Source organism: Nostoc sp. UHCC 0251 (genome assembly GCF_034932245.1).
Lineage (GTDB): Bacteria > Cyanobacteriota > Cyanobacteriia > Cyanobacteriales > Nostocaceae > Nostoc.
In genome coordinates this window covers 1-57,671 of the sequence record NZ_JAYGHD010000002.1, presented here as the reverse complement: position 1 = coordinate 57,671, position 57,671 = coordinate 1, and the positions used below count along the sequence as shown (strand labels likewise).

At 41.2% G+C, this 57,671-nt stretch carries 43 protein-coding genes and 2 pseudogenes (1 of these 45 running past the window's edge); 20 read left to right on the top strand and 25 right to left on the bottom strand.

The genetic code is table 11. The features are described from left to right. On the bottom strand, nucleotides 1-536 hold the 5' portion of the coding sequence (locus VB740_RS00620; RefSeq protein WP_323198170.1) for a hypothetical protein. The gene continues 121 nt to the left of window position 1, outside the view; the window shows 536 of its 657 coding nt (coding positions 1-536); its start codon is at nucleotides 534-536; its stop codon lies off the left edge, out of view. Between the two features lie 238 nt (nucleotides 537-774). On the opposite strand from VB740_RS00620, the gene VB740_RS00615 reads away from it, so the two are divergent. The 3 genes from VB740_RS00615 to VB740_RS00605 are packed head-to-tail and all read left to right on the top strand — an operon-like array spanning nucleotide 775 to nucleotide 1,814. After that, on the top strand, nucleotides 775-1,101 hold the full coding sequence (locus VB740_RS00615; RefSeq protein ID WP_084177611.1) for a DUF5674 family protein: 327 nt from the start codon (nucleotides 775-777) through the stop codon (nucleotides 1,099-1,101). Next, complete coding sequence (locus tag VB740_RS00610; protein ID WP_323198169.1) at nucleotides 1,098-1,460, top strand: hypothetical protein; 363 nt, start codon at nucleotides 1,098-1,100, stop codon at nucleotides 1,458-1,460. Before VB740_RS00615 ends, VB740_RS00610 begins: the two co-directional genes overlap by 4 nt. Before the next feature lie 6 nt (nucleotides 1,461-1,466). Then, the gene (locus VB740_RS00605; RefSeq protein WP_323198168.1) at nucleotides 1,467-1,814 is read left to right on the top strand and encodes a hypothetical protein; all 348 of its coding nucleotides are present in this window, start codon (nucleotides 1,467-1,469) and stop codon (nucleotides 1,812-1,814) included. 62 nt (nucleotides 1,815-1,876) lie between these two features. Here the strand turns inward: VB740_RS00605 and VB740_RS00600 are convergent, their stop codons facing one another. After that, nucleotides 1,877-4,465, bottom strand: a complete 2,589-nt coding sequence (locus VB740_RS00600; RefSeq protein WP_323198167.1) for a DEAD/DEAH box helicase — start codon at nucleotides 4,463-4,465, stop codon at nucleotides 1,877-1,879. 264 nt (nucleotides 4,466-4,729) lie between these two features. On the opposite strand from VB740_RS00600, the gene VB740_RS00595 reads away from it, so the two are divergent. From VB740_RS00595 to VB740_RS00570, 6 genes are all read left to right on the top strand, one after another. Continuing rightward, the gene (locus VB740_RS00595; RefSeq protein WP_323198166.1) at nucleotides 4,730-5,035 is read left to right on the top strand and encodes a hypothetical protein; all 306 of its coding nucleotides are present in this window, start codon (nucleotides 4,730-4,732) and stop codon (nucleotides 5,033-5,035) included. After that, nucleotides 5,032-5,382 (top strand): helix-turn-helix domain-containing protein, encoded by a 351-nt coding sequence (locus VB740_RS00590; protein WP_069069437.1) that lies wholly within the window; start codon nucleotides 5,032-5,034, stop codon nucleotides 5,380-5,382. Before VB740_RS00595 ends, VB740_RS00590 begins: the two co-directional genes overlap by 4 nt. A gap of 44 nt (nucleotides 5,383-5,426) precedes the next feature. Continuing rightward, nucleotides 5,427-6,296, top strand: a complete 870-nt coding sequence (locus tag VB740_RS00585; RefSeq protein ID WP_323198165.1) for an ImmA/IrrE family metallo-endopeptidase — start codon at nucleotides 5,427-5,429, stop codon at nucleotides 6,294-6,296. Then, nucleotides 6,289-7,104, top strand: coding sequence for a hypothetical protein (locus tag VB740_RS00580; protein WP_323198164.1), 816 nt, complete (start codon nucleotides 6,289-6,291; stop codon nucleotides 7,102-7,104). Before VB740_RS00585 ends, VB740_RS00580 begins: the two co-directional genes overlap by 8 nt. A gap of 91 nt (nucleotides 7,105-7,195) precedes the next feature. Next, the gene (locus VB740_RS00575; protein WP_323198163.1) at nucleotides 7,196-8,314 is read left to right on the top strand and encodes a nucleotide kinase domain-containing protein; all 1,119 of its coding nucleotides are present in this window, start codon (nucleotides 7,196-7,198) and stop codon (nucleotides 8,312-8,314) included. Between the two features lie 205 nt (nucleotides 8,315-8,519). After that, a complete protein-coding gene (locus VB740_RS00570; RefSeq protein WP_069069434.1) occupies nucleotides 8,520-9,410 on the top strand; it encodes a nucleoside triphosphate pyrophosphohydrolase family protein in 891 nt (296 codons plus the stop codon). 245 nt (nucleotides 9,411-9,655) lie between these two features. Here the strand turns inward: VB740_RS00570 and holA are convergent, their stop codons facing one another. The 12 genes from holA to VB740_RS00510 all read right to left on the bottom strand — a co-directional run bounded on the left by holA (nucleotide 9,656) and on the right by VB740_RS00510 (nucleotide 21,845). Further along, nucleotides 9,656-10,609, bottom strand: coding sequence for a DNA polymerase III subunit delta (holA, locus tag VB740_RS00565; protein WP_323198162.1), 954 nt, complete (start codon nucleotides 10,607-10,609; stop codon nucleotides 9,656-9,658). Beyond that, nucleotides 10,606-12,108 (bottom strand): DNA polymerase III subunit gamma/tau, encoded by a 1,503-nt coding sequence (gene dnaX / locus VB740_RS00560; RefSeq protein ID WP_323198161.1) that lies wholly within the window; start codon nucleotides 12,106-12,108, stop codon nucleotides 10,606-10,608. Before dnaX ends, holA begins: the two co-directional genes overlap by 4 nt. A gap of 335 nt (nucleotides 12,109-12,443) precedes the next feature. Next, complete coding sequence (locus VB740_RS00555; RefSeq protein WP_323198160.1) at nucleotides 12,444-12,797, bottom strand: XisI protein; 354 nt, start codon at nucleotides 12,795-12,797, stop codon at nucleotides 12,444-12,446. Next, nucleotides 12,785-13,201 (bottom strand): XisH family protein, encoded by a 417-nt coding sequence (locus tag VB740_RS00550; protein ID WP_162398235.1) that lies wholly within the window; start codon nucleotides 13,199-13,201, stop codon nucleotides 12,785-12,787. Before VB740_RS00550 ends, VB740_RS00555 begins: the two co-directional genes overlap by 13 nt. A 320-nt stretch (nucleotides 13,202-13,521) precedes the next feature. Beyond that, nucleotides 13,522-14,973: a DNA polymerase III subunit beta gene (gene dnaN, locus VB740_RS00545; protein WP_323198159.1), complete on the bottom strand. Its 1,452-nt coding sequence runs from the start codon at nucleotides 14,971-14,973 to the stop codon at nucleotides 13,522-13,524. A gap of 283 nt (nucleotides 14,974-15,256) precedes the next feature. Continuing rightward, nucleotides 15,257-15,808 (bottom strand): WGR domain-containing protein, encoded by a 552-nt coding sequence (locus tag VB740_RS00540; RefSeq protein ID WP_323198190.1) that lies wholly within the window; start codon nucleotides 15,806-15,808, stop codon nucleotides 15,257-15,259. A 104-nt stretch (nucleotides 15,809-15,912) separates the two neighbouring features. Beyond that, a complete protein-coding gene (locus VB740_RS00535) occupies nucleotides 15,913-17,529 on the bottom strand; it encodes an AAA family ATPase (protein WP_323198158.1) in 1,617 nt (538 codons plus the stop codon). A gap of 5 nt (nucleotides 17,530-17,534) precedes the next feature. Continuing rightward, nucleotides 17,535-17,783, bottom strand: coding sequence for a hypothetical protein (locus VB740_RS00530; protein WP_323198157.1), 249 nt, complete (start codon nucleotides 17,781-17,783; stop codon nucleotides 17,535-17,537). A 134-nt stretch (nucleotides 17,784-17,917) separates the two neighbouring features. Further along, nucleotides 17,918-18,124 carry a DUF2997 domain-containing protein gene (locus tag VB740_RS00525; protein WP_323198156.1) on the bottom strand — a complete coding sequence of 69 codons (207 nt, stop codon included), beginning with the start codon at nucleotides 18,122-18,124 and terminating at the stop codon, nucleotides 17,918-17,920. Nucleotides 18,125-18,127: 3 nt separating this feature from the next. Next, nucleotides 18,128-18,574, bottom strand: coding sequence for a DUF1257 domain-containing protein (locus VB740_RS00520; RefSeq protein ID WP_323198155.1), 447 nt, complete (start codon nucleotides 18,572-18,574; stop codon nucleotides 18,128-18,130). Nucleotides 18,575-18,866: 292 nt separating this feature from the next. Further along, on the bottom strand, nucleotides 18,867-19,943 hold the full coding sequence (locus VB740_RS00515) for a hypothetical protein (protein ID WP_323198154.1): 1,077 nt from the start codon (nucleotides 19,941-19,943) through the stop codon (nucleotides 18,867-18,869). Nucleotides 19,944-20,435: 492 nt separating this feature from the next. Next, nucleotides 20,436-21,845: an ATP-dependent DNA helicase gene (locus VB740_RS00510; protein ID WP_323198153.1), complete on the bottom strand. Its 1,410-nt coding sequence runs from the start codon at nucleotides 21,843-21,845 to the stop codon at nucleotides 20,436-20,438. A 402-nt stretch (nucleotides 21,846-22,247) separates the two neighbouring features. Between VB740_RS00510 and VB740_RS00505 the strand changes: the two genes are divergently transcribed. The 6 genes and pseudogenes from VB740_RS00505 (at nucleotide 22,248) to VB740_RS00480 (ending at nucleotide 30,318) form a co-directional block, all read left to right on the top strand. Beyond that, on the top strand, nucleotides 22,248-24,944 hold the full coding sequence (locus VB740_RS00505) for an ATP-binding protein (RefSeq protein WP_323198152.1): 2,697 nt from the start codon (nucleotides 22,248-22,250) through the stop codon (nucleotides 24,942-24,944). 11 nt (nucleotides 24,945-24,955) lie between these two features. Continuing rightward, nucleotides 24,956-25,047 (top strand): annotated as a pseudogene (locus VB740_RS00500) (30S ribosomal protein S21); the annotation flags it as partial. A 389-nt stretch (nucleotides 25,048-25,436) separates the two neighbouring features. After that, the gene (locus VB740_RS00495; RefSeq protein WP_323198151.1) at nucleotides 25,437-26,633 is read left to right on the top strand and encodes a DUF4331 domain-containing protein; all 1,197 of its coding nucleotides are present in this window, start codon (nucleotides 25,437-25,439) and stop codon (nucleotides 26,631-26,633) included. 5 nt (nucleotides 26,634-26,638) lie between these two features. After that, on the top strand, nucleotides 26,639-28,051 hold the full coding sequence (locus tag VB740_RS00490) for a tetratricopeptide repeat protein (RefSeq protein WP_323198150.1): 1,413 nt from the start codon (nucleotides 26,639-26,641) through the stop codon (nucleotides 28,049-28,051). After that, nucleotides 28,048-29,526, top strand: coding sequence for a nickel/cobalt transporter (locus VB740_RS00485; protein ID WP_323198149.1), 1,479 nt, complete (start codon nucleotides 28,048-28,050; stop codon nucleotides 29,524-29,526). The genes VB740_RS00490 and VB740_RS00485 overlap by 4 nt, the downstream gene beginning before the upstream one ends. A 57-nt stretch (nucleotides 29,527-29,583) precedes the next feature. Then, nucleotides 29,584-30,318: a hypothetical protein gene (locus VB740_RS00480; RefSeq protein WP_323198148.1), complete on the top strand. Its 735-nt coding sequence runs from the start codon at nucleotides 29,584-29,586 to the stop codon at nucleotides 30,316-30,318. Nucleotides 30,319-30,754: 436 nt separating this feature from the next. On the opposite strand, the gene VB740_RS00475 is transcribed toward VB740_RS00480, so the two are convergent. From VB740_RS00475 to VB740_RS00435, 9 genes are all read right to left on the bottom strand, one after another. Further along, nucleotides 30,755-32,956: an ATP-binding protein gene (locus tag VB740_RS00475; protein WP_323198147.1), complete on the bottom strand. Its 2,202-nt coding sequence runs from the start codon at nucleotides 32,954-32,956 to the stop codon at nucleotides 30,755-30,757. A gap of 703 nt (nucleotides 32,957-33,659) precedes the next feature. After that, nucleotides 33,660-34,535, bottom strand: coding sequence for a hypothetical protein (locus VB740_RS00470; RefSeq protein WP_323198146.1), 876 nt, complete (start codon nucleotides 34,533-34,535; stop codon nucleotides 33,660-33,662). A 173-nt stretch (nucleotides 34,536-34,708) separates the two neighbouring features. Further along, nucleotides 34,709-36,343, bottom strand: a complete 1,635-nt coding sequence (locus tag VB740_RS00465) for a TrbI/VirB10 family protein (protein WP_323198145.1) — start codon at nucleotides 36,341-36,343, stop codon at nucleotides 34,709-34,711. Nucleotides 36,344-36,360: 17 nt separating this feature from the next. Continuing rightward, nucleotides 36,361-37,092: a hypothetical protein gene (locus VB740_RS00460; RefSeq protein WP_323198144.1), complete on the bottom strand. Its 732-nt coding sequence runs from the start codon at nucleotides 37,090-37,092 to the stop codon at nucleotides 36,361-36,363. Between the two features lie 450 nt (nucleotides 37,093-37,542). After that, nucleotides 37,543-38,676, bottom strand: coding sequence for a hypothetical protein (locus VB740_RS00455; RefSeq protein WP_228043038.1), 1,134 nt, complete (start codon nucleotides 38,674-38,676; stop codon nucleotides 37,543-37,545). A 2-nt stretch (nucleotides 38,677-38,678) separates the two neighbouring features. After that, nucleotides 38,679-39,497 (bottom strand): hypothetical protein, encoded by an 819-nt coding sequence (locus VB740_RS00450; protein WP_323198143.1) that lies wholly within the window; start codon nucleotides 39,495-39,497, stop codon nucleotides 38,679-38,681. Between the two features lie 33 nt (nucleotides 39,498-39,530). Then, a complete protein-coding gene (locus VB740_RS00445; protein WP_323198142.1) occupies nucleotides 39,531-42,878 on the bottom strand; it encodes a hypothetical protein in 3,348 nt (1,115 codons plus the stop codon). 62 nt (nucleotides 42,879-42,940) lie between these two features. Beyond that, entirely contained in the window at nucleotides 42,941-43,576 is a 636-nt protein-coding gene (locus VB740_RS00440; RefSeq protein WP_323198141.1) for a hypothetical protein, read from the bottom strand. A 22-nt stretch (nucleotides 43,577-43,598) separates the two neighbouring features. Then, nucleotides 43,599-45,617, bottom strand: a complete 2,019-nt coding sequence (locus tag VB740_RS00435) for a hypothetical protein (protein WP_323198140.1) — start codon at nucleotides 45,615-45,617, stop codon at nucleotides 43,599-43,601. Nucleotides 45,618-45,888: 271 nt separating this feature from the next. Between VB740_RS00435 and VB740_RS00430 the strand changes: the two genes are divergently transcribed. Further along, nucleotides 45,889-50,118 carry a Hachiman antiphage defense system protein HamA gene (locus tag VB740_RS00430; protein ID WP_323198139.1) on the top strand — a complete coding sequence of 1,410 codons (4,230 nt, stop codon included), beginning with the start codon at nucleotides 45,889-45,891 and terminating at the stop codon, nucleotides 50,116-50,118. Nucleotides 50,119-50,450: 332 nt separating this feature from the next. Here VB740_RS00430 and VB740_RS00425 read toward each other — a convergent pair whose 3' ends face one another. Beyond that, complete coding sequence (locus VB740_RS00425) at nucleotides 50,451-53,822, bottom strand: hypothetical protein (protein WP_323198138.1); 3,372 nt, start codon at nucleotides 53,820-53,822, stop codon at nucleotides 50,451-50,453. A 252-nt stretch (nucleotides 53,823-54,074) separates the two neighbouring features. On the opposite strand from VB740_RS00425, the gene VB740_RS00420 reads away from it, so the two are divergent. Further along, nucleotides 54,075-54,401 carry a hypothetical protein gene (locus VB740_RS00420; RefSeq protein ID WP_193920945.1) on the top strand — a complete coding sequence of 109 codons (327 nt, stop codon included), beginning with the start codon at nucleotides 54,075-54,077 and terminating at the stop codon, nucleotides 54,399-54,401. Nucleotides 54,402-54,530: 129 nt separating this feature from the next. Here VB740_RS00420 and VB740_RS00415 read toward each other — a convergent pair whose 3' ends face one another. Further along, entirely contained in the window at nucleotides 54,531-55,673 is a 1,143-nt protein-coding gene (locus VB740_RS00415) for a hybrid sensor histidine kinase/response regulator (RefSeq protein WP_323198137.1), read from the bottom strand. 751 nt (nucleotides 55,674-56,424) lie between these two features. On the opposite strand from VB740_RS00415, the gene VB740_RS00410 reads away from it, so the two are divergent. From VB740_RS00410 to VB740_RS00400, 3 genes and pseudogenes are all read left to right on the top strand, one after another. Then, nucleotides 56,425-57,144: a response regulator transcription factor gene (locus VB740_RS00410; RefSeq protein WP_323198136.1), complete on the top strand. Its 720-nt coding sequence runs from the start codon at nucleotides 56,425-56,427 to the stop codon at nucleotides 57,142-57,144. 137 nt (nucleotides 57,145-57,281) lie between these two features. Beyond that, complete coding sequence (locus VB740_RS00405; protein WP_323198135.1) at nucleotides 57,282-57,476, top strand: transposase DNA-binding-containing protein; 195 nt, start codon at nucleotides 57,282-57,284, stop codon at nucleotides 57,474-57,476. Beyond that, nucleotides 57,458-57,671: pseudogene (locus VB740_RS00400) on the top strand (IS4 family transposase); the annotation flags it as partial. The gene VB740_RS00405 and the pseudogene VB740_RS00400, both read left to right, overlap by 19 nt.

Genomic DNA, 57,671 nt, shown 5'->3' with positions numbered 1-57,671 from the left:
GTCTGCATCTGATCCTTTTTATTCCAGCGTACATTTAATCTTTGGGCTGGTTTCACAGGATGTAATGCTAAAATTACGAGTTGTATTTGGCTAGGATTAACTGAGTATTGTCTAGCCGTAGTCCACAGCTTCACCCGATCTTGCCAGCTTAAATGTGGATGGCGTATAGCCCATTCATAAAGCCTGGGAATACCTTGTTTAAATGCTATATTTGTTAATACTTGAATAAAGTGCTTGTCGTCATTAATTGCAAGAGGTGCAATAACTGGATTATCGACTAATAACTTTTTCCGAGATTGAAAAATTTCCGGTGCAAGTTCCTGTATTTGATCAACCCACTGAGCAATTTGAGGATAGGCATTTAATAAAGGTTCTACAGTCAGTCCTAAAAATAGTTGTTTCATCACCAAAGAGAAGTTATCTGCAACTATAGGGTCAAAGGCAGAGCGATTTGGATGATATTTTTGACTGGGTAATAGGAGTTGTTGCTGTGTTTTAGTAATTTGTTGAATATCGGCAAGATTAATTACTGGCATGGTGGAGAGAATATAACATCTCTCCCATGCAGCGGTAAGCTGCAAATTAATTACTTCGATTAATTATGCTTCAATACAGATATACAGCGTATTGCCGGTTGCAGGAAGTCCAGTTGCAGGAAGTAGAAAATTTAGTTACAAAGCTACGCACCAATTGGGTTTTAATGTTGATAGTTGAAGGCTGATGTAATTAGGCAAGATAGCCAGGGCAAGCGTATGTTTAATAGGAGTAAGTTTTTTGATTGAGATTATTAGAGTTCGTGCTACACCGGGGCAAATTGAGCAGATGCTACAAGAGTTAAAGTTTTATATTAAGGTAGCGGTAGATATTGAGCATCGGATTCTGGCTGGGGGAGGTGAAATGCACTTTTACTGTGAACAGGCGTTGCTAGAAGATGGCAGTAAGCAGAGCGATATTTGGGCTGCTAGTTTCAGACCTGATACACAACAGATAATCTATGAGTCTATGGTTAATCTCCGTCCCCGACAGAATCGTTCAATGGAAATTATGGACGTTAAAATTAGAGAACAGGTTGCCGCAATTATTATGGAGTTTCTGGGATGAATAGTGGCTTAACTTATGAGCAAGAAACCTTTGTGCAAGATAGTATCCCTGTTAGATTGGAAAAATTGGCAACTAATTTAGCACGGATAAGTCAACTTTTCAGTGACTCTACGCATGAGGATGTGGTCAAAAGCCTGATTAGAGAGACGATGTATTTTCTTGAGTGGATAGCCCCAGATATAGATATTGACAATGCTTTTGAGTTAGCAAACTTAGGAAGGTTTCTCACACGCTGGCTGTTTAACTGGGAACAAGCCTGGAATAACACAGAAGCTAAAAACCAGATTATTCAAGAACTTGGCATTTGGTCAGACAGTGTTTTGCAAATGTCAAAATTACCTGCTGTACAACAATCCTAATTGATAATGACTCAATCCCAACCTCCATTACCAGAACCTAAACTAGAATCTGCTGGTATTACCTCTGACCAGTATTTTGAATTTACTCCAGAAAAACTAGAACTGAGCAACGGATATTTGGGTTATGGTGGACAAGACCAACTTGGGTTTCATTTGTCTGTTCTCACCAACATGGGATTGTTGACAGCAGTTCGACATACAAATTTGTCGCTGTGGCTAGAAGCGCTCAAAGGTGTGGTAAGAGAAAAACTACCGACTGTCAACGCCCAACCAGAAGTAGCAGAAGCAATGCTCAATCGATTTAATCGAGCGATTGCAGACTTGGAGGCAGTGATTGAGTATCTGGGACAATAAAATCTGGAAGTTGAGCGATGTTTACGACGATGCTTGTGTCAAACATCAGGTGTAGCGATAGGCTACGTTTTGTCGGAGGCGATCGCATCTAACAACAGTAATCCCATTTGCTTCAATAAAGCAATGTTACCATCAGGGCAACCATGTTGAATTAGGCACTTGGCACAGCCAGTATCGCAATTACAATCTCGTGCGATCGCTCTAGCAGCACTAGCAAGTTTTGGCAGATGTTTAAACACAGCCTCAGCCGCACCATTACCACCATCACTGGTATCATAGAAATAACCTGTGTAATTATTATTTTCCCCTAACTCCTTCACTACTGTAAAATTCACCTGTTTTGGGTCAACTCTAGCCACCAGCTGTAACGCTCTCATAATTTGATGCCCAAAGCTGTGGATAGCAATCAAGGTACTGGAATATTCCCACAACTGTTGATAGCCCGGTGGAATCGGTTCTCCACTACGGGTTAAATTGGTTCTAGTTTCCAAGGCATTGTGCTGGAGGTATTCCCGCGCACTTGAGTTAATCGCTACTTTGACCATTGGTGCTGAAAATTGAGTACGGAAAGGCTGCTCAAACTTTTCTTCTGACAGGGTTTTCACAATTACAGCCTTACGTGTGAGTTTGCTACAAAGTGGACAACGACGTTCTTTAGGTAGCGGCTCTTTGTAGTTAAGACACCGCTTGTTCAAACAAGTCTGCTCGTAGATTTGGGTCATTAAACTGTAACCACTGGTAATGTGTTTAACCTCACCAAAACTAAGTTCCAGGGTTAAGTATTCCTGACAGTCATCAACTTCAATGACTTGAGAAAACAGCAATGGTAACTTCACCGGATCTGTCAGCACTGTTAGGCTGCTGGTTTCTGAGTCTGTAACTGCAACTGTAAACAGTGAGCTATCTGCTGTCTGTTTTAAAATTGCTTGCTTGCTGTTCAAGTCAAGGGAGATGCACTGATAAGTCAGCATTCGTCCATTGGCATCTTGTCGTTTGTAGATGGCTTGGGGATGGACTTCCCGGTGAGCAATATCTTCTGAGATTTCCTCCAGTTCTTCCCCAGATTCTGCATCTACTAGCTTGATGGTAGTTTGGGATAAGCCACCCCGAAAGTTAACATCTTTATGAGGATAACCCTTTGCCCACAGTCCATTACGACCTTTATTTAGATGCCCTTGGGCTAACAGAAGTTTTGCTACCTCGTAAGCGGCTGTGCCAAAGTAGTGCTTGATTTTATTAGTAGGAATACCAGTTTCTGCGGCTGCACACATCAAATGTTTAGCAGCAAAGATGGGATATTCGTCATTAAAGAATACTTCCTCAGCTTCTGGCGATACCAGCATTTCTGGATGTTCTGCTACATAGCAGTCTATGGGATTGAGAGCATTGGGAAGCAGCACTGTCAGTCCAGACTGAGAACGTCCGGCGCGGCCACTGCGTTGCTGGTATGCCATTTTAGAACCAGGCCAGCCACGCAAAATGCAACATTCTAATTCTGGTAGGTCAATTCCAGCTTCTAATGCTTCTGTGGCAATAATCCACTTGATCGTGCCAGACTGGAGTTGGTCAACTACTTCTGTCCGACGCTCAGAAGTTATGCCACTGTAGAATGCGGCTACTTGGTTTGATTTGAGTAATTCTGTTAGTTCCCGCACGCTGCGACGGGAGTTACAAAAGGCGATACCTGATTTACCTTGATTGAGCAAAAATTGAATTATTCGAGCGGTATCACCAGTTAGATTGTAACTGGGCTGAGTGATAATTATTTGTCTAGATGGTGAAGCGGCTCCACTTTTGCGAATCCAAATCAGGGGTTTGGGGTTGAGTTTAGTTGGTTTCAAACCGGAGATTTTCAGAGCCAGTTGTTTAGGATTACCACAAGTGGCACTCAGGAAGATAAATTGCAGTTTCTTGGAGTCGCCGCCGTAATGATCTACTGCTAGTTTAATGCGACGAATCAGCCAGGACATATTTGCGCCATAGCTGCCTGAGAGGGTGTGAGCTTCGTCAATTAATATGTAGCGCAATCGCTGATAAAAGTTTGCCCAATGCGCGGATTTCCAGGCTTGCTTGAGTTGAAAGTGGATTAATTCTGGTGTGACACCTAATATATGCGGTTCACTCTTGAGGATTTGTTCTCGTTTTTCTGGTTTGACATCTCCAACGATCATTGCCAGTATAGGTCTGGATTGTGTTGGTATGGTAGAGAGTAGTTCAGAGATTTTGTGGAACTGGTCTAGCGCCAATGCTCGTAGTCCATAAAATGCTAATGCTCGATGTTCTTGATTTATACAACCTTCCAGAATGGCGGGGTATGTGCTGAGGGTTTTGCCACTGGCTGTGGGAGAGGTGAGGATTAAACTTTTACCTTGTCTAATTGCTTGTAAGGCTTGAAGTTGGTGAGAGTAAAGTTGGGTGATTCCTAATGATTGAAGTGCTTTTATTAATTGCTTTGGTAGGTCATGAGGGATATTTTTAAGATTAGGTTCTTTGGCAGGGATAGTCTGTTGCCAAAGTAAATCTTCACCAATAAATTCAGTAATATCTGTTGGTTCATTAAGATGGTTATTTGAGTTGGAATTTTCTGTAATGGGTGTACTAGGTGGTGTCCAAAAGCTTTGTAGCAGGGCATTGTAGTTGGGCGTGGTCATAGTCGTAGTCTTCGCTCACTGCCCTAAAAAATCCCCCATTGGGGGAGTGATACTGAAAAAATATGTATTTATCATAACCTTTGCTACGTATTGCCTCACCCTGGGCATAAGAATATTCAGCACACAGTGCGCTACATATAACTTACCTCTGGTCGGTTTCAAGGACTTTGAGATGATTAACATCTAAATGCCTAAATATTACCCTGAACTCCGATTGACATTTTATCCTACGTTTGGTAAGATTTTCTTACAAACGGTAATATAGTGTGCTGCACTATGACCCCAGAAAATGTAAAGGTCAAGCTCATAGAAGTGTTTAAAGAAATCCAGAGCGATAGCGGATATGAAGGACAGCCAATCACAGAAACAACTTGTCCTATCAATGATTTAGCATGGCTTGACAGTTACCTCTGGCCTGTTGCCATCACTATGTTGGCTACGGAACTTAACGTGAACATCCCTAATGACAAAAACATTTTTTTGTCAGAGGATTGCACGCGGCGACTCACCATCAACGAATCAGCTGATGTAGTTTGTGAAATCGTCAGTAAAGAGGAGAAACGGAGATGACTGAAGCAAAAGACAAGAAAGCAATAATTGCTTCTCGCATTCGCGAAGCACGTAAGATGGCAGGTTTGTCTCAGGCTCAGGTAGCTCAAACTCTTGGTCTACATCGACCCTCTATTTCTGAAATAGAGGCAGGCAAGAGAAATGCTTCCGCCGAAGAAATTACAAAGCTTGCAGAAATTTTTGATGTCAGTGTGTCATGGCTACTTGGTGAAGGTGCGAATAAGGTCGATGTCCATGACAATAAACTTCAGCTTGCTGCTAGAGAACTCCAAAAGCTTAAGCCAGAAGATTTAGACCGACTGTTAACATTACTTGCTTCAATGCGAACGGGGAGAGACAACCTGTGATTAGTAATATTAGTTACCTTGATACCAAGTGTAGGAAAAAATCTGTGGCTAATCAGAGGCAAGAATTGGCTCAACAGGCCATGCTTAAATCAATCGATATTCGGAAACAAGCTGGTTTAGACCTTAAAAGCCCGGCTTGTGTCTATAACTTGTGCGACAAACTCAATGTCAAAGTTAAGTTTGTTGATATTAGTAGCATGGAAGGCATATATCTCAAAGGAGATGAACCACAAATATGGCTTTCTGCGCTGCGACCCCTTACTAGGCGTAACTTTACCTGCGCTCATGAACTCGGACACCACGTTTTTGGACATAGCTCAACGATTGATGAACTAACAGAGGATTCGGAGAAATCTAAGACTTTCCATCCTGACGAGTTTCTGGTTGACTCCTTTGCAGGTTTTTTACTTATGCCAACTTTGGGGGTGAGAAAAGCATTTGCTTCGCGTGGCTGGGATATTGCTTCAGTAACGCCACTTCAGATTTTCACGATTGCCTGTAGTTTTGGTGTTGGGTACGAGACTCTGATCAATCACATGACTTATACCCTAAAAATGATTAATCGCATCAAAGCTGCGTCACTTCAAAAATCTACACCCAAGTCTATCCGCCAAGATTTTCTTGGGTGTTCATCAGCAGAACCGTTGATAATTGCTGATGCACATTGGTCAATGCCTACACTTGATGCTGAAGTTGGAAGTCATCTTCTACTACCAAACACAGCAGAAGCAACGAATGACACTATCACTTTCCAAGAAAATCACTCACAGGGTCGTCTCTTCCGAGCTAATCGTCCTGGTATTGTGCGCGTTTACTGTCGTGACGCTGAGTGGGCAGCTTTTGTTCGGGTTTCGCGTTATCAGTTTGTAGGACTAAGCAAATATCGCCATCTTGAGGAGCCGGAAGATGAGTAATAGTGAGCCTCTCCCCATTAACGAAACAAACCTCTCTTGCGCTTGGAGTCGTATATTTCTACACATTATCGATAATCCTGGCAAAGAAATTTCGCCATTGGTGGTTAGTTTAACAGGTTTTAGCAGCGGTATTGTAAATGAAGACAAATCAGTTCGAGATGCTCTTGATAATTGCCTTGTAAAGAACAAAAAACAAAAAATTCACACAGTTGCAAATACGATTTTTCCTAGTTCTCTCTGGCGAATGGCTAAGTATGACCGAAAGAAATTCTTTGAGATTTATCTTAATGCTCTTCCCAGATACAAAGCTGCTGAACCGTCGAAAAACCGACGTGGCATTTACTTTGAAAGGCTGATTGGTTTTGGTTCTGGGCCCCACAATGGCAACCAACTCGAACACATCATTTTTGAGTATAATTCACACCCAACAATCAGAAGAAGTATGTTCCAAGCTTCTATCTTTGATCCAGGGCGAGACCATATTCCTAATTGTAGGCAACTAGGCTTTCCTTGTTTACAACATCTTAGCTTTGTACCAAATAATCAAGATAAAACCCTTGTTTTAAATGCTTTCTACGCAACCCAACAACTTTTTGATAAAGCATACGGCAACTACTTGGGACTATGCAGATTAGGCAATTTCATGGCTTACGAAATGGGACTGACATTTGACCGGATGAACTGCTTCGTAGGTGTAGCAAAATTAGAAAGAATTGGAACAAGATCGCCAACTTTAACTCCAGTTATAGAGGCGGCTCGGAATATTATGCAACAAACAACTTGCGAACATACAATAGATCAAACATAGCTTTTTTCCAGACAAGCTTAATAAAAGATATTTACGGGTGAGAGTACTTTACGGATTTAAGGAAACAGAAATGTTTCTTTAGAGAGACAAAATGGGAACAAAACGTCAGAAACAGTCTAGCGAAAACGCCAATCAAAACAAACAGTTAAGTCTTGGAATTGGCGATAGTGCAGAAAAACCTATCTCATCGCCAGTTATCATTTCACATATTCTACCCGCCAAGCCTACAGTTGTATTCAATACTTATTGGCAATTCGCTGCCGAACGACAAAAGATATTTTATAAGAAGCTAGAAAATGCACAAGTGCCTTGGACTGATGATCCAATTCTTTCCACATACAAATTTACCAATGCCTACCGCGCAAGCGACCGCACGAGCCAGTACTTGATACGAAATGTCATCTATCGGGACGATCTACCATCTTCAATCAATGAGGTATTCTTTAGAATTATCCTCTTCAAAATTTTCAACAAAATTGAAACTTGGCAACTTCTAGAAAAAAATATTGGACATATTACTTATGCTGACTATTGCTTTGAACGCTACGATAAAATCCTCACAGAAACCATGCAGTCCGGTCAGACTATCTATTCTGCGGCATATATCATGCCATCGGGTGGCAAAACATTTGGATATACTACAAAGCACCGCAATAATCTCAAGTTGATTGAAAAGATGATGACTGATGATCTGCCACAGAAGCTAGCAGATTCACGGAATATGCACCAGGGTTTCGATTTATTACATAATTATCCAACTATTGGCGATTTTTTGGCATACCAGTTTATAACTGATGTTAACTACAGCGAGATTACTAGCTATAGCGAGATGGAGTTTGTAATTCCTGGTCCTGGTGCGCTTGATGGTATCCGCAAATGTTTTCTTGATCTGGGTGGTTTAAACGAACCAGAAATTATTAAATTCATGGCAGATATCCAAGAATCTGAGTTTGAGCGATTAGGACTAAATTATCATTCCCTTTGGGGACGGAGACTGCAATTAATCGACTGCCAAAATCTATTTTGTGAGGTAGATAAGTATTCTCGGATGAAACACCCTGAAATATCGGGAATATCAGGAAGAACACGTATAAAGCAAAAGTACTCAGTTAACGTACAACCAATTAGTTATTGGTATCCACCAAAATGGAAAATTAACCAAGCTATTGAAGAGGATATAAAAATTCAAGCTGCTTCCAAATCTAAATAGAAGGTATTACTAAACGAGGGGTGCAAATTTAAAAAATGTAAAATTATTTGCCCTCCTTGCAAAAGTTTCTAATCAACTCCGATAACTCTACAGAAGGCTTTGCTTCAGCAACTTTAGCATGGCCAAGTGAGCCTGCTTTCAGACTCTATTTTTTCATGCCCATAATCAGCAACACCAAATATAATCTCAAGATAAGGAGTGGATAATGGATTTTCGTAAGTATCAACAACAAGCCCTGAAAACTGATCAAGTTCCTACTAAAAGTGGAGATGGAATAATCATACCTCTGCTGGGTTTGGTTGGTGAAGCAGGTTCACTCCTCGCTGAATATAAAAAGCATCTCCGGGATAAAGATGCACATAAACTTTTTAAAGATTGTGTTGCAGAAGAGTTAGGGGATTTACTTTGGTACGTTGCTAACGTAGCCAGTAAATTTGATCTAGATTTGGCAGAAATTGCACAAATTAATCTGAATAAGTGTCGTGACCGTTGGGGAAGAAGAGATTCAGTACAAATAGATAGTCAAACTACAGCCTACATATTTGATAGTAACTTTTCCGAACACGAAAGTTTACCGCGACAGTTTGAGCTATATCTTACTGAAGTGAGCGAAGATAACTCAGTGAAAGTGAGAGCATTTATTAATGGTCAACAGATTGGAAATTACCTTACCGATAACTCCTACTTTAGTGATGGCTATCGCTTTCATGATATTTTTCATTTGTCTTATGCTGCTGTTTTGGGATGGTCGCCAGTCATTCGCAGTAACCTTAAACGCAAGCGTAAAAGTAATCCTCGTATTGACGAGGTTGAAGATGGTGGTCGGGCAATAGCTATTGATGAAGGTATATCAGCACTTGTATTCAGCTATGCCAAGGATCATGGGTTTTTGGAAGGCGTTGTAACGATAGATGACCAACTATTGAAAACTATAAAAAATATGACCTTGCATTTAGAAGTTCGAGAGTGTTCGCTAGGTGATTGGGAGAAGGCAATTGTTGATGGGTATAAAGTTTGGCGACAAGTAGAAAAAAATGGGGGCGGTAAGGTTATTATTGACATTGATACAAGTTCGATAAGTTATCAAGCAAAATAAAGTGGTAAACAGATCGTTTAATACTTCCTCCATCTGGTGTAAGTAAAAGTGGTGGTTCACATCAAGCGTTCACAGAAACCTGGCTGACTATTATGGTACTTACCATATGCCTTATTTCCTTTGCCTCCTGCCTTTTACCAACGTGAAATATTGACTTTGACTTACTTAAATAACTGATTTTGGATTTTAGACCGGAATCAAATATACAATCCAAAATCCAAAACTCTCAGTCAACTTTATGTTGATTAAGTTAACTTAAATAACCTGCTAACACTAAGAATTATTAGCAGTAAATCCTTACTTTCAGTACCCTTCTTAATAGACATCTCCAAATCCAGCATCATAGTTACTGCCTTAGCTAAAGCATTGATGCTTGTATTTGCTACCTCCTGACGCAAATAGTAAATGCGATTAGGATTGCTGATACTGCACAGTTGAGCTAATTCACTATCTTTCTTAACCCCAGAAGCGATCGCAGATTTAACCCACAGCCAAGTTCTAAACTGTGTTAGGAGAGTAGCAACAATCACCATTAATGGTTCCGAGCGTGACAGTAAATCATCCAACAGGTGCAAAACTTGATTACTTTCTCCTTGGCGAATAGCAGATGCCAGTTGTAGGCTATTCTGAGTCTGACATGGCACTAACTCTTTTACTTCTGCAAGTTCAAGTTGTCTGCCATTACCATAAATATACAGTTTGCGTAACTCTGTGGCTGCACGGGTCATGTCGTTACCAATTGCTTCTGCTAGATATTCCACTGCATCCTTTGACAATACCAGCTTGATTTTTTTAGCCTGAGTACTGATCGCCTTCTCAATTAAATCAGCACGCCAAGGTGGTATCAATAGAAACTCAAACAACTTGGCATACTTGACAATATGTTTGTAAATCTTCAGCCGCTTATCTACAGTGGTGGCGACAAACACCAAAATTGTGAATTCAGGCACTTGAACAAGCTGCTGCAAAGTTTCTAACTCAGTATCACCCCACTGCTTGAGGTGGCAATTTTCGATAATTACCAGTTTTTTACTACCTGTCAGGGAACAAGTGCGAGCTACGCTAATAGCTCGGTCAAGGCGATCAGCTGGAAATCGGTGATAGCAAAGTGTGAGCCATTGGGAATCAATCTCTGCTTTGTATTGGTTTAGCTGTTCCTGAATAGCGTGTTGGTCGTCGCCTGTCAGCAAGACAATCATGCTTTTACCCTCCCATTACTGCTCTTGTTGGCAGTTTTAATTAACACAGTCATTGGTTGTTGACTTTGGGTAGCTCGTTGCAGCATTTTAGCGATCGCTTCTTTACTACTCTCAAACTTATTCAAGTAAGCTGGTGTAACCTCTAAAATTGCCTTGTCACCTTGCAATTTAACAAGATGAGCATGAGCCAACAGCTTTTGATTGCTGGGTTTAGCTATATCCATCACCTGCTGCCAAATTTGAGCCAGGTTAGTAGTCTGGGCTGCAACTGTTGGTAAGAATTTGTCATCATACCCTTTGTCATCTACAGGTTTAGCTGTCACCTTGTTTGTGGTGTATACTCCAACTGTCGGTAGCAACTTGCCGTCATGCACAGGTTTAGCAGTTAACGTCTTGGTTGCACAGACAGGCAATAAACTGGGTATCAGGTTCAGTAAGCAAACTTCTAGCCACACAGCAGCATTTACTGTGTACCGAAGATAGTTTTCTGCTTTTTGTAACTCTGCTAGAGACAAGTTAAGCGTCTCGAAATTCCAGTGATTTGCTAAAACCTTGAGTTGAGCATAGCTAACACAACCAGTCAGCAGGGATTGCTCTTTGGGTGCAGATTTGATAATCAGTAAATCTCGGTATGTTTGCAGTAAATTAGAGAGAATCAATTTGGGTGTTTTACCAGAATCTACTAGAAGTCTTGCTACTTGCAGCAAGTTAAAGGTGTTGTTCGTGGATATTGCCTGTAAAATTGAGATTAATTCTGTTTCTGTAACACCACCAGCAATTTCCATGACATGATTGGCAGTGATATCTTCATCTAAAAGACTCACCTGACCCAGTAATTGCAGTGCATCCCGCAATCCACCATCGCTGAGTCGGGCGATCGCTGTCAGTGCTTCCTCATCAATAGAGATAGATTCTGCATCTGCTACAATACCGAGGTGCTGCACAATTGCCTGAACAGACAAAGTGCGGAAATTAAACACCTGACAACGGCTGACAATGGTAGGTAACACCTTGTGCAGTTCTGTTGTGCAGAGAATGAAAACAACATGAGATGGCGGTTCTTCAATACACTTAAGTAAAGCATTGAAGGCGTTGCCAGTTAGACAATGACACTCATCGAGAATAAAAATTCGGTAACGTCCTGCAACAGGTGCTAAGGTACTGCGCTCAATTAAAGCACGGGCATCATCTACACCATTATTAGAAGCAGCATCAATTTCACTGACATCTAGGCTATTACTGGTTTCAATTGAACGGCAGGATTGACAAATACCACAAGGTTGGTCAGTTGGTTTTTTAGTGTTGAGGCAATTGAGGGATTTAGCAAATATCCGAGCAGTTGAAGTTTTACCTGTGCCTCTAGAACCTGTAAACAAATAAGCTGGTGCAATTTGCAGGTATTTGACAGCATTAGTCAGAGCAGTTTTGATGTAGGGCTGTCCAACTAATTCGGCTATTGTCTGGGGTCGATATTTTTGATGTAGGGCGATTGTAGACATAGGATTCATTAACCTTAAGTTTTCGCCCTTACCCCTGTTAAGGGGGTGTAATTTTGAAAAAGGGACTGGGGATTAGGGACTGGGAACTGGGAAAACTTGGAAGGGGATTCAGACCTAAACCTTGTTTTGTTCGCGTAGCGTCTCGTAGAGAAAAAAACTTTTCCTAGTCCCCAGTCCCCAGTAAGATTTACCGATACCAGAAGTTGAGTACACCTAATTATTTAAACGTTGAAACAGGTGGATAAGTTTATGGGATTTACAACCGATTTATAGCCATTTTAGAATTCATATCCTTGGCTCATAAAACGCTAAATTTATCTTTTTTCCTTGCCTCCTTAAGCAGTAGCAAATTCTGTTAAACCTCGTTTACTGGGATGATGGAAACCCAAAACAATATCGGCTTGGGGTATTCCGGCTGATAGCAAATCATCAACAACGCATAAATTAGTTGCATCTTCTTCCACCCAAACTTTGCCGTTTTTAATGCAGAGATAGATGATAATATACTGTATCTGCTTTTTGTCATCCCAGCCAAATCGAAACCAAAGATATTGATCCCTTGTTTCATCAAAAGCCAAGCGATCGCTTACTTCAACTCCCGCATCTTTTATAACTTGAGTATTAGTAGTTTCGTAATACTCACTCAATATTTTCTTGATAGCATTGCGGTATTGCTCTAGCTTATCCATTGCCGAATTTCCTCCTTCTCTGTATTTACAACTATTAACAGTAGGTGATTTTCATTGATGACTGCTTGTACAGATTTACGTTGAAAAAAGTTCTCATAGACAACATCATCAACAGCTAAATAAAGCTTATATTCTGGCTCTGTAAGTTGAATGAGTTTCCGATAGACTATGTATTGTCCCAGCGCATTATGAAAATCATACATCAGTGATTTGCCCACAAAGCTCTTGATTTCTACAACAATCTTCTGTCCCTGGCGTTCTGCGGCGATTGGTTTTTCTGCTGCTAGGTCGGCGTAGAGTTCAGCATCCTCATATTTGATAAAATAAGGATCATCTGTGATAGTCCAACCGTCTTTTATCAATGCGTTCTTGACTTCATTATGATATATGTCTTTTGCTGGCATGGTGGAACTATTGAGTAATACTCTGATTGTAAAGTGTTTACTATATTAGGTAACAATTAGATTCTAAAACATACTTTTCTATCTTTCCTTCTTGCACCCTGCTTTGCTTCCTTTTTTCTTGATAAAACTGGATAACTTTGGTATTTTGGCGGCAAATAGTCGGATATCTACCGCCAAAATGCACAGTTTCTATTTGTCAAAATCGAGGATTTTCGTTCATATTGTCAGTTTTGTCCAGAGTTCCTCAAATCCCCGTCTAAAATAAACACCACTCGTATCCAAAACACCCTACAAAACTTCAAGATTGCGATTAACATTTATTAAGCATTTAGAGTGTAAAGTGGCAGTAAGAATTGACGCATTTCCATTTGCAGTTCTGGATTTGGTCTATCTCCATAAGGAACCAACATGGCAGGATGATCTGATTGTTGCAAGTGCATTTTGATAGCGGAACTAGGAATTGCCTTGGCTGCTTCTACTAAATACTTGAGGTTAAACTGAATATTCAATGACATTTCTGATGGTAGATGAGCAGCAATAACCTGATCGCCTTTGCCAAACTCCCGTTCAATTGATAATCGTAACTGCTGCAAAGCTCCATCAAACTGTAAGTAAATACCTTTCTCTTTTTTATCTGTTAACACAGCTAACCGTTCCAGTGCTTTGACTAAGAATGCTTTTTCTAGGATTACTTCTCGGTCAAAGCTAAATCTTGCCAATAGCTGTTCGCAGTCAGGGTAAGTTCCTTCCAAACATTGACATCTGAGGATAATATCTTGCCAAGCAAAACCCAAGCGATTACTTTGGGCATCATACAACAGATTAATAAATTCGACAGAATCATCCAAGTTACGCGCTAGTTCCTTGAGGACTCGACCAGGAATAGTAAATTGTATCTCTTTAGATTCTACTTGTTTACGGGGTTTTCTACCAATTCCTTGAGTTGAAAGTTCAGTGGTTGCGACTCGATGCCCATCAGTACCAATAAACTTTAACTTCTCCTGTGTAAGTTGGATATGAACTCCGGTCAAGATATATTTATTTTCATCAGTGCTGACAGCATAAATTACACCTTTCAAACCATCTTTGAAAACTGTTGTTGGCAGAGGAATGGGAGTAGCATCAATTGTAGAACTAGGTGGAAATTCCTCAGCACTAATGCCTCTAACTTCATATTTTCCATCAGCATCAGATAAACCCAGAGAGCAGATTTTCGTTTGCTTCTCCTCATCATTAAGCTGTATAATCTGAGTCTGACTACTGAGGTTAATATTACCATTAGGGCAATGCTTAACTATCTCAAATAGCATTTCTACTGGCACAGTAATTTCACCCTTGAGCAAAACTTGAGCTTCAAAACTTGCCTGAATTGTTAATGCTAAATCAGTAACCGTTAAATGTATCTGTTGTGTTTCGATATCTGCAATGATTAGAGCATTAGCAAGAATAGGATGGGTAGGTTTAGCTGGGGTAGCACAACTAACTAAAGAGAGTGCATCGTGAAATTTAGTTTGTGAGCAGATTACCTCCATTCCTGATTCTATAAGTGGTTGAGAGTTTAACTCTGATTTGGCAGAACGTTTATTAGTACGCTTATTTGAGATAGGCTCAGTTGAAGTATCAGCATCAGGAGATGTAGATTTTTTCTTTTTACCTGTAGATATTTCTGGGATATTTGCTGATACTTCATTTTCGGCTTTAGGAGTAGCTACACTTGTTTGTTTTGTCTGATTGGCAGGCTTTACCCTTTGTTTCGATGCTGTTTGAGTCATGATAATTTATTTCTGGTTGCGTCATTGTTAGAAAGGTGACTGCGATAGCAGAAAATAAAGGATGTGAAGTTTTGAATCAGATGCTTTTACTCTATGAGACATACAGAGTTTTACTGATACAGCGGATTTCAAGGAAAGTGTTGTACACAAGCTAAGTCTCAAAGCCAGATATAAAGCCTGTTTTACTTCTGAATTTTGCTGTATATCCCATTTAACGGCTCTCAGGTAAGCCTTTATTCTGATCACAGCTTTCGGAGTATCTGGCTCCGCTCCTGAATTATTTCTACAAATGCCTCCAAAAGTTCTTTCCAATGCTTTTTAAACTGATAACTTTGCTGTTATTAGCAGATTCTTCTGTAGTGTTATCACCCAGCATAGAATCAGTTTCCAGCAAAGAGTTCAGTAGTGATAGTTGATGCTCAATATCTGCCACATCGCGGTATATTCGAGACGGGTCTATTTTCATTCCTAAAGGTGTAGGAACGATTTTCAAATATTTGTTTAATGTCTCTAGATAATTTCTATTGGCAAATTGTCTTTGTGCTACATAAGGGCGCAAAATCTCCAGTAATTGGATAGCTCTTTTGATTTCTAGAGAATCAGAAGTACTATCAATTTGAGGTTGGCTTTCTCGGTAGCCTTTCATTTTCTTCTCAGCCACGAGATTGTGGAATTTAGAAACTGCTTGTTGATAATTACCGAAAGAGTAAACTTTTTGCTGAGATTTGTAGCCGACCCTACCCCACTCAACAGTTAGATTACCTTGCTCAACTTTTGCACTCCAGAATTTGTTACTGTTCTGAGCCGCATTTACAAATATTAAGTAAACTTCCATATTTTTGACATAATTTAGAGTAAAGTATTGCCATGTCAAATGAACATCTGTTGTTGAGATATTCATTTGACAAAAGCTTCAAATCATTACTAATTTGGGAATACCTAATTAGTGCGGAACCTCGAAGTACGAAGACCTTTCTTAGACACCTGCACAGGACTGGAAGCTGGTCGCGCAATCTTTGACCAAGACTGCATCCGCTCAACAGCAGCAGCATCTTGAACAGCTAAAGGGGTGATGTTTTGCTGACAATTTTCTAAATCAGCCAGTGTGACCTGCTGAGGTCTTCCCTCATCGAAAGCCAGTAATGCTGCTTCTGATGCCAGGGTTTCCAACTCAGCACCACTAAACTTGTCGGTGCTAGCAGCGATCGCCTCTAAATATTCCTGTGGAACTTCTATACCAAAGCGTTCCAAATGAATCTTGAGAATCTGGCAGCGTTCCAACTCAGTAGGCAGGTCAACGAAGAAATTCTCGTCAAACCGCCCTTTTCTCTTGAACTCAATAGGCAGCGCTGTTGGGTCATTACAGGTTGCCACCACAAACACCCCCGCCGTACACTCAGACATGAAAGTGAGGATATTTCCCAGAATCCTTTGTGAGACTCCAGAGGTATCGCCATTAGCTGAAAGTGCTTTCTCGACCTCATCAATCCACAAGATACAGGGTGCGATCGCTTCAGCAGTCTTGAGTGCGCGGCGGACATTGCCCTCAGATTCTCCCACCAGGCTACCAAGCATCGAGGCAATGTCTAATTGCAGCAGTGGAAGGTTGAGTATGGTTGCAATGTTCTTTGCTACTATCGATTTACCCGTCCCTGGTGGCCCTGCTAGTAGCACCCCTTTAGGCTGGGGTAGATTTAGCGATCGCGCTTCCTGGGAAAATAATCGGCTGCGGCGTTGCAACCAATCCCGCAATAAATCCAAACCACCAAAGGGTATGGTCGCCAATTTACCCAATTCAATACCCATCTGAGACAGTAGGCGGGTTTTGTATTCGACAACCAAAGGGATGACCGTAGTATCAATTACTATACCTTTAGAAGTTAATCGCTCCTTAACAGTCAGCCGCAGAAAGTCGCTAATTTCCTCCAAGGTTAGCCCTAATGCTGCTCTTGCCAAGGTTTCTTTATCTTCAATGGTGAGAGATACGGTAAAAGTTACCTCTTGCTCACTGGCAGATTCTTGCAAGTACAGCAAATATGATTCTAAGTGGTCTTGAATTTGCTCAATGCTGGGCAAAGGAACTTCACAGCAAGGAATTAGCCTCAGCAGGGATTCGTGCAGTTGAATGTTTTGACCTAAAAACACAATTCGCTTTTCAGTCGGTTTGAGGCGATGGTACAAGTTTTTTACTCTGGTGAGGATTTCCCAACTCAATTGCAGGGAGTTTTTACCCACAAAAGGGTGAACATCTCCCAGGATGAAAACCCCATTACCGCCGAAATTGTTGATGTACTCGAACACATATATTAAAGGGTCTATGTGAGGCGGCTTTTTATACGTCTCGACTGATTTGAACACCAGTCCACCGTCGTCAGCAATCAGACATTGCTCCAAGCCGGAAACTCCCAAATTCCAGAAGTACACAGGACTGTTAAGTTTGTCCATCACTTCAGTAGTTAACCACTGAATGATAGTGGCTTCTTCGGGGGACAGAACATCTATTGCCACGATGGGTATTTGAGAATCAATGGTGGTTATCAGGTTTGATAGTTTCATTGTTGCTAATTTTGATCGGGTACGGGAGAAAGTTTTTCGTGAGTGGTAACAAGATGCACGACTACTTCGTAAACTTCGGCATCGCCGTTAAACACTTCAGCAACTCCAGAAGAATTTGGATGAGCAATGGCGGAAATTAGGGCATTGACTAAAGCGCACAGTCCCTCCGCATTTCCTTTGATAATTACTGGTTCCCGCGCTCCTTTTGAGGGGTAAATATGGAGCATCGGATAATCTTCAGGTAGTTCGCTCATAGAAAAATTGTGCAGGGGGATTTTCCTCGTCCCCCATCGAATGTTTAGTGGTGGAATGACACGAAGACAAGGAGGAATTATTAAAGAAGTCTTTCGCCTATCTCCCTTATCTCCCCACTCTCCCTTGTCATCATTTATTGGTACAACTGTTGTTGATGAGTAATCGTACTACGAAGCTTTTGCTGAGATTCTGGTTTGTAAATGCGATCGCCCTTTACCACACCCAAAGCTTCCTCAAAGGGTTGAGTTGCTTCTAGGCACGACAATCCCTCAAATCCCTCGGCTTCTATTTTCACTTCGCCTGTAACAGTGTCAAAATGTATCAATATTGCTCGTTCCATAAGTTACCTCCGTACTTGTTGAGTTTGCTGATGTGCTGAAAATGCGAGACGCAAAGTATGTACCTGACCATTGGTTTGTTCTGTGATGGTGCATTCTCCCAGATGTTCTTGTAACTGGGCTGCTTTAGCGCAAACCATCTTCTGTCCGTAGGCTTGTATTAGGATGTGAGAAAAGAAGTTTTCTCCTAGTCGGGGTACAGTTTCATAGGCATCATGGATCAATTGATACACTCCTGCCTCCCGATCCCACTTGAACCCGATATCTGCACGGACACTTAAACTATGACCAGGGACAACAATCTCAGCACTTTGTCCTTGGGAGTCGTCGTAATAACCTCTCAGCGATTGTGGTTTTTCATAAACTTGGACGGTAAGCTGCAAATCTTGTAAAGCTTGTACTAAACATTCACGGTTAGTTAGTTTTGTAGTGACAGTTGAAAAGTGCGACATTTCCTACCTCTAAATACTGTGGACTGGTAAATTAATGGGAACAGTAGTGATAGACAAGGAAGCAAAAAGTTCCTACCTATCACTTCTCCTCTTAGTTCCGTAGCAAGCTTGGGAAGTGTGGGCGTATTGTCTTCCTTCTTCCTCTACAACGCCACTTGACGCCAGTCGCCTCAAGTCGGGAAACCCGCCCACAGCGCTGGCTCCTTTATGCCGGGAACCCGTCCACCGCAGTGGCTCCCCCACACCTCGTTTTCGATCAAGGACGATACAGACACGTTCTTGATTGTTTTTTCTAGCGAAGTTTGAGAGACATCGCTGTAGCTTTGGTTAAGCCCATACCTTCATCACTTGTTAATCGTTGGAGATGGCGTTGTTCATCCAGAAGCTTGGAACAAATTTCGTCCATTTTTTCCTGTAACTGAGAACGCCCTTGTGAATCCAGCTTTTTAGCATCCACAGAAGCGTTTTCGAGAACATTTTCTAGATGAGCCATCATTTGTCCAAGGCTGCTACCTGCTTCAAAACTGGCGTTAGCCAAAAGCATTTGGACTTTTTTGAAATGGCGTTCCATCTTCTTCTTGAAGTTGACTGGCTTACGTCCTGGTTCCCAATTGCTCAAATCTTCAAGCAACTGGGCTGCTAGTTGTTCTCCTCCTGCGATTGCTGATTCCCTCAGTGTTTGTTCTAAATTTCTGTCATACTGTTCGATAAACCGAGTTATTTGCCCTAAGCATTCAGCTTGTTTCTCTGACAGTTGTTCACTGATGGCGGGAATAATGACAGGACGACCAATTACTACTTGTAAATAGTCCTCTAGTTCCTCTAAACAGGGAAAAGCTTTGGCTAAGTTCTGCTTAACTTCTTGTTGTTGTTCTACAGATAACTGCCAAGCATTGAGTGAGAGAAATTTGTCAATACGTTCTTGATAGTCTGTGTACCCCTTTTCATACTCTTCTTTCAGTTGAGTGCGTAAAACAGGTGCAATATTATCTCGAATTCCGATTAGTTGATTCCAGACCAAGGGCGCTAAGTCTATAGAACAAATCCAATCACCATTGTCATAATTCATCCATTCTTGGACTGAAGCAATTTCTTGCCTTAATTGGTTTGCTGCTTCGTCTAAAGCTTTGAAAACTTTGATGCCCTTTAAACCAACTTCTGAGGTTGTAACCTTCACTAAGTCAGATTCTTGTTCATCTTGAGAATATTTGAGAACATCTGTCCATTTTGGAGCATTACTCTTGGTTGTCTTCTTTAACTGAATCTTGAAACGGATGCGAGTTTTATTCAACTTAGAGATGTTATATCTTTCAACAACAGCGTCTTTTAGAAAGGTTTCGCTTGAATGTGTAATCACTGCTTGTACCACATTTACTAGGAATAATAACTTTTACCCTCAGTAAATAAAGCGTAAGCTTTACCTTTTTGCCACTAATTTAGGCTATAATTTTATTCATAAAACTCATTTAATTGCTTACTAAATATAGTTAATTTTGATTGTAATTTTAAAAATAATTTGAGACTAAAAAGCTGCTAAAATAAGATTATTAGCAGAAATATTGTAAAAAAAAAGACAGTCTTTCTATAGTTAGTAAGCAGTTCTTAAAGTGAGCAAATGTTTCATAAGACATTATCTATTTCATAATCTAGCAATCATAAGCTAATCGTCATTTATTTTTCCAGATTTATTCGCTTGTAGTAAGGGCTTAAGACCTGCTTTCATGCAATTTAAATGCTCATTAGCTTATTTGATTTGTGAAAACCACAAGGCACAGAACCCCGATTTATCTAATAAATCGGGGTTCTCATTGTTCACGAATGATTAATCGCAATTGTGTGTCGAGATTGCTATACACAATTATCACCGGATAACTAATATCCGTTGTCTAGCGCGTGAGCTAGAAACATAGTACAAACGATTAAACTCTCTAATCTTTGCCAAGACTGCCTTACTGTCATCTCCTCGTTCTGGATAAAGTCGCTTACTCAAATCTTTACCATCAATACCCGCTTCTAAGAAAGTGCTACCTTGGCTATTGTGAACAGTTAATGCAAAGCAGTTTCTGATGTTGGCAAACTGCTCGGAATGTTTGTAGTACTGCTTCCATAGAAAGGGATTACGCTTGGCACTTTTGAGTAAGCGTTTGGTTTCTTGGTCAAATTGTTTTTGCTCATCTTCATGCAGAACATAGATTTGACGCACAATCCCTTCATCTGTCTCTACCTTTAACCTCCAAGTATCATAGTTGTTATAACGATCCCCAAAAACATCTAAAACAGTAAACTCTGTAGATGTAGAAAGAATCGTAGTTTTACCATCAGGAGCCATCACAGGATCTCTGGTGATTAATCTCTCTCCAGGAATAAAGCGATTGATATTTTCACCATATAAATGTGTGCGAATCTGCTGATTGTAAAAGTCAACTTGAGTATTAGTCCAGGACAAAATTCGGAAACAATCTGGGTTTTGAGCAAATTCTTTAGACATTTTTTTGCAGGCATAACGCAGCAAAGTTTGACGTTTAACCATCAGCGCCCCATTACTTTTATCAGGCAGATATTTGGCATAAGGCTCAAAAGGAAACTTGCTCTTGGTGACTGCATAGCGAGAAGCGGTGACAAACTCTAACAAAGGGCTACCAGTTCCCTGACGCACAACTTGAGTCAATACTGCTTTATCTGGCACTTGAAAACTAGGGGATTTTCCTTCATTAACTGGATTTAACTGTGCTGGGTCGCCCATGAGAATAATTTTGATTTTTGTCCAGGTGGATGATTGGTTAGCAACATCCTCAATCCAGCGCCAGAGTTGTTTGCCAATCATGGAACATTCATCAATAAAGACAACATCAAATAGATTGATGTAAGAAGGCCCTGTTTGGTCAAGTACTTTCTCTTTACCTCTAGTTACCATACCCAGTCCTAACAACTGGTGAATAGTAAAGAATTCTACGCCAGTTACGCCATTTTCTGCCGCCATGCGTTGCAGCACACCTACAGCTTTATTAGTGGGTGCAGTCAGTACAACTCGCTTACCTGTAACGACAAGAACTTTAACTAGTTGGAAAACAATAGTTGACTTGCCGGTTCCAGCATAGCCAACCAGCAGAAATAAAGCAGCCATCACAGTTGGCTGTATAAATGTCCACATTGCATCTAAAGCTTTTTGCTGCTGCTGGGTGAGTTGAAATGGAAAAGAACCTGTTGCAGCGAAAGTAGGAAGTGTTTGGATCATCATCGCTTCGCTAATTCCATTAATTGATCCACTCAATGCAGCGATAGCTGTTGGTTTTGCTTCTCCGAAAAAGAATACTCCTTTTGGTTTGAGGAATATATGTTTCTATATCCATTCGGCATCATCAGAAATCAATATATTGAAAGTTTTTTAACATTCAGATGATTTAGTTAAATCTGGAGTTGCACATATATATTTTTCGATGAAGGTAAACATCCTCAATCTTAAAATTATTGCTACTCGGAAATCCTACTTTAATTCTTGTGATTACAAATTTTCGCGCATGTTACCATACATTAGACCTCACTACGCATTAGTACGTATTTAAATATACTAAATATTTATTACACTGAAAATAGTTTTTAGCATAGGCGTGACCCGCCATAGACATCGCTCGTTTTTTATCCGGCCTCACTTTGGAGCGTTGCTCCCATCTCTATGTTATTCATCAAACAAAAATACCTGCCTTACAGGATTGCATTTTTCAGTGTGGGAGTAACCTTGCTAGTCAAGTTGGGACTAGAGCATCTAACTGGAATCACAAGTTCTTTCAGCTTGTGGCTGATTGCGATCGCTATAAGTACTTGGTACGGTAGCATCATTTCAGGATTGACATCAGTATTTTTGGCTGCTTTAGCTAGTCATTACTTTTTTACAAATCCATTTTCTACTCTCGATAGTCTGGAATTTGTATTATTTGTTATCGAGGGTCTATTAATCAGTGGGCTAACTGCTAACTTCCAGTCAAGTAAACAGCAGTCAGATACTGACAAAACAGAAGCCCAAATCAATCTAAAAGATTTATTACAGAGTCAGCGTTCACTTCGCCAAGGTGAAGAACTATACCGAACATTAACCCAAAATCTACCCAATGGAGTAGTTTTTCTCTTTGATCGAGATATGCGCTTTATGGGTGCTGAGGGTACAGAACTGCAAATCTTTGGTTTACCAAAAGAGGAGTTCCAAGGTAAAACGCTGCACGAAACTGTTCTCCCTGAGACTTACGATCTAATAGAACCAGCTTACCGTAGTACCTTACAGGGTACTCCAATGTGTATTGAAATTCCTTATAACAATCAAGTTTATCTAGTACAAACTTTTCCAGTTAAAGATGAAAATAGCAAAATTCTGACTGGCTTGGCAATCTTCCAAAACGTCACGAACCGCAAACAAGCAGAAGCAAAAATTATCAAGTTAAACCAAGCTTTAAATCGACGAGTTAAAGAACTACAAACTTTGTTAGAGGTGATTCCAACTGGCATTGGCATTGCAGAAGATCCAGAATGCCGAACTATTAGAGTTAATCCGGCTCTTGCTAAACTGCTTGGCATACCTGTTGACGCAAATGCCTCTCTCAGCGCTCCTAATGATGAACGTCCAACTAACTTTAAAGTTTACCAGGATGGCAGAGAACTAGCTCCAGAAGAACTAGCTATGCAATATGCTACCACTCATGGTGTGGAAATACTGGATTCTGAGATTGAGGTGGTTCGTAATGATGGTGTGAGAATTAATCTCTCGCAGTATGCTGCCCCTTTATTTGATGAAGATGGAAAAGTGCGGGGGTGTGTAAGTGTATTTCTAGATATTACCCAGCGCAACCAAGCAGAAAGAAAATTGCAAGCTGCTAGAGATCAGTTGCAGACTGTATTGGAGGCTGTACCTGGAATTGTATCTTGGGTCAGTTCCGATTTGTGCTATTTAGGTGTCAACAAGCACTTAGCTGATAGTTTTAATTTGCCTCCCGAAGCTTTTGTTGGTCAGGATATTGGTTTTTTAGCTAATGGTAATGGGTTTCGTGAGTTCGTGCAAAATTTCTTTGCTGGAGATGAATCTGAAGCATTATATGAGTTGAAATCCATAAGCGCAGATCGTAGTTATTTAATTGTGGCTCAAAAATATGACCAGAACAAAGCCGCATTTTTAATCGGCATTGATATCACTGAACAAAAGCGTGTAGAGGGGGAACTGAGACAAAAGACTGAGGAACTGGCAGAAATAAATCGAGTAAAGGATGAATTCGTCGCTGTCTTGTCTCATGAGTTACGTACTCCCATGCATAATCTCCACGGCTGGGCGCAACTATTGCTAACTGAATCTGAGATGGATGAAGCACTGAAAATTGAGGGACTGGAAACGATTGAGCGGAATGCCCGTCTACAAGTTCGCTTAATTGATGATTTGTTGGATCTGGCTAGGATGCAGAAGGGCGAGATGAATTTGGAAATCGAATCTGTTGACCTAGCAAGTATAATTCGGTCAGCAGCAGATACTATTCGATTGTCAGCTGAAACAAAGGGCATTCAAATTCAGTTACATCTTGATGCTGTGTCCAACGTTTTAGGTGATGCCATTCGTTTACAACAGGTGGTTTGGAATTTGCTTTCAAATGCAATCAAGTTTAGTTCCAAGAATGAAAGTGTAGAGGTGAGGTTGGAACAAGTTGAGTCTCAAGCTCAGATTACTGTTATCGATCGAGGGAGGGGCATAGAAGCAGAATTTATACCATTCGTCTTTGAACGGTTTAGTCAGCGTGATGCTTCCACTACTCGTTCTGCTGGTGGATTAGGGTTAGGACTTGCGATCGCTCTCACAATTGTACAACTCCACAATGGCAATATCACAGCAGCCAGTGCGGGATTCGGCAAGGGTTCGACATTCACGGTGAGGCTACCTATCGTGACAATGACAACGCAGTTAAGCAATGATGAACTATTCCTTGGAGAATTGCTGCATGGCAATCAGAAAATTGCCCAATTGCAGAACTTGTGCATTCTGGTTGTGGATGACGATGCAGATGCTCGGATGTTAATGCAGACTGTTCTTCAGAGCGCCGGGGCAGATGTATTAGTGGCAGCATCAGTAAAAGAAGCGTTGGCACTTTTAGAACAGCAATCGCCTGCTCTACTGATTAGTGATATCAGTATGCCAGATGAGGATGGCTTTACCTTGATTCGTCAGGTTCGCTCCCGCAATATAGAGCAAGGGGGACAGATTCCAGCGATCGCTCTCACTGCTTTTGCTGAAGCCAAAAATGAGCAACGTATTTTAAAAGCAGGGTTTCAACTTTTTATTGCCAAGCCAATTGATCCAATGGAACTCGTGAACAAGGTGGTTGAAACGTTAAAAACCTAATTACTCCACCTTCTTTGGCTGGGATTTTTCCAGATATGAGAAAGCATCGTCACTTTGAAACGCTGAAAAACGCAAGCGTAAAGAAATTGCCAAGCACAGGTAGGGTAAAAGACATTTCCGCACTTGATGAGTGACATACATATTAATCAATGCCCTCAGAGCTTTTATGAGGGCTTTATTGATGGAAATCAGCACAAGTAATCAAAAAGTCAGAATGGAATTTTTATTCCTTAGCTGAAAATCAATATAGACAAGGGTGAGCAAGAAATGAGCAAGTTTTGGTCTGGAAAGTGAGTAGTAAGAGCAAATAAGCTGTGAAGCGCTTCGGTAATATCCGCAGTCTTTTTTGGAATCCAAATCAACTTGCTATTTCCACACCAACAGTAGAGGCTAAACACCTCAAGAAGGGCAACTATGAGAATAAATGCTCGGAGTATTACCTCTTTTATACCAACTAAAGGCAGGTTACTCATACATAAAGCAGTCAAAAATATGGTATTTTTTCCGATCAAGCGATCGCTATATTGGACTAAATCTACTAATTTTTTTCGTCCCGTAGTCGCATTTGTGGCTATTTTGCTGGTAGTCCTAATCTATGCAACCCCTACAGCTTTGGCTTCAGACCACCAGGATACAACTTTCCTTGCCACTAAGCTGACTGCTGCGGATCTCACAGATTTGTTTGTGTTTGAGAGTCCCACAGACCCCAAAAATGTTGTCTTAGTGATGGATTTCGACCCTCTGATCGTTTCTGGTGAAAAAAGACCATTCGATCCAAACGTTCTTTATCAGTTCAAGATTGATAACACTGGCGACAGTATTGAAGATGTCGTACTCCAATTCAATGTAAATGGTAAAGGCTCACAGCAAACTGTGACAGTCCGCGGCCCATGTCGTCCAACCACAGTAGGAACAGAGTCAGCTTTGCTTCCAGTAAGTTGGACAGGGCAACTTAACCAAACATTCACCGCATATAACGGCATGAAGTTCTTTGTTGGCACACGCAAAGACCCGTTCTTTTTTGATTTGGAACAGTTCTTTAAAATCATCCCGGATCGGAACTATAGCCTTCAGCCTAATCCCAGTCCTCCTTTCACAGTTCTTACCTTTAGACCACCGGGACAAGCAAAAGACACATTAGCTCCATTCAATGTCCACTCAATTATTGTCGAGCTACCCAGGAAACTGCTTGGTAAAGGCAAGATTGGTGCTTGGATGACAACTAGTGTTAAAACTCCTAGACTCAGAAATGGGCATTTTGCTCAGATTGAGCGGTTAGCAGTTCCAGCCCTGAATGAACTTTTTATGGACTTTAAAGCTCATAATAATAGTAATCTTCAGACACCAACAAAAGACGCTAGCAATCAATCCCAATTCATTCAAGCCTTTGTGAAAGCTATCGGCAGACCCAAAGGCATAGCCGATGCAGTTATCTCAGTAGCGATTCCTGATGTTATCCAAGCTGACCTTTCTAAACCTAGCGGTAGTTATTTTGGGACTCAGTTAGGCAAAAATTTTGGTGGTAGAAGACCAAAAGATGACGTAATTGATGTAACAGCATCTGTTGTCTTTGGTGATGCAGTTACAGGCATTTCTACTGGTATTATTCCGGGGCTAACTAGCGATAATGTTGGGCCTAATAATGCCAACTTTCTTCCTACCTTCCCTTATTTAGGCAATCCTTTGTAAGGTTTATGCATCTACGAATACTATGGGTGTTAGTGCTGACTAGCCTACTGGTTTTACTAAGACCCTGTGATACACAAGCGCTAAGTTTAGGCTACACCAATGGTAAGTTAGGCACATATTCCTCTGCTGTGCAACTGCTGACTGTTAATTCTAGGCAGATATTACCAGGAAAGCAGTCAGATTTAGTCTTCCCTGATTATTTAGAGCGATCGCATATTATCAGCGTCTATGAGGAGAAAGTTGCCCAATCTCCCGATTCCTCAATATTTTTACGTCTGTTAGCCGATCAATATTTGAGGCGCTTTCGAGAAATTGGAGATATAGACGATGTGTTACGAGCAGAACAAGCAGCACGTAGATCCCTGGCACTACAGCCGCTCCATAATGATATTTCTTCCATGCTCCTAGCATCAGCTTTACTATCTCAGCATCAGTTTCGATCAGCTTTAGAAGCATTAAATAATTCATCTGTTGATAATCCCAGTATTATCTCGCTCTTGGCATCGATTCAAATGGAGTTGGGCGACTATAAAGCAACTCATCAACTCTTGCAAAACCTTGCTGAAGAAGAATCGAACTCTGGTCATAACGCAGTTGTCGCCCGTTACTTAGAGTTAACTGGCAATCTCGCCTCGGCACGGCAGTTGTTAGATGAGGCTATGCAGGAAATGGATTCTTTCTACACGACGAGTGCAGAAACCCGTGCTTGGTTTCATGTGCGGACTGGGGATCTGGCTTTTGCAGTCGGGGATTTTGCCCTGTCTGAGCAGCGATATCGGGAAGCTTTTGACCTCTTCCCACGGCATATAGCTGCGTTTACAGGGCTGGCCCGCCTCTATGCGGCACAGCATCGATGGCAGGATGTTCTAAATATCGCAAACCAGGGTATAGAACTGATGCCGTTGGTAGAAACGCTCTCGTATAAGGCTGATGCTCAAGTAGCTCTTCTCGACCAAAAAGGCGCAGATGAAACTGAAGATTTAATCGGGGTAGTCGCTTATCTGAGCAAGGTTAAAGGAATCTATGATCGCGCTTTAGCAGTCTACTACACCGAACACGGAATTCATTTAACAGAAGCTCTACAGATTGCCCGTAGTGAAGTAGCAGTGCGAGACGATGTATATGCAGAGGATACGTTGGCTTGGGCAGCTGCGGCTAATGGGCAATGGGAAGAAGCGCAAAGGGCAGCACAACAGGCAACTCGTTTTGGAACAGAGGATGCTTTGCTGCAATTTCATGCTGGCATGATTGCGTTTCACTTAGGTAAGCGTGAGGAAGCAATAAAGCGATTAACTCAAGCTGTTAGCCTCAATCCTCAATTTCATCACAAGTATGCCGATCAAGCTCGTCAAGTCTTGGCTAACTTAATACCCTCTGTCTCTTTTCCCACCCCTAACGCTATAGGGAGTTCTTTATGAAAAAGCTACTACATTACTTGGCTTGGAATACTGCAATCATCGCAATATGTTTATTTTGGATGCCGAAGGCGGATGCCCATCCTTTAGGCAATTTTACCATCAATCACTACGCAGGAGTGCAGGTAGCAACCGATGGGGTGGGGATTGATTATGTTCTAGACATGGCAGAGATTCCGGCTTTTCAGGAAATTAATCACTTAGATACTAATCGCGATCGCAAAGCTGATACTGTAGAGACGGTTCAATACCCTGAGCAAAAATGTCAGGAAGTCAACTCAAACCTGGAATTGTTGATTAATAAACAGCCTTTAGCTCTGTCTTTGATAAAATCAACAGTCGAATTTCCTCCAGGTGTAGGAGGATTATCTACACTGCGGCTGAGTTGTAACTTTCAAGGGACAAGGGAGTTAGTAGGCGCGAATCAATTAATATTTGAAGATAAGTTTTATCCACAGCGTTTGGGCTGGCGTGAAATTACTGTCGCTGCAAATGGCGTTCCTATTCAAGGTGATTTTACTTCTTCGAGTATCACCAACCGTTTGAGAGATTACCCTACGGACTTACTCAGCAGTCCTCTGAATCAGCGTCGGATTTCTTTTAAACTCAATCCGTCTACGATATCGAGTGAACAAGCGCCTCCAGCGTCTGTTAAATTATCCAGCCGCTTAGATAATGCTTTGACAGGAAGAAGCAACGATCTTTTCACTAGCCTAATTACCCAGGAAAATCATAACTTCCTGACTGTCCTAATAGCTCTAGTGATCGCCTTTTTATGGGGTGGTTTACATGCCCTGTCCCCTGGTCATGGGAAAACGATAGTCGGTGCTTATTTGGTGGGTTCCCGTAGTAATGCCCAACATGCCCTATTTCTGGGGCTGATTATGACGATTACCCATACTGCTGGCATATTTGCTCTGGGGCTGGTCACTCTTGGCACATCCCAGTTTATCTTGACAGAGCAATTGTACCCTTGGTTAAGCGTACTCTCTGGTGTACTGGTAACTGTAATTGGTCTGAATTTGTTTATCAGTCGATTGCAAGGGACTCAGGTTTCTCATTCACACGATCATGTACATAGTCATCAACACAGCCACGACTTGCATCATCACCATCACCTACATCATGAGCATTCACATCTACCACCTCACGGTGCTTCCTTGAAGTGGTCTAGCCTACTAGCGCTGGGAATTTCAGGCGGCTTGTTACCTTGTCCTTCAGCCTTAGTAGTCTTGCTGAGTGCGATCGCAATGGGACGAATTGGCTTTGGACTAGCGCTGGTGTCTGCCTTTAGCTTAGGTCTAGCAGCCGTACTAACTGGAATCGGCTTAATGCTAGTCTACGCCAAAAATCGGTTTGAGCATTTGCCACTCCAGATCCCCAGGATCAAGATGTTACCCGTAGCAAGTGCCTTATGTATTACCCTAATTGGCTTAAGTATTACTTCCCAGGCTTTGCTCGCTCATCCTTGGAACTAGATGAAAGTGCAATCATACAAAGCACTCAGTTTTGTAAAAATAACCTAAAACAACTATATGTCACAAGCAATTAAAGAATCCATCGTCTCAGAAAACAATCTATCTCATCGCTCTACCAAGTTTTCACAAACAGCCAAGCTTAAGAGTTTGAGTAAGTGTTCATTTAATTTTTGGCAAAAATCGCTCTTACGTTCAATCCCTATTGCCTCTGCTGCGATACCTGCGGCGGGCGTAGCCATCGCTCTATCTATAAGTGTTATCCTGCCATCTCAGGCATCCACCATTTCATACTCAGGTGATACAACAAATGCACTAACTTTTAACCGTCCGCAAACGGAAGGGTTTGAAGGTGGTACTAACCCACCTACATCACTTTCTAGTAATGGTACTGCCGTCCCTTATTACAGCCAGCCTTTCTTTGTTGATACTACAGGCTCATATAATGTTGTAGGTTCTCAAGCTTTCCTGAGCATCCAGTTCTTGTACCAAAACAGCTTCAACCCAACTACCCCATTAGTTAATTTACTCAGTGGGAATGATCCTTTTCCAGATGAGGGCACATCTGGTTTTAGTGGCTTGAGCTTAACTGCCAATAATCAATACTTTTTAGTCACTACTGGATTTGACAATAGCAATAACAGTTTTGGTACTTTTACCAATACCATCACAGGCCCTGGCAATATTACACTTGTCCCCGAACCTTCTTCAATCGCCAGCACAGTAGTCTTTGGGATTATTGGTAGCACCTTAATACTAAAGCGCAAACTAAAAAAGCTAAAATCTGTCAACTAACCTCCGAATGAATCATCCAGATTCATTACTTATACCAATTCTCTGTAAACTTGCACTTAATAACTAATTTCTTTCTTTGCATACTTGGCTGTTTGTTGAATAAATATTAAGTGCGTATTAATGGATAATTGGTATTAATTTAACGGGCAATCGCCTGTTAATAGCTGAATCTAAAATCCCAAAAGTAGCAATAACTAAGAATAGTCGTAGTCTATTTAAATTCATTGCTAGTTGTATGTGATGAGTTTGTCAGAAAATCTTATTTTGAGGAAAATATGAAACGATTTATCTTCATTTCTTTAATAACTGCTTTGTGCATAATAGGCTACTTTGAAATTAGCTTGTCACAGGCTGAAAAACTTTTTTGGCTGAATTTGAGTCTTTGAAATCCTCCCTCACGAAATCATTTCGCACTCCGCACTCGAAATTTTCGCTGTTAGCTAATTTCTCTTTGCCATAAAATATCTGTAACTCTCGTCATCCCAGCTTTGAGATGGCGGCGATAGGTACTGAAAGGCAAATCTAGTAACTCAGCTGCTTGTTCTTGCGTGGGGGCGGGATTTAAATAAGTTCGATAAACAGCGCGGTAGAGTTTTTCATCACGCGGGGATGATTGTAAGGATTCAACTGCTTGTTTCACCAGATTTTGTAAAACTTTAATGCGTTGGCTTTGCCCAGAGTCTGGCTGCTCGGAGAGTTGCGTTTCCTTTGGACTCTGGCTCGTACTTGCTTTTGTGGCAACTTGTTCTGACACTAAGCGCGAGAACACTTCCTGTACGCTTCGCGATCGCACTAAGGGATTATTCTGTAATACATCGGGACAACTAAAGTTACGTAACGCATTCTGCACCGCCTCCACAAATTCTGGCTGACTAAGAACTAACAGAGGTTCACCGACTGGAGTATTATCTACAGATTCTCCGGCAGTTGTAACCTCTTTTTGGGCCAAAATTTCCTTCCATGCGGCAGGTGAGACAATTCGCCAGTCATGCCCATAAACACCATAGTGTCTTCCCTCAACTTTAAAATCGGTTTCAGAAAGTCGTGTTAAGTCGAAGTAGTTTAACATTGCTGTCCAACTATCTGCTTGGGCACAAGGTAGGAAGGTGTATGCTAACCCCGGTGTCTTCTGAAAATACTGCACAAAATTAATGAAAATTAAACTTTGGGTGGGGGAAACAGCTTGATAGGTGTCCCGCGCCATCCAGAAGCGGAAAATAGTTGCGCCTTCGCTCTTGCGTAATGGTGCACGGGTTTGGAGATATTGCCAAGATGCCAGAGCGCCCGGATCTGCACTCAAATCTTCAACAGTTGCTGTCTGCAATGCCACCATCATTGCAAATCCCGCAGGTTCGGAGTGCAAGTCACGAAATACTACTACATTCTGCGGTTGGCGCTTCAACCAGTGAGCTGCTATTTTTGCTGATTCTTCGCCTTCGTATTCTGCCACCATCCCCAGGAGTGCAGTTTTGTCAGTTTCCCGTAGTGAGTCCGTCAATAAACTACTTTGCTCACCCCAGGTGAAACAGGATCGAATCGCCGAGTTATCCCGATGCAAGAAAATATAATCAAGTAGCACTCGATGCTTTTCTTGCCCTTGGGTTTGTCCTAGTCGTTTAGTATAATATTGACGCGCTCGGTGGTGTAATTCCGTGTAGAATTCCGAATTACGCCAACGCAAATCAGCAATTAAAACTTCGCGTGCTAAATCGTGGGGAAATAAACCCAATTGCCCTGATTCGATAAACGACAGTCCGCGCAACCACTCAAATAAATCGTGAACATCAAGTGTTTCCCCTAAAGAGTGAGCCTCACCAGTCAAAGTATTTTGAGGCACAGCCAATATTTGATTTAGTGCGGCTTCGGTAGTCAGCCGGATCGTCGCACAAGCTTCTAAAGCTATCCGGTGTAAGGGCGTTGGTACTTCTTTTATGAATCTTGACAACAGTGTTTTAACAACATTGGGAGCAGATTCTGCTTGAAAAGAGATTTCTTTTCCCTGAGCAAACACCTCAGCAACCAAAGATAATGCTAGAGGATGTCCGTGGGTAAATTCTAGAATCGCCTGGTGTTGTGTGGTGGGAATATCTCGTGTGGTGAGATAAGTTTGACTTTCTTCTGGGGTAAGGTTGCGTAGGGCCAAGGTGTGCATCAAAGCTTGCCAACCTGGATCGCTACACCAAGCAGATGAGGGGGGATTGCGGCCAGCAATCACAATTAAGGTATTAACAGATAAATGGGGTAAGAATACTTCTCGCAACCATTCATCTAGCTGGGTAATAGCTTCATAGGTATCAATTAAAATTACATTACGTTCTTGTCTTTGGGCTAGCACATGTAAAGGATAATCTGATTCATTCAATCCCATCAACGAACGCAACGTGCTAAGAAAAGATTCTGGCGCAGCTTCTATATTACGTGCTTCTACGTAAATAGTTGAGATTTTTGATCGTTCACAAAACCGCAAAAACTGCTGCATGAGCGTTGTCTTGCCCACACCACCGGGGCCAAAGACGTGCAAAATGTGAAAAGGTAATTCTGTTGATGCGATCGCATCAAGAAATAGCTCCACTTCCCGCTCACGTCCTACAAATCTGCGATTTCGTTCTGCACTTAGTCGCTGTAATAGAGATGTCATTGCCATCCCTTCCTTAAATTATACGTAGGATTACTGTCTTAAAGTATGAAGGATATTTTTGATTTCTAAAATCTACTTTGACAAAATTTATAAATTTTATATACAAACTTAAAGGCGCAAGAAGTAAGTCTGCGTTGAAAAATCAACCTATGTGACGAAATGCAAAATCAGTCAACAGCTTATAAATCAGTAATTCTAGAGTTTTTACAAAACTAAACATACATGGGTTTTATCATGCCGACCTACTTACTAGCGAGCCAGTATTAGATAACCTTGTTAATAGCATTGGTTTAGCTCCCCCAATTGCGACTGGTACAACCCAGCAAAAGTGTTGCAAGGTCGCACCTAAAAGAAACGCTTGTGCAACAATACTTTACACTCTATGCATTTATTACCTTTTTCTTTCTCCTAGACCTGACTTTTCCCGTTAAGTCTCAAAAAGCTTGTTCATAAAGGATTCTGGACAAAGCACAGTATATACGGTACAGTAATTGAAATTCGGTGCTAAAAGTGACAAGCTGTTTGTTGGACTGGTGGGAGAAAAATTTGTGATTGTCCTGCGATCGCAAACGCATTAGAAATGTCTGGTTTTGCCATTTGTCATTCTGTTCAGTATGACAGAAGTTCAGTTTTTAGCCGTGAGCAGTATATCAACTATTTTAGAGTTGTTGACTTCCTTTGTATTCTCCCCAGTGCATCACCTCTAGCGTTGCTGTCCTAGTCTGAGTAGGCGGTCATTTAAGGCGATTCTTCCTAATTCAGAAATAACCTCAACTGGAACACCAACAGATGTAGCTGCTTCTGGGATTGTTACTCTGCTATTTCGCAACAGAGATAAAACTTGCTGCACTTTAGGAACAACTGGATCGCTTTTGTTGGTGTAACCCCGATTAATAGCAATTCTCAGCCCGGTTTCAATATCATCTACTCTCGCTCTGCGATTTTTATCTATTAATAGTGTCTGTTGTCCAGCGATTGCGCTACTTTCAGAAGCCGCTCCGCGTCTACGTGCAGTGCCGAAGCCTATCGGAGACGCTGCGCGTAGCTTGAGCTTGCTTCCCCGTAGGGGGACGGCAACGTCTTCTGGTGCGTCCGCTATGCGTAGCTTGCTTCCCTGTAAGGGTACGACCAACGCATTTGCAATCTGAATACCAACATACTCAGTGTTTCTACGCTTTGGAACGATATCGAAGTTGTAGAGTCGCTTTTGTCCCGTTTTGTCTATAGTTTGGACAAGTAAGTTAGTAATGGCAGTAGTGGTAGCCCCTGGAAACTTTAGCGGTTGGATTGCCCTCAGAAAGATGGTTGTGGCGCGTCCGCTTTTTAAATCTGTATCTGTGGTGTAGACGAGTCGTGAAGGGTCTGCTACCAAAATGTAAGCGATCGCCTCGTCGGTTTGAGTGAAGCTAATAGGTGTAGCACGTCCTGGAGTAATTTGAACCTGAATTCTGTTGTTTGCAGCCATATCCCGTTCAATCAAGCGATATGCAGGAGTTTGTGCTTGTGCCTGTACAACAGGTATCGTCACCCCAAATAGTATTGTGGTGCTAGCAATAACAAGAGTGGCAAATTGTTTCATACCAATGAAAGAATTTTGGACTAGAAGTTTTGACTTATAAACTGTTCTAGTAATCTCAAAAATTAAGTTGTAGAACGTTCAGTTTGTATCTATTCAAGAGCCAGAATGCTGTAGATAACTCGACTTCAATCTGTTTGAATTTTAAATTGCTGGCTACTCGTACCAAATTGGTATCATCGTTCAACTTTCAAAAAACTATTGACGACAACCGAGACTTCTGTACCTTCAGGTAAAAACTGGATATTTGGACGTTGTAATAATTCTTGTACTGCTTGGTCAGAGCGTCTAGACAGACGTTCACTGACTGGACTAAAAAAGCCTTCTAGCGCCGCCGCCCAAATCTGAGGATTAGAGTTACTAGTAATAGTACTTTGGTTAAAAGTGCCACTAGAAACAACAGTGCTAGATTGAGTGCGGGGCTGATTCACTATGCTTCCCACCTTACCCAAACTACTGAGTAATCCAACTAATAAATCTTGTTGGGCAATATCTGTCCCCACATCATTCAGCTTTTTAGCAATTAACGGTTGCTGTCCTCGACCGCGAATTAAAAAAGTCTCAGCCGCAATGGTTTCCTGTTTAACTGTGCCTTGGGAGTCAGGGTAAATCAGCGCGATCGCACTAGCAGATACCAAGTTATTCTTTTTACCTACTGCCACTGTTTTCGTTACTAAAACAGTACCAGCCGGGAGTGCCACCGTACCGTCTGTGGCTGTGAGAGGTTTGGTTAACTCAATAGCAAAGCGATCGCTCTTATTATTCCCTCCCTGATCCCAAATCATCGGCATGATAATTCTACCTGGGGCAGATGTACCCAGTGCTACCTCTTTAGTTTCATTGACATTGAGATTGGCTAGAGCTACAGGGGTGCGATTGAGGATACCTACCATTCCTGGAGTCAAATTATCAGTTTTACTGTCAGTGCTTTTGGAGCCAATTAAAACTGTTTGAATACCAGGGTCTTCGGGAGTGGAAATGGATGCCCTAGCTGTTGGTCTCGAGCCTGTTGGAATTTGAGTGTTCACAGCAACTTCTGACTGAGTTTCAGCTGCTTTAGAGTTACCGATTTGCGACTGTCCCAGACTAGCTAGTTGGCTCCACTGCTGGAAAGGATCGACATTACTTTCAGGCTGTCGTATTGGTGATGAAGCTTGATAACTTACAGGATTTGGAGAAATATACCGCACTACTGGGGGCGCAGCTTGAGAAATTCTTACAGGAGTTATTGGTGTTATGCGTGATGCAGGAGTTGTGCGCGGTGAAAAAGTCTCTTGAGGTTGAGATGGCCTTGGTTTGGGTTTATTTTGTAGGGTTGGACTTGGGGATTTAGCCGCAACAGGTTCCACTTTAAGTTGTTGCTGTTGGTCTTGAAACGCTAATCTGCTTTTCAGTTCGGCAGATTCATCTAAAACTGGTTCGCCTTTTGGAGATGTAGTAGGAGTTTGAACTACTTGTTTAACAGGAGGTTTCGGTTGGAGAAATCCAAACCAGATCAGTGCTACAGAGCCAATAAGCATTCCTACTAAGCCAACTACTGAACCTAGTCGAACACTAGGTTTTTCTGCTAACGGTCGCTCTACCGCTCCTTCTGCATCTTGTTTCAAGCGATATTCTTCGGAAATGAGGTGATTTGCAGTAGGATTATAACCTGCCAACAACTGCTCCTCTTCAGGGCTGATATCATCATCAGCAACCAAAGTGGCTTGGTTAGAGCGATGATTGCCGTTAGTACTGTTGAATTCCGGCGAAGAATCACCAGAGTTTTGATTTAGGTAGTCAAATTCATGGTTTTGATTTGAATTGCTCATAATTCTACCTTTTTCCTTTAGCGTCGTTGCTGAGAATTGAACTCAACCATCTTGGTAATTTGCAGTCCAGACGATCGCACTTCATAAATTTTCTGTTCTACCAGAGGGGCATCTTTACCTAAAGGAGATCGGGGAATCTCCACTGCTTGGACGGTAAAGGTGCGGTTAAAAGGAATACGCTCATCTCTACCAGTAGTTCGGTCAACTAAGATACGGGTAGCAATCATGTCTATTTCCCATTCCCCAGGTCGTACTGCTCTTGGTTCTGACAGATAGGAAATAATAGTGGTACTACGCAGCTGACCTGAAAAGAAGTTAGTGGGAACTAATTCGGCAATCTTCGGTAGAGAAGCTTTGGCAAATTCCGGTTCTAGTAGCAGGGAAGCAAACCAAGTATTTGTGGGAATCCGCCCATTTCTACCAACTTGAATGCCTTGGTCTGGTTGATTAGTGCCAGTGAGTTTGTCATCCCAGTTAAATGTTAGAGTTGTCCAGTCACTAACTACCTTTTGAATTACAGCTGGATAGCGCCAGTTGCGGTCTTGCTCGGAAATGTAGATTGTCTCGCCATTTACCAACTGGGCAAAGGTCGTCTTGCGATCGGCGATTTTATTGACCCTGAAAGCGGTGAATAGAGTCAACAAAAATATCAGACCGTTAAATGCAGTTAGGCAGATAAAGCAAACAGCTAGGAGGTTTTTGGCTTCTGGAAGCAATGGAGCTTGAAGTCGTTTAATTTGCAGAGTCATACCAAATTGGCATAAATAGTATTGTTTGAAAATCCACCGAACAGCCTTGTGTTAAAGGTTTTTAATTCGTCTTGGAAAGTTATGATGCCTGTCTTGAAAATAGGGACTGGGGACTAGGGACTGGGGATGAGGGTAGGTTAATTTTCATGCCCTCGTTGTGTGATTCATTACATGACCGTCTAGCTTGAAAATAGGGAATAGGGGAATAAGGATTTTCATCCCTTGATTGTGGGATTTTCCCGTGATTGGCTGTCTTCAAAAGTGACGCTCCTCGGTCGCTCTAAGCGTACCCCTGCTCTTAAGCAAGCTACGCGTAGCGTCTCTAAGAGTTGATATTGCCGCAGGCTTTGGCTTTACGCTGCGCTAACAAAGAGGCGGAAGTCGGCGCACCCTGCGGGTTATTGCTACAGACTTTCCGCAAAATCCAAAATCTAAAATCCAAAATTGGTATTACCCCCTGCGGAGTAGAGCAATACTGGTAGCAGTTCCAATGGCACTGCTAAAAATATCGATTAAGCCTTTGACATTGGCAGAAATGCCGTTATAAATAGCCATTCCCCCACCTCCAGCTATCAATACCGCCAAAACTGGTGCAAAGATGCTCAGGAAACATAAAAATGCTACATCCGATGCTAATTCAGCACCCGACTTCACCAGCACGACGGCTGCTAAACCCACTAAAATGTTGTAACCAAGTTGAACACCAAACAAGGAAATAAACCCTGTCAGCCACGCCCAAATAGGACGACCTTGTAATGGCAGCAGAGATAAACCAACTGCGATCGGTGCAAATAATGCCGTCAGCAGCAGAGCAGCTTCCAAGATGTTTACAAAGCCCCATTGCAGGGCATAGAGGATAAAGCGAATAATTGGAATGGCAGTATCTCGAAACACACTACCTGGATCATTGGCAAACTGAACAGCAGTACCGATTTGACCAGGCAAAGTTCTATTCCAGAGAAAACTAGCAAAATCTCGTAGTGGTTGGAGTGGAGATTTAGCTTGCTCTTCAGCTTTGGTAACAATTGCCTGTGCCTGGGCTTGCTTTGAGTTCCAGCATTCAACTAACTCTGTACCGACTTTTCCTTGACATTCGCTATAGAGGTTTTCTAACTGTTGTCTAGCGATACTGCTAATTGCCACATTGGTAATAGCATCTCGAAATGTTAGTTCACCAACTTGAAGCTGAAGAACGCTTTGCACTTGGTTGTAAGCGAAGCCTCGGATAACAGTAATTGTCTTCGCCAGCATATTGCCGTTGGCCCCCAAGAAAATCATAATCACGAAGGGCCAAACAAAGATTGATGCCAGTTCTGACCATGATTGCTTTTCAATGATTTCCTTACCAGTGGTTAGCGCCACAAATAATATGCTGGCGGCTCCCAAGGTGATGCCCAATTTAATCAAGCCAATCCATAATGCCGAACCGAGCGGATCTAAAGTAACTAGCCAGACGGTATTCCACGACTCAACTGTGGCGCGAGAAAGTTCTAAAGAACTGGAGATAATTTCTAGGGCATCGGATTCTCCGCCTGTTACTGGAAATGATTGAGCAATAATGTGCATCATGAGTGTCGAAATCAAAGCTACTGCTTGTCAGAACCAAGGGTAATGCCACCAGGCATGATCAATAAGCCCGCCTGTTGAGTGGCAGCATTGCCTGCGGCAACACTTTTACGGCGATCGGCAGTATTGATGGCTGAAAGCTCCTTGGCTGTTTGAGCGGTTAAGGTGTTACTTAATGCCCTGTCAATGCGTGCTTGCTGGGCTTCAATAAGCATCCGCTCGTTGACGCGACTGCTAAGGGCAGTCTGTTGGGATAGGTTTTGCAAAATCTGTTGGGTGACATCTAAACTTTGGGATTCTTCACCCAAGCTGACGCTTTCTTGAGTATCTTGTTGAGTAGCTTGCTTAATTTGAGCCATCTGACTTTGGGCTGTTTGGCTCAAAGTAGCCTGATTAGCGATCTCTGTAGCAACTGTTCTAGTAGCATATTTACCAAGGTCTTCACGGATACCATAAGAGCTTTGACCATTGGTTTTGTTCTCCAAAGTTTCAGACAGCACCGCACCAGGATCGTTGTTGGCAGAACCGTTCATGATTCCTGCCAAAACTTTGTTTAAATCTGGAATTTGAATTGCACCCAAGGCAGAATTGAGCAGATTGCCAAGAGGATTAAATAGGTCATTTTGAGCGAAATTTTTGACATCTCCCACAAAATCATTGATTTGAGATGCTGTGTCTGAGGTGAAAATACTACTACCAGTAGTTTTGTTACTAACAGCAGCAGCTACTGGATCTCGACCGTTGTCTTGAGTGCGAGCAAGGGCTGGACTGGTGATAGAACCAAGTGACAAAATTAGAATCGGTGCTATCAATCTGATAAAGGTAAGTTTAGATTTCATGATTCACCTTCCTTAATGCAGTTTTTAGATATATCAACTTGCAATCAGGCTACTTTGAGCCTGTTGGCCATCGTTACTCTCTGGGCGATCGCTTTCTCCTTGCAGAGATGCTCCGCTTTGGTGGGGCCTGTCCCCAGGACTTACGGCTGGGCGTAACCAATCGCGCAATACTGGGGTTTGATCTATCTCTTTACCAATATGCTTAAACCCTCTGTTTTCCTTCAAAGCAGGAATGTAAGCATCAGTAAACGCTCTCAGTCCTAACAGATTGCCTTTGGGGGTATCTGGATACTGAGCCATCACCCGTTCTCGTGCTTCCCGTTCATCCTGGTTATTGGCAACACTGGCCAGCATCATTTCCCCTGGGTAAAAGCGGGTACGCCAGAATCTACCACCTGTTTCTACTAGCCAGCAGGAATAAAGGTCGCTGGTACGGGGCAAGAATGCTTCAGTCGCATTTTGACTGATAATATTGACGGGATAGCCCAGATACTGTTGGAAAGAAGCAATACCGCTACTGGTAATACGTCCGGTAATCCGATAGGTCATGTTCTGCATAATTTGAGCGCCTGTTGAACACTCGCAAATGGTATCCGGGTCTTGGGACAACAGCAGAACAGCAATGCCTTCTTTCCTTCCCGTGGCACAGGTTTCGCCTATAATCTGGGCAAAGCCATCTTTACGTAACAATACGGAAAGCTCATCGCCAATAAACAAACTTTTAGGATGGGATAAGGCATTACGGATACAAGCACTATGGGCGTTAATTGCCATCAAGTAAGCATCCTGTTCGTTACTCAATCCACTGAGGGCAAAGAATTTAATCGCCGGTAACGGGGAAAAAGTGCTGGGACGAGCGATCGCTTTCCCCAACCTAGATGCCAGTAAAGCGCTAACCTGATTTTGGATTTGGTTAAGTGCCTGTCGGTCAATTTCTTCAAAGGATCTGAGATTAAGGCGCTCTCTGGTACAGAACTTGACGAAATCTGGTAGCGTGGGTATCTGCTGCCATTCTGGTGAAAGCCAACCCATCTCAAAGGCTCGGTTGTAACGAGTAATAATTTCTGGGTCTTTTAGAAATACGTCCAAAGCTTTGACCAGTAAAGCATCAACCCGTTGAGCTAAATGGGGGTTTTCGACTTTACCCATTGCGATCGCTGTTAATGCTTTGCGAATAAAGTCTTTCCAAGATTCCATGCGCCGTTCCCGTTCTAACTTGTCGAACCGTCGCAAATCTGGCGGTTCCAGTAGGTTACTGCTGCCACTGGAAATATCGTAATATGCTCCTTGCTCGCCCAAAAGTTCAATTGCCGTCTTGAAAGTGCTGTTACCACTAGCAGAGATATCCATACCAACAACGGGAATATTGTTCGCTAATGCCTCTAAAGCAAACCGCCATCCCAAAACGCTCTTTCCTGAGCCGGAAGTACCTGTAATTAGAGCGCGTCCAATCTGCTGGTGAAATAAGTCAACATAAATAGGCTTGCCACCACGACTGGTAAGGAATTCCACACCTTGTTTATCGATGTCCTTGGGGACAGTTAGGGGCATAATCCCGGCTACAGTATGAGTATCTAAAGTTATTCTGCGTTCGCTGAGATTGCCTCCGTGCAGCAACCATTTGCAGGTAATTGGTAGGGTTTGCAGCCAAATTTCCCAAGCAATATTACGCTCTCGAATTACTTTGGCAGTCTCAAAACTGTTAGCCAATAAGTTGCAAGCGTGGGTTAACTCTTGGGCACTGTGGCGGTAAACTAGAAATACAGGCGCACAGTGCAACGCTTTCGTCCCTTCATAGAGTCGTCGTTGGGCTTCAAAGGATTCCTCCTGTTTGATTTCCGCTCCAACGTCCCGTCCTTGTCCTTTGGTTATGGCTAAAGTGCGGGCTGTTTTGGATTGTTTTGCCTGACGCGCCAGGTTGTCTTGGATTAAGAAGTCATTGCTACGGCTGATTTCAATCCAAGCTTCTGTATCGTGGACGTAGCTGGAAGCAAGGATTTTCCAGACCCACTTTAGCTGCTCTTGGGCATTAGACCAACCGACGGGGGGATCTGTTACAACCATGACTCCACAAACCTTGCTTTTACCTGTGAGGTAAACTCGGTCATTATCTCCCCGATGTTCGGGACAAGCGGAACGTCCCTGCTGTCCTTCAATCAGTAATGTACAGATGTGTTTATCGGTGGTTGAGGTTTCTGTTAACTCCAGTCCCGTCTCAGTCTCCTTCAGTGTAATGACTTGGGGAATAGGAGGTGCTGCACCCTCATTAAATCGATTCCAAAGCCACTGCCACAAATCTGTAGCATTGCAAGGTGTTACTTCTAAGCCAATTTTGGTATTGAGCAGCAATTCCCACTGGATAAATCCCTGCTGAAACCCTTGCAGTAATAGCTTTTTGAAAAACTCCTCTTGGTAAATGCGTTTGTTCCCTGTAATCAATTCAACTGCCCAAGAGCCAAATTTTCTGAATTTTTCAATTAGTCCACCTACAAAATCCTTTTGCTGTGAACCAGCTTCATCATCGCTCGTCCAAGTACAGAAGGCAATTTGATTCCAGATTTGGCGAGAACCTGCTTCCTTGAGTTGTTCCACCCGCAATTGCTCGTTGCGAAGCAGCACAGAAACTGGTTTCAAGTGGCAATCGTCTGCTAAGGCACTAAGCGGGGTTTGGCGTTTGTGGGGTACTCCCTTGGTAGAGCCTGTCTGTAGGAAATATGACTCAGTATCATCACTATAACAGCCTGTACAAAAAGTAATTTTTTCACCGGGGGGTAGTTCTTTCAAACCCTCTTCGATAGAGTGGGCAAATTCGCTGACCTCATTTTCATGGAGGATGTCATGCAGTCCAGCGATGCGAAACCCAAACACGAGTTGATACTGAGAGTTGCCTTTATCCAATAACAGGGCAGCCACTTCACGATCATCCTTCTTAATTTCTGCAATACAGCAGATGTTTACCTCATTTTGGAAGGGCATGAGCTTACTTTTGCCTCCATATTGATTCGGTACAATCAGTGGCTTGAATCGGATTTGCACTTGCGAGTCTGCATAGCGCCGACGCACCCACCAGGGTCGATATTCGGGGATCGGTGAGATGTAAATGCTGTTACTATTGCACCACTCTGTTCCCGGTGGATTACGCCATCGATCTAAAAACTGATGGGGCTGTTTGCCTGTGAGAATCCACCAACTGATAATTAGCCAGAACGAGGTGGCAAAGAACCAACCCATACCCATACTGAGTAAACCATTGGTGAGAACATAGCAAACTACAATGATGGCAATCCAAGGAAGTAGCTGTTCAGCCGGAATTGGCCCAATGCTGGCTTGTTTGCCCAGAATCCGATTGACTTTGATGAATTCTCGATTGTCTTGTGCCATATTTATGTAATTCTCTGGTGCTGCATTAGTAGTCAGTCAACCAAGAAGTGACAAGTGAGGGTTTACCTGATGGCTGATGTTGTTCCTGCGCCATTACCGACAAATATGAAAGTGATGACATCAATGGCAATTACGATGGAGAACGCTAAACCAACTTGAGTAACAATCGGTCGCCAGTCGTTACCTTGCTGGGCTTGGTTATAGGCAAATAGAGAAGCAGCAGCAACCAGCAGCAAGAATGCACCTCGGATGAGGTTGAATGTCAAACCAACAACGTTGGCATCCAAAGTGCCAGTTGAACCGCCTCCTGCTTGGGAACTTTGTTGAGCTAGATTGTTGAAGAAGCTTTCCAACCCGCTTAAGAAAATAGCTTGGGCTGGAGTTGTAAAGGTATCGAGTAAAGCGGTAACAGTGATAATGGCGGCAACAATATGCCAAAAGCGAATTTTTCTACCTAAATACTTTTCTAAAATTGGTACTGTCCGAATTACATACCCAATACTCAAGAAAACAATGGTGGCACATCCCAAAATAGTGACGAATATGGGTTTGGTTGCTAATAAATAAATTCCAATCGCAAGACATAGTAAAATGAAAAGTAAGTCTATGCGGTTGATTTTCAGATTTCTCAAGTTGGTTGAAAATTTACGAGATGGCAGCAGTTTTAACTGAGAAATGTGAGATTTTGTATTGTTCATTTTTCTCTTCTCGTTTGTAGAATTAAACTTGCATTTCTGGTTTGCTGGCTTTTCTTTGAGTTTGTTTCTGGCGTTGCCTTGCAGTATCTTTATCAGTCTGGGCTTGGGTAGAGGGAGTTGATTGCTGATTGTCCAGTAGCGTTTCTATCTCACGCAGGGGGATGCTACACTGCAAAATCTCCGGGGGCTGCCCTGGTACTAAAACGGCATCAAGCACTTGTTCATCGTTACGATTAGGGTTAAATCCTTGAAGTAGCCGTGTACCATTGGGCAGTTTCACTACTTCAAATTCGTACTTGACTTTGCCCTTTTCAGTCCAGGTGAATGTCGGTTCATCGTTGCTGTTAAATCGGTTAGGTAGTTGTTCTTGAAATTTTTGAATTAATGCTTGGGTACTGGCTTTGAGGGCGTATTCTTCTTTCGACTGTGGCAGTTTGCAAATGCCAGTCTTTTCATCAGGGCTGAGATTGTCTTGTGCGATCGCCCACTGTCCCTGAGTGCGAGTACCAGCAAAGAGTGTTTCACCTTGGGTATTTTCTAAGGCGATTGCTACCTGCTTGTCCTGTGCTTCTACCCATAAAGTTTTGTTACTGGAAATGGCGATACCTGCTTGGGGTGATTGGTCAAATAACTCACCAGCAACTTTGGCAAACCCCACTAAAGCATCGGCACAGGCAGCTTGCTGTTGCTGTGCTTGGCGTTTCGTCAGATGTTCTAAAATGTCAACATCTGCTGGTGGCTGGTTAGCAGAGTTAGGTTGGACAATATCTGCATCAGTTTCTGACTCGACAACAGTAGAATTATTCTGTGGTGCTGCCATCTGTTTTTCCAATCGGCTAACTACCATTTCTAAACGGTCAAGTCGCTTGGAAAGAACTTTCAGGTAGGCTTCAATTTGGTCAAGCTGTTCGCTGACACTGGCATCCTTATTTAATTCAAATGGTTGAGATTGGTATTTGGGGTCTAGTTTGTCACCAAGATTATCTACCTTCGAGCCGATTTTGGTAGCAGCTATAGCCAGTGGATTGTCTGCGGTTGATTCTTCAGATACAGTTTGAAAATCTTGAGACTTTTGAGACTCTGGTGAGTCTGGCTTTGCTTCTTGTAAGCGACTGGCTATATTATCTACGCGGTCATTCTGCTGTTGCAGTTCTTTGAGAATTCGTTCCAGCCGCTTTTCATCAGCCTCGGCTGCTAGCTGTTCCAAAACACCTTGTCCTACGGCAATTCCCAGAGATGCCAGTTGTCCTGTTAAGCCTGCCAAATTCACCCCATTCACTTCTCGTCCATTGGTGGCAGCTGTGGCACTTAAACGCGAAGCTTCATCTAGAGGCTCTCTGGATTTGGAGTTTTTGGCAGCAGTTTTATTGGTCTTAGCTCTGTCCTGAGTTTTAGGTTGTGTTTTAGGCTGAGAATTACTTTGGGTTTTAGTTGAAGTTTTGGTTTTAGTTTGGGCTGCGCTAACACGACTAACAGATGGTTCGTCTTCTTCACCTAAGTCATCTAGGTCGTCTAGTTTAGTGTTGAAATCGTCATTTAATAGGTCGTCTAGTTCGTTGTTTGTATCATCTATTTCTTCATTTTCTTCATCTAAATCGAGCAGGTCATCTTCTAATTCATCATCGAGATCGTCTAGTTCTGTTTCAGCAAAACCGCAAATTTCAGCAATGTTAGAAGGGGTGAAGTAGTTTTCATCTTTGCTGGTAATTCCTTCGAGGTTTTTAATCAGGTACTTACCACTGGTTCTGTGGTTGGGATCGCTGGTGAGGTAGAAGCGATAGCCTCTAATCTCGTCATCATCCCCACCTCCAACGCAGAGTTCTACTGTGATGGGGGCTTTACCTGATTCCTGGCTGTAATTTTCTACATAGGCTTTAAAGTCTTCGTGGGACTGGATAGAATCATCCTGAATTGAGGATGCGATCGCTTTATCCAGCGTGTTTTCAATATGGCGGAGTTTGCGGCGATCTGTCAGGTTTTCCCATGAGCGATTTTGAGAATTTTGTCTTTGCTTAGGTTTGGTCAGTGTTTTGGTAGCCATAGGTACTCAAAGCTGATTGCCTTAAGAGTTAACCTAACAAGACTTTACCTGGAAACAGCTAGACCAAATGGCGATTTATTGATTGTCCAGTTGGCTAATAGACTCTGGGCATAATGGGGAATTCTATTACACCTCTCCTATTGCCATAGCGAACTGAGAATGACTAGACTAGTATTAGTTATATATATAACTAATTTTTTAATCTTTGCAGAGCTTTATCCAGAAAAATAGTATCTAAATCAATTTTTTTTCAACGAGCGTAAGTAAATTAATGGAAATTTTTCAGCACTTTAAAAATAATCTTGTTTTAAATTCTGAGCAAATATTACTTAAGGAAGTTAAAGGTCAAAAAATTTCTCCCAGGGATACCGCTCAATTTATCAGTCATTTAAATTTGTTACTCACTTACTTCTGCCGTCACCCACAGAGAATTATTAAAGAAATAGAAAACCTAAAGGAAGATGGTTTAAGAGCGATAATTTCCAATTTACATAAACTTGCTAATGGCAACGAAAAAGTTTGGCATGGCAATATAGGTGAGGCCATCGCTACTGCTTATGTTTTAAGTTGTACAAATTATAGGGTTCCAGTTTTCAAGCTTAGACTCTCTCCTAATAGAAAAATGTCTATGCATGGAGACGATTTATTAGGTTTTGAATTTACTAAAGAGGGCAATCCAAAAGCATTACTTGTCCTGGAAGCAAAAAATTATCAATCTACTCCTAGTCAGGCAGTAAAAAAAGCAACTGAAGACTTACTAGCAGTAAAAAATACTTCCCCGACTCTCTTCGATTTTATTATTAATCAACTCTATGAAAGAAATGACTATAATAAAGCTAGGTTGATAGAAAATTTTCTAAATGAATATAATTATATTTATGTCACTGAATATATTGCTTTTGTAATTACCGAAGAAAAATTTTGGAAAGATACTCATTTTCAAGGAGTATGTAATCATCCTGCAACACCTCTAAAAATCATTCCTTTTTTAATACCTAACTGGAAAATACATCAGGAAAGTCTAGCCCATTACTCTCAGGTCATGGATAGTAATCAGGAGTTAATTACACCTGTAGTTGAGGGAAAAGATGTTATAGAAGAAGTTAACCTTCTTTTAGATAATCTAGTTTTTAAAAATCATCAAAGTCAGCTTGCATCTGCGGCATTATCTTCCGATTTAAAAATTATTGGCAGAGAAAAAATTAAATATGAATTCGAGCAATTCAAGTTAGAGAATGCAGCTAAATATTTAACATATTCGGCTTTTAGAGTGATGCAAGAATTCCCCTCTCAATCTGAAGATATTTTAAAAGAGGCAGCAACCCTATATGAGAGACTGGCAATTTGGAAACTTGAAAATAACAATATAGAGGGGGCAATTAAGCATATAATTGATGGAGCTATTTTATATAGTATTGCAGGATATAATGCTAACGCCAAAGTTTTAATGGAAAAAATTATTAATCGAGAAGATATACCTCTTCATATCGTCCAAGATAATTCTTACATATTTTTAAGTTATTTCATTTCAGGGAAGTTAGCAAAACTACAGGATGCCTTAGCAAAATTTTTCTTTGAATTTAAAAATGATACAGCATCTTCTGTGTCTGCAACAGAAGAAGAATGGATGGAATTAGTTACAGATAAAATTACTATTACTGGCACTTGGTTAATTGCTAGATCATTTGCGAACACACTACAGTTTTTAAGGACAGGAGAAGATTCTCTTTTAGAAAAAATTGAATATTACTTTAAAGCTGCTGCCAATCAGTTCACAATCATTAGTGATTATAGTTCTTATAACTTGGCAAATTCTCTAAGTATTTACTTTAACAAGTTAAGACAAAGCTATACTCAAAAAATAATCGTATCCAATTTAGAAAAAATAGATAATGACTGGAAAATTTACCTACGTTTAATTAGTACACTTGGTAGATTTCCAATGATGACTTTATGGAAATCTCAAAAAAAAGCATTAAGTGAAGGAATACTAGGAGATAAATCATTAATAATATCAATGCCCACAAGCGCAGGTAAAACTAAAACCGTAGAATTAGCTATTTATAAATCACTCAAAGATAACCCCGATAAAATTTGTATTTACGTAGTTCCTTCCAGGGCTTTAGCGTCAGAAGTTGAAGAGAGTCTCTCAAAGAGTTTATCAAAATTAGGTATTGGAGTATCTATTTTGTATGGAGGATATGAATTTAGTCCTTTTGAAGAAGATATTATTCAAGATAATCAAGTATTTGTTCTAACTCCTGAAAAATTAGACCTGATCATTAGAAACAATGAAAAGTTTAAAAATAAACTATCTTTAATAATAATTGATGAAGTACACGATGCTGCTTCTGCTAACAAAAGAAGCTTCCGAACGGAGTTAATTTTTAGTAGATTATTTTATATTGCTGAGAAAAACCAAGTAAGAATTATTTGCTTATCTGCGGTAATAGACAATCCTTCTGATTTTGCTAAATGGATATCCGGTGATGAAAATAATAAAATTGAAATCGAATGGAGACCTACTAACCAAAGATTTGGTTTGTTTGAGTGGCATAGTTTTTCTAAAAATCTACTTAGTGCTAGAGTAAAATATCAGCCTTTGGATAACAAATACCCGTCTGAAGATTTTTATGTTCCATTACGTTTCAAGTGGAATAAGCAAGAATTTAGTGATACCAGAAAAATTGCAGTCGTATCCAAATTAGCAAGTTATTATTCGCAAACTGGGCCTACACTTGTATTTACTACTACAAAAGAACTGGTTGAATCAATATCAGATAAGTTACTAGATTTTAATAATTTATTAAACTCATCCGAAATCAATTCTTTAGCTTTATCAAATCGAGAAAAATTAGCAAGAGCCTGTGAAGCTATCCTTGGTTCTGGTCACAAGTTAGCTAGAGCTATTAGAGCAGGTTTTGGCTATCATCATGGTGAATTACCTCGAAGTGTAAGAAGAATTGTTGAAAATGGTGTAAAAAATAATATTCTTTTACTAATAATATGTACTACAACACTGTCTCAAGGAGTTAATCTCCCTATAAAAAATGTAATTGTTCATTCCTCTCCTTACAATAAGTTATCAACCTCTCAAATCTGTAACGCAATTGGAAGAGCAGGTCGAGCAGGTTTTGAAACTGAAGGTCACATAATTTTTTGTAATTCAGATGATATGCAAAAGTTTTTAAACGAAAATAGAAGGGAAAAAGCCCAAAGTTTTATTTTATCCGGTATGAAAACACTTATTGATTTTAGATTATCTTCTCTTGAAACTGTCGATAATTTTCTTGAAGAATGGGCATTATGTTCTACATCTCAGTTTAGAAAAGAAGGAGGTGATTATAGTGAATGGGGGACAATAAAGAAAAATAATGCAAATAAGAACAAAGAGGAAATTTTATCTACTTTGGATTCTCAATTGTTAGCATGGCTATTTGAAACAGTTATCGATGAAGTTTCAGATGAAGTAATAACTAATATCTTTAATAAAATGTTATTTTCTGTTCAAAATCTTGATACATTCCAGGTAATAGAATGTTTTAAAACAGGAATTAAGAATCGAATAATAGCAGTCAAAAATAAAATAACTGAAATTCCGAAGAGAAAGCTATTTAATACTACAGGATTATCTATTAATAGTAATGAAATTATCAGTGTGTATGCTCAAAAGTTGAGAGATACAATTAATGACTACATGGATATTGAGACATTACCTGTTAATTTTTGGAAGGAAACATTTAATATCTTTCAAACTATCCCTGAGTTATCCGACTTAGGGAAGGATAAAAACAAGGTTAAAATATTATTAGATTGGATACAAGGAAAAACTTATAAAGAAATAGCAGACACCTATTTCGACAGCAATATTGAAAAAGCTGTAAAAAGAATTGAGAGTATGGTTTATACTCTACCTTGGGGTCTGAATTCACTAATTCAACATTTAAGGTTTTACTTGGGCGATAATAATTTACCCCCAATTTTTATAAATCTAGTATCTTTTGCTTCTAATGGTGTATCGAATCTTGCTGCTGTCTATGCTATTAACTTAGGGATACATGATAGAGAAATTGCTATTTTAATAGGTGAAGCATACCGTACTGACAATAAAACTCTGGAGTTCAAACTTTTTAAAGAATGGATACTGGAATTAAATTTAGAACAATGGAATAGCTTTTTCATCGAAAAAAATATTGATGATTACAGGATTTTGGATTGTTTCAATAAAGTACAATCTAAACAAACATCACTTATTAATCAAAAAGAAATATTAGAATTTTCTGTTGTTGGCAATCAATTTACTAATAGTATGAAGTTTGACAAATTAATTATTGTTAAATATGAAAATGAATTTTATTTAAGCACGTATGACTATGAAGAAAATTGGAAATTAATGGGGGAAAATATTGAAAGGCTGACCGAATTAGATAGGCAAATGAATGATTTAGTAGTTGATAACATTAATCAGGAAAGGGAAATTGTTACTATTAGGATATACTAATTATCAGACCTGAATTTTGACCGTTGTCCGCACAATGGGATTAGATGAACGGAAGGAAGTTATGGAAATTGTGATCATTTGGTAACAGGAAGGTGCAGAAGCTGAACGAATAAAAGTCATTTCGGGGCTTTTGAAGTTACGATTTGGTAATTAATTTAGATGCTGATTTAAAAGGCATTATTCCTGCTTTGTTACAGTTGTCATCGGATGAATATATAGATTCACTCTTGCAGGCTGACCGTAAGGAATTATTATCGCGGTTTCAAAGGTAATCGTAATTTGAGAACAAGGGGTGTACTATTTAGTACATTTACAGAATCTTCTTTGCAACTTCAGTTCAACTCTATATCCTGACTGCTAACATGGTGTCCATTGTTTGATAACTCATGTTTTCTATGAAGTAATCGCTCTCTCTTTAAAATCATATCTTCTAACTCATTTGCGGCTGCTTCTGAAAGTGGAAATATTTCCTCACCCGTCTGGAGATTGCCTCGACAAATCGTCCGCTTATCTTCATTTCGCACAATAAAATCACCACTGGGTTGCACATAAGCAGTCCAATGGCTACCAATCTTAAACTGCTCAATTTCATTAGTTGCAGATTGATTGGCTTGTCGCTGTTCGTAGGTAGTAGCGATCGCCCCTACTAAATTATCAAACATTTCTTTACGCCAGAGTTCACGGTGAATGGCTCGGAATTGCCCAGCAGTATCTAACTTTGGTTCTGATTCCAGTAATGGAACTTCTGGCAGATTGATTGACTCAGGATTAACCTTGAGGATAATACTAGAGCCATCTGGCTGCAAATTAGCTGCAAATGTAGCACCAATTGGTAGTTTCGGACTGTCAGGAGCAAAAGTGCCTAAATTCTTGCCATCGATCTGTAATATTGGTGTACCGTTGTAACGATAATGCTCTGGGTGTGATTCGGGTAACTCAAAAACTCCTACTTCCAAAGTAACGCTGCGCTTTTTCCATTGCTTACTAGCAAAGTTTTCATTGGCGAAGTGATTGTATTTGATACCCAACACTTTAATTTCATCAAACTGAAAATCCTGAAGCTGTTGACATACTTCCTCTGTAAACAGGTTATATGCCAAAGCACCAACACCTGAATCCTGACGTGATGTTGCCCAACTATGATCTGCTGGCGGGATAATTCTCAAATCCTTCGGAATATTAAGTTCATCTAAATCGTTAATGTTTTCGCCAAATTTAGCTGCTAATTTATCAACTACTTTGGGGGATAAGTCTTTCAAAGCAAATTCAATCAGAGGTAATTGAGGATGAATCGTGGCATCAAATTTAATTCCCTTTTGTTCTAAAGATTCTTTCCATTTAATAGCACCTGCACCGAAAGGAACACTCAAAACATAAATATCCTGTGGTAATGCAACGCTGGGCAGTTCATAATCGTGTTCAAACGAAAACGTAATTTTCATCTGTTCTGCCAGCTTTAAACAGTCTTTGCGATGCCGATCTAATTCTGGACGGGTGTGTTGTGTGTGCCACAGTGCCGCCGCCCCTTCTCTGCGAGACGCTACGCATTGGCGGAGTTTGTCCGCACGACTTACAAATCGTTCCTCTGAAGTGGGGAATGATTCATCAATTTCCGCCCGATAGCTTTCGTAGAGCTTCCCTAGTTCCTCATTAAAGGCTTCCCTGTCATCTCCCACCCGTTCCTTAATTTCGTCTCTAGCTTGCTGAAACCTTGTTTTCAGTTCTTCTGCCCATTCCAAGGCATCTACAGATAGCGTCTCTTTAGGAAAGAGGTAGCGAAACTCGTGCCTATCTCTGCTGCGAATGCGTGTTGGTTCCCACAAAGGATTGACTACAACTCTTGCAATGACGTTGATTGAGCCGGGAGCATCCGCAGGCATGGCAAAGGAGCGATAAAGCCGTTCATCTTTTTTAAAGTCAAAGAAGTAACTGGGGTGAGACTCTGACCATTTTTTGGCATCGGCGAGCAAATTTTCCCCACCTATTTCTTTGATATCTTCCAATCTTTCTGCACTTTTGGGCGAATCTACCTCAACCTGAAGTGCCTGAAATAAACGGTTTAGTAGCTTCCTTTGTTGTCTGCCAAATCGCTCCACATTCTCACCGTCTTGGGGCATTGATGACTGTACACGCCCAATATTTGTTGCTACCAGCCCAACTTTATTTTGACTGCTGGCAGCAGCAATCTCTGCTAAATTTTTGTATTTTAAGTTGCCTTCTTCGTCTGTAATTTCCGTATACGCTAGCTTAGGGCGTTGTTTAACTGGCTCAAATCTTCCCGGTTCACCTGCGCGAAGAGTTTCTTGAGCAATATTAGGCAGTTTACTAGCAGAACTGACCATTAATTGGTCGCCGTCAAAATCGGCTTGGTGGTATTCCTCGGCATCCTTGGGGTGAATCCAAACTACGTTGCGAGTTTTTTTTAATTCTGGATCGTGGATGTTTTGGTAGAGGCGGATGTTGTCTGAGTTGACGATGGGGTAACGGGTGAGAATGACATCTCCTTCCGGTAGATGGGGTACACAGATTGTGCCACGAGTTAGGCGATCGCATGGCATTGCCATACCCGAATTATGGTTGTATCCTCCCTTAATCGCTAAGTCACGCCATTGATTGGCTATGTAATCGGTGGCAAACTTGCGGAATTTAGGGGTTTCAATCAATTGACCATATTTATCGCTACGTAATAAGGAAATCCAGCGAGATTCCTGTGCTTGATTGTTAGGACTACCCTCAATTTCGTTTAAAGCTTCTTCTGACTGCTCTTGCTGCGATCGTTGTTGTTTGTCATATTGTTGGATGATATATTTTGCCAACACCAAGGGATTGCGCTGCAACTCGGCAAGTTCTCTAGCTTTTTCTTCGGTGGGTTTACTCAAATCTTGTTTGACTGCTTCTTCTGAGTACCAAATGGTAAATTGCCAACTATTATCGTAGCTGGTAGCTTTGGCGTTACCTCGATTACCGATTACCGCTTGGGGAAACTTATAGTCACCGCAGGGTATTAAGTTTTTGAGTTCTGACTTTTTAATGCCTTTAATTGAGGAACGATCCATAATAATGTCGTAGCCTTTAGCATCAGTCAAATTGGCATCGGGTAGGAAAGTACCTTTGGATAAGAAGCTGGTTTTTGGGCACTCGAAATTATCTGGTTCAGCCCAATTACTTCTCCAGGCAAACCGAAATTGGAATGGACAATTGCCTTCTCCTCCCAATTGTTTGGCAAGTTGGGGCGAAATCTTGCCGTGACAGTCTCCTGTTTTATAATGAGCATACTGTGGGTCTTCAAAGTCCACAATTTTAACTCGCAGCCCTGTAAAAGTTTCTGAGCCTTTGTAGCAATTGCTAACTAGCAAAGAACCATAGCGACAGGCAGTATCTGGTTCTGTAGCGAATAAGCGTCTAATTTTTTTATGCAGTGAACCATCAGCAAAGTAATAACTATTGCCAGAACTGAAAGCTAACTTGCGTCGGATTCCATCCTGAAAGGTTCTTTGTCTTAAATGGTTGGCATCTGGATTTTTACTGTCAATTTTAACCAGTAGTAGAGATTGTAAATCTTCTGCTTCAAACATCTGTTCGAGCAGAGAATTTTTAATGATTTCTGGTTCAGATAAATATCTCCCCTTACCATTGTTATACGACCCATCAAAGATAGGTATACTCAAACCAGAACCTTCTAAGACTCTAGTGGTTAAATCCATTACCAATCATCTATTAGATAGCTTATCTAGCAAGCATGAGACTCCAATATTCACCTTGGCACGAAATTACACTCAATAAAATCATCCAAGTGGATAATTTACTGATTTCATGACAGACGGTATTTTATACGGTATTAGCTCTGCTAGCAGACTTCCAAGAAAGTTAAATAGCTGAACAGTGCTTTTAATCGTATTATCATTTTTCCCCTGTGTTACTCAAGCTACACAATTTTGAAGCTACCACTAAATTTTATGAATAAAAGAATTCAACGGCTAGAAGATGGTTTATTAGTAATGCTTTATGACGATGACCCAGATTCGCCAGGAGATGAGTTGATCACTCCTTCTGATGATATATCCCAAGATGAGCATTACCCCGAATATGCTCATCTCAAACCTGGTGAAAGCATAATAATTAAGGAAAATCCTATCAAACCTACATCAGGTTTTTATTATCCAAGTGGATATGAAGATTTAAATGAATTTCTCAATAGCGATCCTGGGGCAATTGATAGACTAAGTGATGAAAGTTCAACTACTCGTGGTTGGCGTCCACCTGAACCAGATGAATCTTGGTAAAACTTCCCTTAAGAGGCACGCATTAATAAGTTACCTTTTTGAATAGCTGAAAGCCTTGATTATCAATTTTTTTGATAAAGTAGGTAGATTATTTAGGTACAAATTATTAAGCTCAATTTTCCAAATTTTTTATGCTGATAACATTTTTGAATAAGCTGTTTGCACAGGTAAATAAACTGTGAAGATACTGCCTTTACCAACAGTCGATAAAACAGAAATATTTCCCTGATGGGCTTCAACAATTTGACGGGACAAATATAATCCTAAACCGTTCCCCCGGCGTTGATGCTTGCCCTGTCGAAAGCGATCAAATAAGAGTAATTGTTCTTCTGGATTCATGCCAATACCTGTATCCTCTACTTCAATCGTTACCCCTTGAACAGTGGAATTGAGGCGAACTTCTACTGACCCAGCATCACTGAAGCGAATGGCGTTACCAACTAAGTTAGTGAGGAGTCGGCGTAGTTCCAGGCGATCGCCTCTAACCCTAAGTAAAGAAGCTTCAGTACCCTCTGTCAAGACAGCTTTGAGAGTTAAATGTTTAACATTAGCCAAAGGCATTAGTTCTTGCACTACTTGCTGACATAATTCCCACAGGTCAACCACAAAGAAATCCAAAGTTTTGCCTCCAGCTTCATACTGGTAAACTTCTAATAAGGTATCGACCATTGACAACAAAGTTTGGTTACTCTGAGCCATTTGTTCTAAAGATTCACGCATTGCTGATAAGGTATTGCCAAAAACTCCTCTTTGCAGCAACTTTAGGAATTGGTCAGCAGCTATCAACGGAGTTCGCAGGTCGTGAGTGAGGCGGGTCACAAAATCTTCCCGTCGCTGAATGAGGAACAGTTGTTCGTCCATACTGTGTTTCAGTCTCAACAAAGCCCGCACCCTGGCAAGTAATTCCTTCTTATCTACAGGCTTGCGAATAAATTCATCTGCACCTGCATCTAAACCTTTAACGACACTTGATTTTTCAGAACCTGTCACCAGCAAAATTGGGATAAAAGGTAAGTTTGAGTTGTGCTTAATTTGTCGGGTAACTTCATAGCCATCCATATCTGGCATCACTACATCAAGCAGTACCAAATCGGGAGGAGATTCGGCAATTTTTAGCAATGCTTCAGCACCACTGTCGGCTATGATCACGTTGTATCCCTTCAGCTTTAAAGTGACTTGCAGCAAGCGGAGGCTGTCAGCTGAGTCATCCACCAGCAGAATTCTTTGTTTTCTTTCTTCTGAAGTTATATTCCAAGATAAAGTGTTCTTCATAAAACGCCTTTAATAAACCTAATCCCTTCCGAGTAGAGAAATAGTAGTCAAGCTAAGTTTAGTTGGGAAAAGTGTAATTTCAAGCGCCATGCTAACCACTAAGCGGCGATTAACATTCATCAAAATTTTCTAAAACTCAAGGCATTGTTCAACCTAATTACTAATTCGTAATACTCGCCTCCAGCGAGAAACAAGGTACGTAATTTGTAATTAATAAACTGCTTATAGTCTCCCATTTTTACAGGTCGCAACCTTATGGTTGGGGTGTAATTTTACATCCATAACGTAATTACTAATTCGTAATTACGAATTGTTAATCTGGCTATGTTATGTGTAAGAGCCAGGGTTGTCGCTATAAATAAGCTACATCCTCCTGTAAGTGTGATGTGGACACAAGTCAGAATAAACTGTATTGGTTTCAGTTTAACTTCAGTGCTTTTATATTTTTTTATACTTTAGGAAGATTTTTTCAGAGAATTTTCAGATTAAACGATGTCCATTTTGAACACTGGAGCTTTTTCAACAGCCAGTTGAGATATGTAGCCTTTAATATATGAACTTTTCAGCCAATACTGTAAAAACTACTGGTTTCAACCTGAATGAGGTTTAATAACATTGAAATGCCGCTTTCCATCTCAATAGCCACATTTTGGCTGAATAGCTAAAATTTTTCGTCCAATGGAGTAATCCTTTCCTTGAAACCATATTCGACAGTTAAAAAAGTATAGTTACCAAGCTGCTGAGGTAAATGATGGTAGATATTCGAGTAGCAATTATTGAAGACCATAGCTTAACGCGGATTGGGATGCGTAGTTCTCTCAACGAGCAAGAAGGTATTCAAGTCGTGGGTGATGAAGCTACAGCGTCTAATGGGTTGAAACTGCTCCAAAGTACAAAACCAGACATAGCGATCGTTGATATTGGCTTGCCGGATAGAGACGGAATATGGCTGGTGCAGCAGTTTCGGGAATCTCTAGTGTCGGAAACAGCAGCACAGACTAAATTTTTGATGCTCACTTCGTTTGCCAAAGAGCAGATGGTACTGGCAGCGTTTGCAGCCGGGGCAGACTCTTACTGTGTGAAGACAATTAAGTTCGAGTTGTTGCTGGAAGCGCTGCATATCACCTATGAAGGTCAGTCTTGGATTGATCCAGCGATCGCTCGTATTGTTCTCAAGCATACTCGTCAAGGAGCGGCGGCTGCGGTAAAACCGAATGCTACTCAAACGGTGACGATCTCTGCAATTGATCCAGAGCAAGCAAGCATTCTGCAAGCAGATCCATTGACAAATCGGGAACTGGAAGTCTTAGAGTTAATTGTCCAAGGCTATAGCAATAACGAGATTGCCCAGAAACTCTATCTCAGCTTGGGAAGTGTAAAAGTATATGTGCGTGGGGTTTTGAACAAGCTTTGTGCAAGCGATCGCACTCAAGCGGCTGTATTAGCGTTGCGGGCTGGTTTGCTTAATTGAAGTCACTGTACAGAAGCAGCTGTACAGTGCTCTGACTTTTCCCGTTAAGTCTTGAAAGAGTTACTGGTAAAGGATTTGAGAAACAGCACAGCAAATACGGTACAGTAATTGAAATCGGGTGCTAAAGGTAACAAGCAATGCTGGACTGGTGGGAGAAAAATTTTGCAACCTTAGAACTGGGCGATCGCCGATTAAATGAGCGTGCAATGTCGATAGGCTATGCGCTAAATCAAGGATTCGGCAAAGGACTGTCAGAAATATTCAGTAGTGGAACAGTACTCAAGAGAGCCTATGAGTTTTTGCCAATCCAAAAGTGCAATTTTCAAGCGTAATTGAGCCGCACTGCCAAATGACGGCGGAAAATGTTGCAGCACAAGACCTGGTGCTGTGTGTTGGAGATACAACTTTTCTTGATTATGGCAGTATTAAGGCTAAAAAAGAAGGGTATGGGCCAATTGGTAAGGGCGGTAACGGTTTAATATTACACAGTGCCTTAGCGATAGAGCCTGAGAAAGGTCAATCCATAG

Bases quoted from the DNA above. Each gene is read 5' to 3' on its own strand.
- VB740_RS00425 (WP_323198138.1), bottom strand. From the start codon at position 53,822: ATGGATTTAACCACTAGAGTCTTAGAAGGTTCTGGTTTGAGTATACCT.
- VB740_RS00485 (WP_323198149.1), top strand. From the start codon at position 28,048: ATGAAAAAGCTACTACATTACTTGGCTTGGAATACTGCAATCATCGCA.
- VB740_RS00460 (WP_323198144.1), bottom strand. From the start codon at position 37,092: ATGACTCTGCAAATTAAACGACTTCAAGCTCCATTGCTTCCAGAAGCC.
- dnaX (WP_323198161.1), bottom strand. From the start codon at position 12,108: ATGTCTACAATCGCCCTACATCAAAAATATCGACCCCAGACAATAGCC.
- VB740_RS00535 (WP_323198158.1), bottom strand. From the start codon at position 17,529: ATGAAACTATCAAACCTGATAACCACCATTGATTCTCAAATACCCATC.
- VB740_RS00435 (WP_323198140.1), bottom strand. From the start codon at position 45,617: ATGGCTACCAAAACACTGACCAAACCTAAGCAAAGACAAAATTCTCAA.
- VB740_RS00530 (WP_323198157.1), bottom strand. From the start codon at position 17,783: ATGAGCGAACTACCTGAAGATTATCCGATGCTCCATATTTACCCCTCA.
- VB740_RS00580 (WP_323198164.1), top strand. From the start codon at position 6,289: ATGAGTAATAGTGAGCCTCTCCCCATTAACGAAACAAACCTCTCTTGC.
- VB740_RS00415 (WP_323198137.1), bottom strand. From the start codon at position 55,673: ATGAAGAACACTTTATCTTGGAATATAACTTCAGAAGAAAGAAAACAA.
- VB740_RS00610 (WP_323198169.1), top strand. From the start codon at position 1,098: ATGAATAGTGGCTTAACTTATGAGCAAGAAACCTTTGTGCAAGATAGT.
- VB740_RS00445 (WP_323198142.1), bottom strand. From the start codon at position 42,878: ATGGCACAAGACAATCGAGAATTCATCAAAGTCAATCGGATTCTGGGC.
- VB740_RS00520 (WP_323198155.1), bottom strand. From the start codon at position 18,574: ATGTCGCACTTTTCAACTGTCACTACAAAACTAACTAACCGTGAATGT.
- VB740_RS00410 (WP_323198136.1), top strand. From the start codon at position 56,425: ATGGTAGATATTCGAGTAGCAATTATTGAAGACCATAGCTTAACGCGG.
- VB740_RS00555 (WP_323198160.1), bottom strand. From the start codon at position 12,797: ATGGATAAGCTAGAGCAATACCGCAATGCTATCAAGAAAATATTGAGT.
- VB740_RS00570 (WP_069069434.1), top strand. From the start codon at position 8,520: ATGGATTTTCGTAAGTATCAACAACAAGCCCTGAAAACTGATCAAGTT.
- VB740_RS00550 (WP_162398235.1), bottom strand. From the start codon at position 13,201: ATGCCAGCAAAAGACATATATCATAATGAAGTCAAGAACGCATTGATA.
- VB740_RS00575 (WP_323198163.1), top strand. From the start codon at position 7,196: ATGGGAACAAAACGTCAGAAACAGTCTAGCGAAAACGCCAATCAAAAC.
- VB740_RS00475 (WP_323198147.1), bottom strand. From the start codon at position 32,956: ATGACATCTCTATTACAGCGACTAAGTGCAGAACGAAATCGCAGATTT.
- VB740_RS00540 (WP_323198190.1), bottom strand. From the start codon at position 15,808: ATGGAAGTTTACTTAATATTTGTAAATGCGGCTCAGAACAGTAACAAA.
- VB740_RS00470 (WP_323198146.1), bottom strand. From the start codon at position 34,535: ATGAAACAATTTGCCACTCTTGTTATTGCTAGCACCACAATACTATTT.
- VB740_RS00450 (WP_323198143.1), bottom strand. From the start codon at position 39,497: ATGAAATCTAAACTTACCTTTATCAGATTGATAGCACCGATTCTAATT.
- VB740_RS00525 (WP_323198156.1), bottom strand. From the start codon at position 18,124: ATGGAACGAGCAATATTGATACATTTTGACACTGTTACAGGCGAAGTG.
- VB740_RS00505 (WP_323198152.1), top strand. From the start codon at position 22,248: ATGTTATTCATCAAACAAAAATACCTGCCTTACAGGATTGCATTTTTC.
- VB740_RS00590 (WP_069069437.1), top strand. From the start codon at position 5,032: ATGACTGAAGCAAAAGACAAGAAAGCAATAATTGCTTCTCGCATTCGC.
- VB740_RS00420 (WP_193920945.1), top strand. From the start codon at position 54,075: ATGAATAAAAGAATTCAACGGCTAGAAGATGGTTTATTAGTAATGCTT.
- VB740_RS00495 (WP_323198151.1), top strand. From the start codon at position 25,437: ATGGTATTTTTTCCGATCAAGCGATCGCTATATTGGACTAAATCTACT.
- holA (WP_323198162.1), bottom strand. From the start codon at position 10,609: ATGATTGTCTTGCTGACAGGCGACGACCAACACGCTATTCAGGAACAG.
- dnaN (WP_323198159.1), bottom strand. From the start codon at position 14,973: ATGACTCAAACAGCATCGAAACAAAGGGTAAAGCCTGCCAATCAGACA.
- VB740_RS00430 (WP_323198139.1), top strand. From the start codon at position 45,889: ATGGAAATTTTTCAGCACTTTAAAAATAATCTTGTTTTAAATTCTGAG.
- VB740_RS00490 (WP_323198150.1), top strand. From the start codon at position 26,639: ATGCATCTACGAATACTATGGGTGTTAGTGCTGACTAGCCTACTGGTT.
- VB740_RS00440 (WP_323198141.1), bottom strand. From the start codon at position 43,576: ATGAACAATACAAAATCTCACATTTCTCAGTTAAAACTGCTGCCATCT.
- VB740_RS00405 (WP_323198135.1), top strand. From the start codon at position 57,282: ATGCTGGACTGGTGGGAGAAAAATTTTGCAACCTTAGAACTGGGCGAT.
- VB740_RS00605 (WP_323198168.1), top strand. From the start codon at position 1,467: ATGACTCAATCCCAACCTCCATTACCAGAACCTAAACTAGAATCTGCT.
- VB740_RS00600 (WP_323198167.1), bottom strand. From the start codon at position 4,465: ATGACCACGCCCAACTACAATGCCCTGCTACAAAGCTTTTGGACACCA.
- VB740_RS00465 (WP_323198145.1), bottom strand. From the start codon at position 36,343: ATGAGCAATTCAAATCAAAACCATGAATTTGACTACCTAAATCAAAAC.
- VB740_RS00480 (WP_323198148.1), top strand. From the start codon at position 29,584: ATGTCACAAGCAATTAAAGAATCCATCGTCTCAGAAAACAATCTATCT.